This is a genomic window from Curtobacterium sp. RIT-PI-V (genome assembly GCF_025642935.1).
In the GTDB taxonomy this organism is placed as follows: Bacteria; Actinomycetota; Actinomycetes; order Actinomycetales; family Microbacteriaceae; genus Curtobacterium.
Genome location: NZ_JANZKM010000017.1, coordinates 1 through 56911, shown reverse-complemented (window position 1 = coordinate 56911; position 56911 = coordinate 1). Strand labels below are relative to the sequence as shown.

At 71.5% G+C, this 56911-nt stretch carries 53 protein-coding genes and 1 tRNA gene (1 of these 54 cut by a window edge); 26 read left to right on the top strand and 28 right to left on the bottom strand.

Features of this window, described 5'->3' with window-relative positions; translation table 11 throughout:
* Positions 1 to 63, bottom strand: partial view of a baeRF2 domain-containing protein gene (locus OGL88_RS11795; RefSeq protein WP_263054975.1) — the start only. 1101 nt of this gene lie to the left of the window's left edge; 63 of the gene's 1164 nt are visible here — the first part of the coding sequence; the start codon lies at positions 61 to 63; its stop codon lies beyond the left edge, outside the window.
* Positions 64 to 275: 212 nt separating this feature from the next.
* Here OGL88_RS11795 and OGL88_RS11790 point away from each other — a divergent pair, with 212 nt between their 5' ends.
* Genes OGL88_RS11790 through OGL88_RS11775 form a run of 4 tightly spaced genes read left to right on the top strand, consistent with a single transcriptional unit; the run spans position 276 to position 6704 of the window.
* On the top strand, positions 276 to 1634 hold the full coding sequence (locus OGL88_RS11790; RefSeq protein WP_263054974.1) for an ABC transporter substrate-binding protein: 1359 nt from the start codon (positions 276 to 278) through the stop codon (positions 1632 to 1634).
* Complete coding sequence (locus OGL88_RS11785; protein WP_263054973.1) at positions 1631 to 2716, top strand: carbohydrate ABC transporter permease; 1086 nt, start codon at positions 1631 to 1633, stop codon at positions 2714 to 2716. Before OGL88_RS11790 ends, OGL88_RS11785 begins: the two co-directional genes overlap by 4 nt.
* Positions 2713 to 3648, top strand: coding sequence for a carbohydrate ABC transporter permease (locus OGL88_RS11780; protein ID WP_240347563.1), 936 nt, complete (start codon positions 2713 to 2715; stop codon positions 3646 to 3648). Before OGL88_RS11785 ends, OGL88_RS11780 begins: the two co-directional genes overlap by 4 nt.
* A complete protein-coding gene (locus OGL88_RS11775) occupies positions 3645 to 6704 on the top strand; it encodes a glycoside hydrolase family 2 TIM barrel-domain containing protein (protein WP_263054972.1) in 3060 nt (1019 codons plus the stop codon). Before OGL88_RS11780 ends, OGL88_RS11775 begins: the two co-directional genes overlap by 4 nt.
* Positions 6705 to 6832: 128 nt before the next feature.
* On the opposite strand, the gene OGL88_RS11770 is transcribed toward OGL88_RS11775, so the two are convergent.
* Positions 6833 to 7258: a DUF3151 domain-containing protein gene (locus OGL88_RS11770; protein ID WP_263054971.1), complete on the bottom strand. Its 426-nt coding sequence runs from the start codon at positions 7256 to 7258 to the stop codon at positions 6833 to 6835.
* A gap of 274 nt (positions 7259 to 7532) precedes the next feature.
* Here OGL88_RS11770 and OGL88_RS11765 point away from each other — a divergent pair, with 274 nt between their 5' ends.
* Complete coding sequence (locus OGL88_RS11765) at positions 7533 to 9104, top strand: ABC-F family ATP-binding cassette domain-containing protein (RefSeq protein WP_263054970.1); 1572 nt, start codon at positions 7533 to 7535, stop codon at positions 9102 to 9104.
* Between the two features lie 28 nt (positions 9105 to 9132).
* Here the strand turns inward: OGL88_RS11765 and OGL88_RS11760 are convergent, their stop codons facing one another.
* Both OGL88_RS11760 and OGL88_RS11755 read right to left on the bottom strand, forming a co-directional pair.
* Positions 9133 to 9828: an SDR family oxidoreductase gene (locus tag OGL88_RS11760; protein WP_263054969.1), complete on the bottom strand. Its 696-nt coding sequence runs from the start codon at positions 9826 to 9828 to the stop codon at positions 9133 to 9135.
* 10 nt (positions 9829 to 9838) lie between these two features.
* Positions 9839 to 10330 carry a DedA family protein gene (locus tag OGL88_RS11755; protein ID WP_263091494.1) on the bottom strand — a complete coding sequence of 164 codons (492 nt, stop codon included), beginning with the start codon at positions 10328 to 10330 and terminating at the stop codon, positions 9839 to 9841.
* A gap of 150 nt (positions 10331 to 10480) precedes the next feature.
* On the opposite strand from OGL88_RS11755, the gene OGL88_RS11750 reads away from it, so the two are divergent.
* Complete coding sequence (locus OGL88_RS11750) at positions 10481 to 10879, top strand: DUF3800 domain-containing protein (RefSeq protein ID WP_263054967.1); 399 nt, start codon at positions 10481 to 10483, stop codon at positions 10877 to 10879.
* A gap of 46 nt (positions 10880 to 10925) precedes the next feature.
* Here OGL88_RS11750 and OGL88_RS11745 read toward each other — a convergent pair whose 3' ends face one another.
* From OGL88_RS11745 to OGL88_RS11705, 9 genes are all read right to left on the bottom strand, one after another.
* The gene (locus OGL88_RS11745; protein ID WP_263054966.1) at positions 10926 to 11957 is read right to left on the bottom strand and encodes a YihY/virulence factor BrkB family protein; all 1032 of its coding nucleotides are present in this window, start codon (positions 11955 to 11957) and stop codon (positions 10926 to 10928) included.
* Between the two features lie 4 nt (positions 11958 to 11961).
* Positions 11962 to 12477 carry a hypothetical protein gene (locus OGL88_RS11740; RefSeq protein WP_263054965.1) on the bottom strand — a complete coding sequence of 172 codons (516 nt, stop codon included), beginning with the start codon at positions 12475 to 12477 and terminating at the stop codon, positions 11962 to 11964.
* Positions 12478 to 12633: 156 nt separating this feature from the next.
* Positions 12634 to 13677, bottom strand: coding sequence for a Gfo/Idh/MocA family protein (locus OGL88_RS11735; protein ID WP_205463754.1), 1044 nt, complete (start codon positions 13675 to 13677; stop codon positions 12634 to 12636).
* A gap of 228 nt (positions 13678 to 13905) precedes the next feature.
* Positions 13906 to 14832 (bottom strand): prenyltransferase, encoded by a 927-nt coding sequence (locus OGL88_RS11730; protein WP_214547888.1) that lies wholly within the window; start codon positions 14830 to 14832, stop codon positions 13906 to 13908.
* Positions 14829 to 15245, bottom strand: a complete 417-nt coding sequence (locus OGL88_RS11725; protein ID WP_263054964.1) for a lycopene cyclase domain-containing protein — start codon at positions 15243 to 15245, stop codon at positions 14829 to 14831. Before OGL88_RS11725 ends, OGL88_RS11730 begins: the two co-directional genes overlap by 4 nt.
* Positions 15242 to 15574 (bottom strand): lycopene cyclase domain-containing protein, encoded by a 333-nt coding sequence (locus OGL88_RS11720; RefSeq protein ID WP_263054963.1) that lies wholly within the window; start codon positions 15572 to 15574, stop codon positions 15242 to 15244. The genes OGL88_RS11725 and OGL88_RS11720 overlap by 4 nt, the downstream gene beginning before the upstream one ends.
* Positions 15574 to 17214 carry a phytoene desaturase family protein gene (crtI, locus tag OGL88_RS11715; protein WP_263054962.1) on the bottom strand — a complete coding sequence of 547 codons (1641 nt, stop codon included), beginning with the start codon at positions 17212 to 17214 and terminating at the stop codon, positions 15574 to 15576. The genes OGL88_RS11720 and crtI overlap by 1 nt, the downstream gene beginning before the upstream one ends.
* A complete protein-coding gene (locus tag OGL88_RS11710; RefSeq protein ID WP_263054961.1) occupies positions 17211 to 18149 on the bottom strand; it encodes a phytoene/squalene synthase family protein in 939 nt (312 codons plus the stop codon). The genes crtI and OGL88_RS11710 overlap by 4 nt, the downstream gene beginning before the upstream one ends.
* A complete protein-coding gene (locus tag OGL88_RS11705; RefSeq protein WP_131844739.1) occupies positions 18146 to 19204 on the bottom strand; it encodes a polyprenyl synthetase family protein in 1059 nt (352 codons plus the stop codon). The genes OGL88_RS11710 and OGL88_RS11705 overlap by 4 nt, the downstream gene beginning before the upstream one ends.
* 21 nt (positions 19205 to 19225) lie before the next feature.
* Here OGL88_RS11705 and idi point away from each other — a divergent pair, with 21 nt between their 5' ends.
* From idi to OGL88_RS11675, 6 genes are all read left to right on the top strand, one after another.
* Complete coding sequence (gene idi / locus OGL88_RS11700) at positions 19226 to 19768, top strand: isopentenyl-diphosphate Delta-isomerase (protein ID WP_111085474.1); 543 nt, start codon at positions 19226 to 19228, stop codon at positions 19766 to 19768.
* 348 nt (positions 19769 to 20116) lie between these two features.
* Positions 20117 to 21181 (top strand): magnesium and cobalt transport protein CorA, encoded by a 1065-nt coding sequence (locus tag OGL88_RS11695; RefSeq protein ID WP_263054960.1) that lies wholly within the window; start codon positions 20117 to 20119, stop codon positions 21179 to 21181.
* A 150-nt stretch (positions 21182 to 21331) separates the two neighbouring features.
* Positions 21332 to 22351 carry a LacI family DNA-binding transcriptional regulator gene (locus OGL88_RS11690; RefSeq protein ID WP_123293492.1) on the top strand — a complete coding sequence of 340 codons (1020 nt, stop codon included), beginning with the start codon at positions 21332 to 21334 and terminating at the stop codon, positions 22349 to 22351.
* 367 nt (positions 22352 to 22718) lie between these two features.
* Positions 22719 to 24242, top strand: coding sequence for a multiple monosaccharide ABC transporter ATP-binding protein (gene mmsA, locus OGL88_RS11685; RefSeq protein WP_222661166.1), 1524 nt, complete (start codon positions 22719 to 22721; stop codon positions 24240 to 24242).
* Positions 24239 to 25531 (top strand): multiple monosaccharide ABC transporter permease, encoded by a 1293-nt coding sequence (gene mmsB / locus OGL88_RS11680; protein ID WP_205463748.1) that lies wholly within the window; start codon positions 24239 to 24241, stop codon positions 25529 to 25531. The genes mmsA and mmsB overlap by 4 nt, the downstream gene beginning before the upstream one ends.
* A 62-nt stretch (positions 25532 to 25593) precedes the next feature.
* Positions 25594 to 26697 (top strand): substrate-binding domain-containing protein, encoded by a 1104-nt coding sequence (locus OGL88_RS11675; RefSeq protein WP_205463747.1) that lies wholly within the window; start codon positions 25594 to 25596, stop codon positions 26695 to 26697.
* Between the two features lie 161 nt (positions 26698 to 26858).
* On the opposite strand, the gene OGL88_RS11670 is transcribed toward OGL88_RS11675, so the two are convergent.
* The 3 genes from OGL88_RS11670 to dcd form a co-directional block, all read right to left on the bottom strand.
* A complete protein-coding gene (locus tag OGL88_RS11670) occupies positions 26859 to 27206 on the bottom strand; it encodes a HepT-like ribonuclease domain-containing protein (protein ID WP_205463746.1) in 348 nt (115 codons plus the stop codon).
* Entirely contained in the window at positions 27203 to 27718 is a 516-nt protein-coding gene (locus tag OGL88_RS11665; RefSeq protein WP_263091493.1) for a helix-turn-helix domain-containing protein, read from the bottom strand. Before OGL88_RS11665 ends, OGL88_RS11670 begins: the two co-directional genes overlap by 4 nt.
* Before the next feature lie 153 nt (positions 27719 to 27871).
* Positions 27872 to 28459 (bottom strand): dCTP deaminase, encoded by a 588-nt coding sequence (gene dcd / locus OGL88_RS11660; protein WP_263091492.1) that lies wholly within the window; start codon positions 28457 to 28459, stop codon positions 27872 to 27874.
* Positions 28460 to 28548: 89 nt separating this feature from the next.
* Here dcd and OGL88_RS11655 point away from each other — a divergent pair, with 89 nt between their 5' ends.
* The 3 genes from OGL88_RS11655 to OGL88_RS11645 all read left to right on the top strand — a co-directional run bounded on the left by OGL88_RS11655 (position 28549) and on the right by OGL88_RS11645 (position 32518).
* A complete protein-coding gene (locus OGL88_RS11655) occupies positions 28549 to 29643 on the top strand; it encodes a GNAT family N-acetyltransferase (protein WP_263091491.1) in 1095 nt (364 codons plus the stop codon).
* 9 nt (positions 29644 to 29652) lie between these two features.
* Entirely contained in the window at positions 29653 to 30351 is a 699-nt protein-coding gene (locus OGL88_RS11650; protein ID WP_205463742.1) for a DUF6882 domain-containing protein, read from the top strand.
* A gap of 106 nt (positions 30352 to 30457) precedes the next feature.
* A complete protein-coding gene (locus OGL88_RS11645) occupies positions 30458 to 32518 on the top strand; it encodes a cytochrome c oxidase assembly protein (protein WP_263091490.1) in 2061 nt (686 codons plus the stop codon).
* Positions 32519 to 32546: 28 nt separating this feature from the next.
* On the opposite strand, the gene OGL88_RS11640 is transcribed toward OGL88_RS11645, so the two are convergent.
* Both OGL88_RS11640 and OGL88_RS11635 read right to left on the bottom strand, forming a co-directional pair.
* Positions 32547 to 32897, bottom strand: coding sequence for a hypothetical protein (locus OGL88_RS11640; protein WP_263091489.1), 351 nt, complete (start codon positions 32895 to 32897; stop codon positions 32547 to 32549).
* Positions 32884 to 33999 carry a DUF6177 family protein gene (locus OGL88_RS11635; protein ID WP_263091488.1) on the bottom strand — a complete coding sequence of 372 codons (1116 nt, stop codon included), beginning with the start codon at positions 33997 to 33999 and terminating at the stop codon, positions 32884 to 32886. Before OGL88_RS11635 ends, OGL88_RS11640 begins: the two co-directional genes overlap by 14 nt.
* Positions 34000 to 34198: 199 nt before the next feature.
* Between OGL88_RS11635 and OGL88_RS11630 the strand changes: the two genes are divergently transcribed.
* The 7 genes from OGL88_RS11630 (at position 34199) to OGL88_RS11600 (ending at position 41409) form a co-directional block, all read left to right on the top strand.
* Positions 34199 to 34272: transfer RNA gene (locus OGL88_RS11630), tRNA-Gly, on the top strand.
* 14 nt (positions 34273 to 34286) lie between these two features.
* Positions 34287 to 34964: a GntR family transcriptional regulator gene (locus OGL88_RS11625; RefSeq protein WP_263091487.1), complete on the top strand. Its 678-nt coding sequence runs from the start codon at positions 34287 to 34289 to the stop codon at positions 34962 to 34964.
* Between the two features lie 26 nt (positions 34965 to 34990).
* Positions 34991 to 35959: a class A beta-lactamase gene (gene bla / locus OGL88_RS11620; protein ID WP_263091486.1), complete on the top strand. Its 969-nt coding sequence runs from the start codon at positions 34991 to 34993 to the stop codon at positions 35957 to 35959.
* A gap of 101 nt (positions 35960 to 36060) precedes the next feature.
* Positions 36061 to 37329: an NAD(P)/FAD-dependent oxidoreductase gene (locus OGL88_RS11615; RefSeq protein ID WP_263091485.1), complete on the top strand. Its 1269-nt coding sequence runs from the start codon at positions 36061 to 36063 to the stop codon at positions 37327 to 37329.
* Positions 37326 to 38462 carry an FAD-dependent oxidoreductase gene (locus tag OGL88_RS11610; RefSeq protein WP_263091484.1) on the top strand — a complete coding sequence of 379 codons (1137 nt, stop codon included), beginning with the start codon at positions 37326 to 37328 and terminating at the stop codon, positions 38460 to 38462. Before OGL88_RS11615 ends, OGL88_RS11610 begins: the two co-directional genes overlap by 4 nt.
* Complete coding sequence (locus tag OGL88_RS11605; RefSeq protein WP_263091483.1) at positions 38459 to 40018, top strand: ABC transporter substrate-binding protein; 1560 nt, start codon at positions 38459 to 38461, stop codon at positions 40016 to 40018. Before OGL88_RS11610 ends, OGL88_RS11605 begins: the two co-directional genes overlap by 4 nt.
* A complete protein-coding gene (locus OGL88_RS11600) occupies positions 40015 to 41409 on the top strand; it encodes a M20/M25/M40 family metallo-hydrolase (RefSeq protein ID WP_263091481.1) in 1395 nt (464 codons plus the stop codon). The genes OGL88_RS11605 and OGL88_RS11600 overlap by 4 nt, the downstream gene beginning before the upstream one ends.
* Positions 41410 to 41568: 159 nt before the next feature.
* Here the strand turns inward: OGL88_RS11600 and OGL88_RS11595 are convergent, their stop codons facing one another.
* From OGL88_RS11595 to OGL88_RS11570, 6 genes are all read right to left on the bottom strand, one after another.
* Complete coding sequence (locus OGL88_RS11595) at positions 41569 to 45138, bottom strand: HtaA domain-containing protein (protein ID WP_263091480.1); 3570 nt, start codon at positions 45136 to 45138, stop codon at positions 41569 to 41571.
* A 70-nt stretch (positions 45139 to 45208) separates the two neighbouring features.
* Positions 45209 to 45784 carry a hypothetical protein gene (locus tag OGL88_RS11590; RefSeq protein WP_222659337.1) on the bottom strand — a complete coding sequence of 192 codons (576 nt, stop codon included), beginning with the start codon at positions 45782 to 45784 and terminating at the stop codon, positions 45209 to 45211.
* Entirely contained in the window at positions 45781 to 46833 is a 1053-nt protein-coding gene (locus tag OGL88_RS11585; RefSeq protein ID WP_263091479.1) for a hypothetical protein, read from the bottom strand. Before OGL88_RS11585 ends, OGL88_RS11590 begins: the two co-directional genes overlap by 4 nt.
* Positions 46830 to 47633: a heme ABC transporter ATP-binding protein gene (locus OGL88_RS11580; RefSeq protein WP_263091478.1), complete on the bottom strand. Its 804-nt coding sequence runs from the start codon at positions 47631 to 47633 to the stop codon at positions 46830 to 46832. Before OGL88_RS11580 ends, OGL88_RS11585 begins: the two co-directional genes overlap by 4 nt.
* Entirely contained in the window at positions 47630 to 48733 is a 1104-nt protein-coding gene (locus tag OGL88_RS11575; RefSeq protein ID WP_374114439.1) for a FecCD family ABC transporter permease, read from the bottom strand. Before OGL88_RS11575 ends, OGL88_RS11580 begins: the two co-directional genes overlap by 4 nt.
* Positions 48730 to 49857, bottom strand: a complete 1128-nt coding sequence (locus OGL88_RS11570; RefSeq protein WP_263091477.1) for a heme/hemin ABC transporter substrate-binding protein — start codon at positions 49855 to 49857, stop codon at positions 48730 to 48732. Before OGL88_RS11570 ends, OGL88_RS11575 begins: the two co-directional genes overlap by 4 nt.
* A gap of 118 nt (positions 49858 to 49975) precedes the next feature.
* On the opposite strand from OGL88_RS11570, the gene OGL88_RS11565 reads away from it, so the two are divergent.
* Positions 49976 to 51007: a glycerate kinase family protein gene (locus tag OGL88_RS11565; RefSeq protein WP_263091476.1), complete on the top strand. Its 1032-nt coding sequence runs from the start codon at positions 49976 to 49978 to the stop codon at positions 51005 to 51007.
* Positions 51008 to 51121: 114 nt separating this feature from the next.
* On the top strand, positions 51122 to 52168 hold the full coding sequence (locus tag OGL88_RS11560; protein WP_205463722.1) for an NAD(P)-dependent alcohol dehydrogenase: 1047 nt from the start codon (positions 51122 to 51124) through the stop codon (positions 52166 to 52168).
* A gap of 77 nt (positions 52169 to 52245) precedes the next feature.
* Here OGL88_RS11560 and OGL88_RS11555 read toward each other — a convergent pair whose 3' ends face one another.
* The 4 genes from OGL88_RS11555 to OGL88_RS11540 form a co-directional block, all read right to left on the bottom strand.
* Entirely contained in the window at positions 52246 to 53661 is a 1416-nt protein-coding gene (locus OGL88_RS11555) for a hypothetical protein (RefSeq protein ID WP_263091475.1), read from the bottom strand.
* Positions 53651 to 54490, bottom strand: coding sequence for a TIGR03943 family putative permease subunit (locus OGL88_RS11550; RefSeq protein ID WP_263091474.1), 840 nt, complete (start codon positions 54488 to 54490; stop codon positions 53651 to 53653). The genes OGL88_RS11555 and OGL88_RS11550 overlap by 11 nt, the downstream gene beginning before the upstream one ends.
* Complete coding sequence (locus OGL88_RS11545; protein ID WP_205463719.1) at positions 54477 to 55496, bottom strand: permease; 1020 nt, start codon at positions 55494 to 55496, stop codon at positions 54477 to 54479. The genes OGL88_RS11550 and OGL88_RS11545 overlap by 14 nt, the downstream gene beginning before the upstream one ends.
* A gap of 166 nt (positions 55497 to 55662) precedes the next feature.
* Complete coding sequence (locus tag OGL88_RS11540; RefSeq protein WP_240347556.1) at positions 55663 to 56241, bottom strand: TetR/AcrR family transcriptional regulator; 579 nt, start codon at positions 56239 to 56241, stop codon at positions 55663 to 55665.
* A gap of 96 nt (positions 56242 to 56337) precedes the next feature.
* On the opposite strand from OGL88_RS11540, the gene OGL88_RS11535 reads away from it, so the two are divergent.
* Together OGL88_RS11535 and OGL88_RS11530 are read left to right on the top strand one after the other, a co-directional pair.
* Complete coding sequence (locus OGL88_RS11535) at positions 56338 to 56652, top strand: DMT family transporter (RefSeq protein WP_263091473.1); 315 nt, start codon at positions 56338 to 56340, stop codon at positions 56650 to 56652.
* A 1-nt stretch (position 56653) separates the two neighbouring features.
* The coding region (locus tag OGL88_RS11530; RefSeq protein ID WP_263091472.1) for a DMT family transporter at positions 56654 to 56911 on the top strand (258 nt) is incomplete at its 3' end.

Here is a 56911-nt window from a genome sequence, read left to right as displayed (position 1 = left end):
GCCGCCCTCCAGTCGCTCTCCCAGGATCCGGTGCAGTTCGCTCGTCGCGTTGGTCGACGTCATGGCAGCTCCTCTCGGACGGTTGCCGGAGCCGATGAGCCCCGGCGCTCTCACGTGCGACCACACTCCACCTCGCCACCACCGGGCGTCCACAGTCGGGAGCGAACACCCAGGCGCGGGTCGGGAGGGAACACCCAGGCGCGAAACTGCAACGACGCTCGGTTTTGTGGTTGGCTGAGACGGACCCCGAATCGACGACGAACCGGAGTGCGGCAATGACGCCACGACCACGACCCATCTCCAGACGACAACTCCTGGGCTTCGGCATCGGCACGGCGGCGGCAGGGCTGCTCGCCGGCTGCGCGGTCCCCGGTTCCACCAACGTGAACAAGGCCGCCCTCGTGCCGGCCGCCGCGTCGGGCGAGACCGTCCAGCTCACCTACTGGGCCTGGTTGAAGGACCTGCAGAAGGTCTGCGACGTCTGGAACAAGACGCACCCGGACATCCAGGTGTCGGCGAACTGGATCCCCGGCGGCAACAGCGGCGGGTACCAGAAGATGTACTCCGCGCTGGCGGCCGGCGGCGGTCCGGACATCGGTCAGGTCGAGCTCCGGCAGATCCCCGAGTTCATGCTCGCAAACGGTCTGGTCGACCTCGCCCGCTACGGCGCGAAGGACTTCGAGTCGAAGTACGACGAAGCCGCGTGGGCGCAGGTGTCGTTCGTGGACGGCGTCTACGGCATCCCGCAGGACACCGGCCCCATGGGGTTCTACTACCAGACCGCCCTGCTCGAGCAGGCCGGCGGCGAACCCCCGACGACGTGGGACGAGTGGCGGGACCTGGCCGAGAAGGTCCGGAAGACGGGCAAGCAGAACTACCTCGAGGTGTTCCCGGTCTCGGACGCGTCGCCGTTCGCCGCGTACGCGCAGCAGGCCGGCGCCCGTTGGTTCAAGGTCGACGGTGACGAGTGGGTCGTCGACATGACCGACGACAAGACCCTGATGGTCGCGGACTTCTTCGACGGGGTCATCGACGACGAGCTCGTCGACACCAGCGCCGGTGCGTACTCCCCCGGCTGGTACGCCTCGGCCGCGAGCGGCAAGATCGCCGCGGTCACGAGCGCGAGCTGGGGCGACGCCCTGATCGAGTCGGTGCAGGGTGGCGAGGGCAAGTGGAAGGTCGCCCCCATGCAGAAGTGGGGCGCCGACGGCTTCGGCTCGAGCGCCATCGGCGGTTCGACCGCGGCGGTCCTGGCGAACGCGAAGCACCCGAAGGAGGCGCTCGAGTTCATCACGTGGATGACCACCTCGAAGGAGGGCATCGACGCGATGATCAAGTACTGCGGCATCGGCTGGTCGCCCGCGGTCGACTACATCGGCAAGCAGCGTGAGCAGCCGTCGAAGTGGTTCTCCGGCCAGAACTACAACGAGGACGTCTTCGTGCCGGCCTCGAAGGAGCAGAACATCGACTGGTCGTGGTCCCCCGTGACCCAGTCGGCGTTCACGAGCCTGCAGAACCAGTTCCGCCGGAAGCTCACCTCCGGCCTCAAGCTCTCCGACGCGGTGGAACTCGCCCAGCGGGAGATCGTCCAGTCCTTCAAGGACAAGGGCCTCAGCGTCAGGACGGCACGATGAGCCAGCAGACCAGCACGCGACCCGCCTTCCGCACGAGCACGAAGGCCACGAGTGCGCAGAAGCGCGCCCCGTGGATCCTGCTCGCGCCGTTCCTGGCCCTGTTCCTGCTGACGTTCATCATCCCGATCATCAGCGCACTGTTCCAGTCGTTCACGACCGTCGACCGCGAGGGCCTGTTCGGCGAGGACGGCGTCGTCGGCAAGTTCGCCGGCTTCGACAACTACGCGATCGCCCTGCAGGACTCCGGCTTCGTCGCCTCGATCGGCCGCATGCTGCTCTTCGGCATCGTGCAGGTCCCGGTGATGATCATCGCCTGCACGATCCTGGCGCTGCTGCTCGAGTCGGCGAGCGCCCGTTGGCCGGGCTTCTTCCGCGCGATCTACTTCATGCCGTACGGCGTCCCCGGCGTCATCGCGACGATCCTGTGGTCGTTCCTGTACGTGCCCGGCCTGTCGCCGATCGTGTCCCTGCTGCAGTCGATGGGGCTGCAGCCGGACTTCCTCGGCGCCAACAGCGTGCTCTGGTCGATCGCGAACATCGTCACGTGGACCTACACCGGCTACAACATGCTCATCATCGTGGCGCAGCTGAAGTCCATCCCCGGCGAGGTCTACGAGGCCGCCAAGATGGACGGCGCCGGCCCGTTCCAGGTCGCGTGGCGGATCCAGATCCCGCTCGTCGCGCCGGCCCTGGTGCTCACCACGGTCTTCTCGATCATCGGCACGCTGCAGCTCTTCGCGGAGCCGCAGATCCTGTCGACGGTCGCACCGGCGATCGACACCGAGTACACGCCGAACTACGCCGCGTACACGAACGCGTTCGCGTTCAACGAGTACGGCGTCGCGAGTGCGCAGGCGGTCATCATCGCGCTGGCCGCGTTCATCCTGTCGTTCGCGTTCCTCGCGTTGACGAACCGCGCGCCGAAGGACGAACGCGACCGGCGCAAGCGCGCCAAGCGTGACGGCCTGGAGGCCCGCACCGCGCTCCAGACGCGCGCTGCGGCGGGGAGCACGGTCACCACCACAGCCGACCCGGGCCTCCAGTCCGGTCGCGTCGCGACCACCGAAGGGACTGACCGATGACCAGCGAAGCCATCGAAGCGCCGGCCACGGCGAAGACCGCCGTCCCCGTGGACACCACGTCGATCTCGGCGCACCAGCGCCGCAAGCTCGACCGGTCCCCGCGCTCGCAGATCGTCGTGACGGGCATCCTCGTCATCGTCGCGCTGTACTTCCTCGTCCCGCTGTACTGGGTCGTCATCGCCGCGACGAAGACCACCGGAGCGCTGTTCTCGACGAACGGGTTCTGGTTCGGCGGCGAGTTCGCACTGTGGAGCAACCTGCAGCAGGTGTTCACGTACGACGGCGGCATCTTCGTCCGGTGGATCGCGAACAGCATCCTGTACTCCGGCGTCGGCGCGGTCCTGGCGACCTACTTCGCCGCGGCCGGCGGGTACGCCCTGGCGAAGTACGACTTCAAGGGTCGGCAGTTCGTGTTCGGCACGATCCTCGGCGGCGTGCTCGTGCCGGGGACCGCGACGGCGCTGCCGCTGTTCCTGCTGTTCTCGACGCTCGGCCTGACCGACACCTACTGGAGCGTGCTCATCCCGAGCCTCGTCTCCCCGTTCGGCCTGTTCCTGTGCCGGGTGTACGCCGCGGCGTCGGTGGACACCACGCTGCTCGAACAGGCACGCATCGACGGTGCCGGCGAGCTCCGGATCTTCCACACCGTCGTGCTCCGCCAGATGACCCCGGCTCTGGTGACCGTGTTCCTGTTCCAGGTCGTCGGCATCTGGAACAACTTCTTCCTGCCGCTCATCATGCTGGCAGACCAGAAGCTGTACCCGATCACACTGGGGTTGAACAACTGGCGCTCGCAGGTCGACCGCCTGCCGGAGTTCTACCAGCTCACCACCGGCGGGGTGCTCGTCTCGGTCATCCCGCTCGTCATCGCCATCATCGTCCTGCAGCGCTTCTGGCGCGGGGGCCTCACGGAAGGATCGGTCAAGGGTTGACCAACTCCGCACTCGACGACCTCCACTCCACCTCGCCGGGTTCGGCATCACGGCTCCCTCCGCGGGCCGCGCTCCACACCGACGCACCGTCGCTCTCGCTGAACGGCGACTGGCGCTTCCGGTGGTCGCCGGTCGCATCGGTGTCCGACGCGTTCGCCACCGACGCCGCCGTGGAGGACGACCCCGCGTGGGGCGAGCTCCCGGTGCCGTCGCACTGGGTGCTGCACGGGCACGGGTCGCCGAGCTACACGAACCTGCAGTACCCGTTCCCGATCGACCCGCCGCACCCGCCGGACGAGAACCCCACCGGTGACCACCGGCGCACGTTCGAGCTGCCGGCGTCCTTCGCGGCGGCCGGTCGGGTGCTGCTGCGGTTCGACGGGGTCGAGTCGCACTTCCGGGTGTGGCTGAACGGCACGCTCGTGGGATGGTCGACCGGGTCCCGCCTGGTGACCGAGTTCGACGTGACCGAGATGCTCCGTCCGGGGTCGAACGACCTGGCCGTGCGGGTGCACCAGTGGTCGGCGGCCTCGTACCTCGAGGACCAGGACCAGTGGTGGCTGCCCGGGATCTTCCGCGACGTCACGCTGCTCGCCCGTCCCACGGCGCCGATCGACGACGTGTTCGTTCGGGCTTCGTGGGCTCCGACGCTCGGCACCGCTGCGACGGCCGGGACGGCGGCGGGCGGACGACCGGCGACCGGTAGCGGGACCATCACGTTCCCGACGCTGGACGCCGGCTTCCCGGTGCGGTTCGCGGTGCCCGACCTGGGCGTCGACGTGACCTGGGCGACGGCCGACGACGTCGCGCCGATCGAGGTCGAGGGCGTCGAGCCGTGGAGCGCGGAGCTGCCGAAGCTGTACGACGCCACGCTGTCGACCGGCTCTGCCGCGACCGGGACGGCGGCGGGCGGCGCCGACGGTGGCGAGACCGTCTCGCTCCGGCTCGGCTTCCGCACCGTGTCGATCGAGGGCGACCGGTTCCTGGTGAACGGCGAGCGCGTGGTGTTCCACGGCGTGAACCGCCACGAGACCCACCCCGTGCGCGGCCGCGTCTTCGACGAGGAGCACGCCCGCGCGGACATGGCGCTCATGAAGCGCAACAACGTCAACGCGATCCGCACCTCGCACTACCCGCCGCACCCCCGCGTGCTGGACCTCGCCGACGAGCTCGGCTTCTGGGTGATCCTGGAGACCGACCTCGAGACCCACGGGTTCATCTTCACCGGCTGGGTCGGCAACCCCTCCGACGACCCGGCCTGGGCGGACGCCTACCTCGACCGCGTCGCACGGACCGTCGAGCGGGACAAGAACCACCCGTCCATCGTGATGTGGTCGCTCGGCAACGAGTCCGGCACCGGCCGGAACCTGGCGGCGATGTCGCAGTGGGTGCACGACCGCGACGACGAGCGCCCCGTGCACTACGAGGGCGACTACACGGGCGAGTACACCGACGTGTACTCGCGGATGTACCCGTCACTGCAGGAGACCGAGTCCATCGGTGGCGGCACCCCGACGCCCCTGCTCGGCTGCGGCCCGGCCGAGGCGGCACGGCAGCGCTCGAAGCCGTTCATCCACTGCGAGTACGTGCACGCCATGGGCAACGGGCCCGGCCAGATCGCCGAGTACGAGGCGCTGGTCGACCGGTACCCGCGCCTGCACGGCGGGTTCGTGTGGGAGTGGCGCGACCACGGGCTCCTGGCGCAGACGGCGTCCGGACAGGACTACTACGCCTACGGCGGCGACTTCCACGAGGTCGTGCACGACAGCAACTTCGTGATGGACGGCCTGGTGCTGCCCGACGACTCCCCGACCCCGGGGCTCGCCGAGTTCGCGGCCGTCGTCGCCCCGATCCGCCTGGCGGTGTCGGACACCACGATCCTGGTCGAGAACCGGTACCACTCGGCCTCGACCGCCGGGCTGCGGTTCTGCTGGACCCTGTCGCGGAACGGCGTCGTCGAGGCCTCCGGCCGGTTCGCCGCCGGCGTGGTGGCAGCCCGCGAGTCGGCGACCGTCCCGGTGCCGTCCGAGGTACTCGACGCGGCCACCGCCGAACTCGCACCCGGCGACGAACTCTGGCTCGACCTGACCGCCGAGCTGGCGGGCCCGACCGCGTGGGCCGACACCGGCCACGTCGTCGCACGCACCCAGCGGCTCGTCGCGAGCCGTGTGGCGGACGCACCACGGGCCTCCCGGCAGGGGTGGGACGGCGACCGTCTCGGCGACGGGACGTTCTCGGACCGCGGCGACCTGGTGTCCTGGAAGGGACACGAGGTGGCAGGACCCCGCCTGGAACTCTGGCGCGCCCCGACCGACAACGACCGGTTGGCGTCGCAGGGCGGCTACGAGACGGCGGACCCGGTGCTGACGCACGGTGTCGGAGACCCGGACGCTCCCCCGTCGGCCTCGCGTTGGCGGGACCGTGGACTGGACCGGTTGACCCACCGCCTGGTGTCGGTGACACGGACCGACTCCGGGCTGGAACAGCGGGTGCGGGTGGCGGCGGCGAACAGCGGGTGGGGCCTCGAGGTCACGCACCGCTGGACCCTGACGACCGACGGGCTCGTGCTGCAGACCGACGCGGTGCCGTTCGGAGCGTGGGACGTCACCTGGCCGCGGATCGGGGTGCGGTTCGACCTGCCCGCCGGCTTGGCCGACGAGACGGCCACGTGGTTCGGCACCGGGCCGCTCGAGTCGTACGCCGACTCGTCGCACGCCGCCCGGGTCGGTCGGTTCACCGCTCCGGTGCGGTCGCTCGGGGTCGAGTACTCGCGGCCGCAGGAGACCGGGCACCGGCCGTTGTTGCGGGAGCTGTCGGTCGGGCCGTTCACGGTGTCGACCGTGGGGGCGCACCGTGCGGGCTTCACCCTGTCGCCGTGGACCGCGCAGCAGATCGACCGCGCCGAGCACCCGTACGAGCTGCCGACGTCGGACCACCTGTACCTGTACCTCGACGCGGCGCAGCACGGGCTCGGCAGCCGGGCGTGCGGCCTCGACGTGCTGCCGGAGCACCAGCTCTGGCCGCAGGCGTTCTCGTGGAGCGTGGTGCTGGCGTAGGGGTCGGGTGGGGTCCGGCCCGTCCGCGCCCCGCTGGCGTCGTCGCGCCCCGGCTCTTCGGGGCGCGACGACGGGGGCAGGGCGCAAATCGTCGGCCGCGCGCCGTGCCGCGCCGCGCCGCGACCGCGCTACGCGTCGGCGCTCAGGGCGCGCAGGGCCTCGGGGTCGCTCGCGGTGAGGAAGTCGGTCAGGCGCTCGGGCTCGCCGGGCTCGTCGATCGCCTCGGCCGCACGGCGCAGCGCGAACAGGGCACGGAGCACCCCGCGGTTCGGCTCGTGCGACCACGGCACCGGACCGGCACCGCGCCACCCGGCCTTGCGCAGGGCGTCGAGCCCGCGGTGGTACCCGACACGGGCGTAGGCGTAGGACTCGAGCGCCGCGCCGCGCTCCCAGGCCTCATCGGCGAGCAGGGCCCACGCCAGGCTCGACGACGGGTGCGACACCACCACGCTGGCGATCGGGGTGTCGGCGGCGAGCGCCGCGGTCACCTCGGGTTCGGCGGGCAGCAGGGTCTCGGGGTTCGTCGACGGGTTCGGCAACAGGTTCTCCGGCATGCCCCCAGCCTGTCATCCCTTGCGCGTCCCCGTGGCCGGGATTACCGTGGGAGGCACCTCGTCGTCATCACGAGGCCCCCGGGGCGGGAGACCGACCGGCGGCACGGATGGCGGACATGGGGGTCCCCGACGGAAGAAGACGGATTGCTGTCGATCACCGGTTCTGCTCAGCCCACGCGCTGACACCGTGATCGCGCGCCCCCGTCGGGCGCTCCACCGCTGAAGCGGTGGGTTCGGTGTCGTGCGCCCAGCATCGACACCGGGAGGCATCCCCATGCCCAGCAGTCCATCCGTCGTCCTGCGCGACGTCACCTTCGCCTGGCCCGACGGCACCGTCGCGCTCGACCACCTCACCGCCGCCTTCGGGCGCGGCCGGACCGGCCTGGTCGGGAGGAACGGGGCCGGCAAGTCCACGTTGGTCCGGCTCGCCACCGGCCGGCTCCACCCCACGTCGGGCACCATCTCGACGTCCGGCCCCGTCGACCACCTGCCGCAACGCCTGGCAACCGGGACCGACGACGCCGTCGCCGACCTGCTCGGCATCCGGTCGACGCTCACCGCGCTCCGGGCCGTGCTGTCCGGTGACGCGTCGCCCGAGCACTTCGAGGCGGTCGGCGACGACTGGGACCTCGAGGAGCGGGCCGCCGCGGCGATCGCGAGTGTCGGACTCGACGGCGCCGACCTGGAACGCCCGGTGTCGACGCTGTCCGGCGGGCAGTCCGTACTCGTCGCCGTCGCCGGGGTGCGGTTGCGCGGCCGGCCGATCGCGTTCCTCGACGAACCGACGAACAACCTCGACCGTCGGGCTCGCGGACTCCTGCTCGACCTGGTCGACGACTGGCGCGGCACCCTCGTGGTGGTCAGCCACGACCGGGAGCTCCTCGAGCACGTCGACGAGACGTGCGAGCTCCGCGCCGGTGCGATGACCGTGTTCGGCGGGACGTTCAGCGCGTTCGAGGAGCACCTGGCCGTGCAGCAAGCGGCCGTCGAACGCGAGGTCCGGGTCGCCGAACAGCGACACCGCACCGAGAAGCGGCAGCGCATCGAGGCCGAGACGAAGATCGCCCGGCGCGCCAAGGCCGGCGAGAAGGCGGGCCGCTCGATGCCGAAGATCCTGGCGAACGAGCAGCGGAAGAAGGCACAGGAGACCGCCGGTCGGCTGCGCGTCGGGTACGCGGACGACGAGGCCGCCGCACTCGCCACCAAGCGCGAGGCCGAACTCCGGCTGCGCGACGACGAGTCCATCCACGTGACCCTGCCCGACCCGGACGTGCCGGCGTCACGGCAGATCGCGACCGTCACGGTGCGCGGGCGGGACGTGATCGTGCAGGGGCCGGAGCGGATCGCGGTCACCGGGGACAACGGCGTCGGCAAGTCGACCCTGCTCGAACAGCTCGTCGGGGCGCCGGATGCCCGGGAGCACCCGCTGCCCGACACCGGTGCCGTCGCCCACGTCGAGCGGATCGCGTACCTGCCGCAGCGGAAGGACACCCTCGTCGACACCGCCACGGTGCTCGACAACGTGCGCCGGGACGCTCCGCACGTCCCCGTCGCCGAGGTCCGGAACCGCCTCGCGAAGTTCCTCGTGCGCGGCGATTCCGTCGACCGGCTCGCCGGGGCGCTGTCCGGCGGGGAGCGCTTCCGGGTGGCGTTGGCGAGCCTGGTGCTGGCCGACCCGCCGCCGCAGCTGCTGGTGCTCGACGAGCCGACGAACGACCTCGACCTGACGAGTGTCGACCAGCTCGTCGACGCGCTCAGGGCCTACCGCGGCGCGCTCGTCGTGGTCAGTCACGACGAGACGTTCCTCGACCGGCTCGAACTCGACGCGCGCATCGAGCTGCGGTGAGGAAGCGCCCCCAGCGCCGTCAGTACTGTCAGCGCCGTCGGGTCGGTCGGATCGCGAGCGACTCGACGGTGCCGCGCTCCGGCAGGTCGACGACCGTCCGGACCGCCGCGGCCACGTCCTCCGGCGCCAGGTAGTACGCGGTGTCGTAGTCCTCGCCGAGCTTCTCGGTCAGTGCCCGCTGCATGTCCGAGTCCGTCCGGCCCGGGTGCACGCTCGAGACCCGGACGCCGTTGACCCGTTCTTCTTCTCGCAGGGCATCGGCGAAGGCCCGCAGTGCGAACTTCGACGCCGCGTACACGCCACCGCCGGGGCCGGAGTGGAACCCCGACCCGCTGTTGATCGGCACGACGATGCCCCGTGCCGCCCGGAGCGCCGGGAGCGCCACCCGGGTGAGCTCGGTGACCGCGAACACGTTCGTGGCGAAGACCTGCTCCCACACGGCACGCGGGGTGTCGGCGATGGTCGTGCCCTGCTCGACGCCGGCGGAGTGCACGAGCACGTCGAGCCTGTTCGGCAGCGCCGGCAGGTCCCCCGCGCCGAGGTCGCCGACGAACGGCGCAGCACTCGGCAGCTCGGCGACGAGGGCGTGCACCGCGTCGGCGTTCCGTCCGCCGACGAACACGTGGTGGGTGCGCCCGAGGTCGGTCGCGATCGCGCGGCCGATGCCGCGGGTGGCACCGGTCACCAGGGCGACCGGACGGTTCTGGAGCTGTTCTGTCGTCACGTGGGCCAGCCTACGGAAGCCGGGCCGGGCCTCCCGTCCGGTTCCGGGATCTGTGGAGAACCGTCACTCCGACGGCTGCGGCGACCACCAGGACGGCCACCGCTGCGATGCCCCACGGCGAGCCCGCCAGCGCGGCGACGACCGCCCAGAACACCGCGAGCCCGACGGTCGCGTAGAGGAAGGCCCACGCGACGCACCCCGGCACCATCGCGATCGTGTACCGCCACCACGCCACGCGGGCGAGCCCCGCGGCCGCGTTCATCACCGTCTGCAGCCCGACCACCACGAAGCTCACCGTCACCACCGGCAGGCCCCAGCGTTCGAGGAGGGCGGAACCGCGGCGGATCGCAGGCGAGTGCAGCCAGCCGCCCCAGCGGGAGCGGGACGCACCCGTCACCGCGAGTCGCGCGACCCAGTACGTGGCCTGCGCGCGGCAGAACACGATCACGAAGAGCGCGAGGACGAGCCACCGAAACGGCAGTTCCTCGAGGAAGTCGGGCACGATCGCACCGTAGCGCGCCGAGCCCCACGGACGCCTGGAGTACGTCAGTATCTGGTACATGGAACGTCACTCAGCCTCCGCCGAGCGCATGCGCCTCTTCTACGTCGATGACTCGGGGAGCGCCGAGCACGGCGGGCTGATCGTGTACGCGTGGGGTCGGTCTTCCGGTGGGTGCCGGAGGGCGGGAAGGCGTGGGGTGCCGCGAAGTACGAGACGTACGCCGATCTCGTGGCGATGATCGATCGCGAGCTGGCCGCCGAGGACGCCTTCGGGATCATCACGATGGACGGTGACGACGAGAACTACCGATCGGCGCATCGTGCCCTTCCGCTGGCGACGCGCCGAGTGCTCGAGGACCCGGTGGCACATGACAGCCGTCGGTCGCAGTGGGCGCAGATCGCCGACCTCGTGGCGTACACGGTGAACATCCACCTCAATCGGCACCCACGCAACGCGTTCGGATGGGATTGGTACGACCAGCGCCTGCGGCCCCTGGACCGAAACGGTGCACCGTCGCAAGTACCCGAAGAAACAGCTAGACCCGCCTGATCCACGAGAGTGGGGCGGGTCCGCTGTAGCAGTTTACCGGATTCGGTCAGTCGCCGTCGGCGCCCTGCCGGATCCTGATCCCCTCGAGGACGTCCTGCGCGCGCTTCTCGTCCTGCTTCTCGATCTGGCGGGTGTCGCGCTCGGGGAGCTGGATGTCCTCCTCCGCCCGGATGCCCGCCTGCAGCTGCCGGCCGCGCTCGAGCTCGGCGTCGAACTCGGCGCCGAAGAGCAGCGCGTTGTTCGTGATCCAGATCCACAGCAGGAAGACGATGACCCCACCGAGCGAGCCGTACGTGGCGTTGTAGTTCGAGAAGTTCCCGACGTAGAAGCCGAAGCCGACGCTCGCGATGATCCAGATGAGGAGCGCCAGGATCGACCCGCCGCTGACCCAGGTGAACTTCGGCTGCTTGACGTTCGGCGACCAGTAGTAGAGCACCGCGACCACGACGATCGCGATGATCAGCAGGATCGGCCACTGCACGATGAGGAGCACCGTCGCAGCGACGTCCCCGAGGCCGATGACGTCACCGAAGCTGCGGGCGAGCGGACCGGAGACGAGCGTCAGCAGTCCGAGGACGAGCAGGATGACGGTCGCGAGCGTCACGCCGAGCATCGTCGGGCGGAGCTTCCAGATCGGACGCCCCTCGCGGACGTTGTAGATCCGGTTCATCGCCCGGCCGAAGGCGCCGACGTAGCCGGAGGCCGACCAGAGGGCACCGACAAGACCGACGATGAACGTGACCGGGGCGGCGGGCGAGCGGACGAGTCCCTCGATCGGGTCCTGGAGCAGGTCCGCGACCTGGCCGCCGCCGACGTTGCGGACGACGTCCAGCAGCGACGTGATGGTGTCCGACGGGTTCGACACGAGACCGAGGATCGAGACGATCGCGAGCAGTCCGGGGAAGAGCGCGAGGACCGTGTAGTACGTCAGGCCCGCTGCGAGGTCGGTGCACTGGTCGCTCGAGAACTCGCGCAACGTCTTCTTCAGCGTGTAGACGAGCGTCGGCTTCGTGAGGTCAGTGGGGTTGTCCGGCTTCCGGGAGTCGTCCGGATCCGGCTTCTGCTGTTCCTGCGCCATCGGACTACCCCCGCGCCTTCAGGGCCTGCTTCGACCGCTTCACGGCGGCCTTGCGGTTCTTGTTCGCCCGTCGCTGGACCGCGGCGATGCCGGTCTGCTGCTTCACGCGGGCCTTGTGCGCCGGGTCACGGTCCAGCGCCTGCTCGGCGGCCTTCGCCCGCGCCTTGCGCCCCTTGCGGCCGGACTGTGCCTGCTCCTTCGCCGAGGGGCCGGCGCCGCGCGCGCCCAAGGGCAGCAGCGCGGTGAACGCCGAACTCGCCGGTGGCGTCGCCAGGTGTCCGGCGGGGCGGTTGCGGATCGCGATGCCGGTGATGATCGCCGCGATCCCGGTGAGACCGGTGATGCCCATGGCCACGAGGGGCGTCGGGTCACGGTGCCAGCGCTGGCGGGTCTTCGCGGCTGCGAGCCGTGCCCGCGCCGGGAGGTTCGCACGGCGCTTGAGCTCGGTGACGGTGTCGGTCATGCGCTCACGCGTGCGGACGTTCGCGAGTTCGAGCTCGGGGAGACTGTCCTTGGCCATTCCCCAGTTTCTACACGGTCGGGCCGGGGGCGCGCCCAGATGGCCGCGGTGCGGCCACCCGGTCGGTCTTGCTCCCGCGGCAGTGGACACGACCCCAGGGCGGACGGGAGGCCCGTGGCGGGCCCGCCACGGGCCTCCCGTCCGTCGGTCACGCGTTCAGGACGGGACGACGACGTCCTCGGGTTGGCCGCTGGCAGCCGAACGACCAGCTGCCTCCATGAGTGCGAGGCTGCGCAGGTTGTCGCGGCCGCTCGTCGCCGGTGCCGGGCCGCCCTCGATCGACCGGGCGAATGCCTGCAGCCCGCCCTGGCGGTCGGTGTGCTCGAGCACGGGCAGCTCGACGGGCTCGGCCTCGTCGTCCTGGGTGCGGCGGAGGGTGACCACGTCGCCGTCGACCGCGTTCGGGGCACCGTCGCGGCTGGTGAACCAGAGTTCGCCGTCCTCGCCCTGGATGCTCCACTCGCCGGCCCACGCCGTGCGGGGGCCGCGGCTCAGCCAGCTGCCGCGGTAGCTGACGACCAGCCCACCGTCGAGCTCGATGAGCATCGAGGCGATGGCTTCGTCCTGGTACTTGCTGTACGACGGGTAGGTCGCCTTGGCGAAGACCCGGACGGCCTCCTGTCCGGTGACCATCCGCAGCAGGTCGAAGTGGTGGATCGCCATGTCGTTGATCATGGCGTGCGGGAACTTGTAGTGCGGGTGCTCCTCGAACGCCAGGTCGTTGTCCCACTGGCGGAAGTCGATGTTGATCGCGGAGATCTCGCCGACCACGTCCGCCTCGAGCATCTCCTGGACTGCGCGGGGAGCCGGGTACCAGCGGTAGTTCTGGCTGACCTGCAGCACGAGGCCGAGCTCCTCGGCACGGCGCACGGCGGTGACGGCTTCGTCGGTGGTGTTGGCGAACGGCTTCTCGACCAGGACGTGCTTGCCGGCATCGAGGGCCTCGAGCGCGAGCGGCACGTGGGTGACGGCGGGGGCGGTGATGACGACGGCGTCGGCCTCGACCCCGGCGAGCGCCTCGGTGAGGGACGCGAACGCGGCGGACGCCGGCAGCCCGAGGTCCTGCTGCACGGCGGTCAGCGTCGCCGGCACCGGGTCGACGATCCCGACCACCTCCACTTCGGAGACCTCTGGGATGGCGGTGCGGGCCCAGTTGCCGCCCCACCCTCCGAGACCGACGTGGATGATCCGGACCGTCATGCGTGCACTCCTTCGTGGCTGCCGCGTCACGACTCCCGTGACGCGTCCGTCCAGTCTGTCAGTGCTGCGCGCGGCGGGCGCCGTCGGTGCTGCATTCGGCGGCCGTCGAGGTTCCACGACATGCCGTGTGCGCGGCGCCGAGGTTCCACGGAGCGCGCCCAGCGACGTCGAGATGCCGGGATTTCGGAACCTCGACGGGACGGGACGGTACCTCGACGGGACGGGCGCTCAGTGTGTGAAGGCGTAGGCGATGAGCGCCATCGTCACGATGAACCCCGCCAGGTAGTTGATCCAGAGGAACCGCTTCCACCCGGCGTTCGCGGCCTCGGCCCCCTGGTCCGTGATGTTCCACCACGGCAGCACGTTGAGCGCGTACGGGATCACGACGACGGCGGCGATCGGCCCCGGGAAGGCCGAGAACAGCAGCGCGACACCGGCGACCAGGTACGCGACGAACGCGAGTCGCACGGTCGCCCGCGCACCGATGACGGTGGCGACGGACCCGATGCCGCCGGCCCGGTCGGCCAGGACGTCCTGCACCGCACCGAACGCGTGCGAGGCCACGCCCCACAGGAAGAACGCGACGCAGACGGCGACGAGCTGGCCCGTCCAGTGCGGTCCGGCGAGCGCCAGGCCGTAGATCGCGGGCGAGACGAAGTGCGTCGACGAGGTCAGCGAGTCGAGGAACGGCTTCTCCTTGAACCGCAGGCCCGGCGCCGAGTACGCGATGACGGCGAACACGCTGATCGCGAGGACGAGCCACGACCACGGCCCGTTCCCGCTCACCGCCCCGAGCACGACGAGCGCGACCAGGAACGGCACGTTCGTGACGACGACGGCCCAGAGCGTCGTGCGGTGGACGCTCTTGTCGAGCAGCGCCCCCTCGACGCCGCCCTTGCGCGGGTTGCGCAGGTCGGACTCGTAGTCGAAGACGTCGTTGATGCCGTACATCGCCAGGTTGTAGGGCACCAGGAAGTACACGACGCCGACCAGGAACGCGACGAGCGAGAACCCCCCGCCCCCCTCGACGCCGACCCCGCTGCCGAGCAGGTACGCGGCACCGAACGGGTAGGCGGTGTTCACCCAGCTGATCGGTCGCGACGAGACGAACAGTGCTCGCAGGGTCGACGGCCTGGAGGCGGTGCTGGCGTTCACGGGTTGTCCTCCGGTGGTGCGGTGGTCGGGTCGGGCGCGGGGCGCGGGGTGGCCGGATCGCGCGGGCCCGCCCGGTCGAACAGGACCCACAGGCTCGGCAGCAGCACGATCGCCGCCATCGCGTACGCGAGGTCCTCGACCGGGATCGCCCCGATCTTCGCCCCGCTGATGAGCGAGGGGTCGTAGGCGACGATGCGCAGGGTCACGATGACGTTGTCGAACACGATCGTCATCACGAGCAGCGCGATCCCGGCGACGAGCGACGTGACGAGCGCGACCCGGCGGCCGGGCCCGGGTGCGCGTCCCGCCGCTCGTGCACGGCGCGCGGCCACGATGCCGGCGACGACCGCCACCACCACCACGACGGCGAAGAACGGCAGGGCCAGGAGGGCGTAGGCGCCGGAGCCGGTCACGGACGCCTCCGTCCGAGCGATCGCTGCACGACGGGCCGGACGAAGCCGACCAGGTCCATCGTCGAGTAGCAGAGCAGCAGCAGGAAGAAGAGCTCCTCGAGCGGGACCTCGGGGGCGAGCAGCACGCCGGTCAGCAGGTGCTGCGGGCCGATGAAGAAGATGCCGTACGCGACCCCGGCGACGTCCCACACCATGAAGAAGACGACACCGACGACCATCACCGCAGCCGCACGCCACGGTGCTCGCCAGAAGAACAGCCGGAAGCGGGCGTCGAGCACGGTCATGCCGATCAGCGACACGACCAGGCCGGCGAGGTACAGCCCCGGCATCAGGCGGTGCCGGCCTGGTTCCGCGGGGTGCCGAGCGGCGTCGGCAGCGGCTCGGTGCTCGTGTCGCCGTGGATCCGCTTGAGCAGGACCTCGGCGCTGATCAGGCACATCGGCAGACCGATGCCCGGGATCGTGGACGCCCCGGCGTAGTACAGGCCCTCGACCTTGGCCGACGCGTTCTTCTCGCGGAAGAACGCACTCTGCTTGAGCGTGTGCGCGGGGCCGAGCATCGACCCGTTCCACGCGTTGAGGTCGTCGGCGAAGTCGCGCGGGCCGATCGTCCGGCGCACCCGGATGCGGTCCCGCAGGTCGGGGACGCCCGAACGCTCGGCGACGACGTCGATGGCGCGGTCGGCGATCTGCTCGACCTCGTAGTCACCGGCACCGTCGATCCCGCCCTTGCCGATGGACAGGTCGGCGGGCAGGGGCACCAGGATGAAGAGGTTGCTCGAGCCGCGTGGCGCGACGGACGGGTCGGTCTCCGATGGCGCGCAGACGTAGATCGACGCGGGGTCGGGGACGTGCCGGTCCTTGCCGAAGATCGCGCCGAAGTTCGCCTTCCAGTCCTCGGTGAAGACGAGGGTGTGGTGGAGCAGCCCGGGGGTCGGTCCGTCGATGCCGAGGTAGACGAGCACGGCGCTCGGTCCGGGGTCGCGGGTCTTCCAGTGCTCGGCGCCGTGGGTGCGGTGCTCGCGGTCGAGCAGCTGCATCTCGGTGTGCTGCAGGTCGGCGGCGCTCACGACCAGGTCGGCCGGGGCGGTGTGCTGCACGCCGTCGCGGTCGCGGTGCACGACCCCGGTGGCGACGCCGTCCTCGACGACGATCCGTTCGACCTTCGCGCCGGCGATGATCTTCGCACCCTCGGCACGGGCCACGCGTTCGACCGCGGCGATCACCTCGGTGATGCCGCCCTTCGGGTAGAGCACCCCGTCGGCGAGGTCGAGGTGGCTCATCAGGTGGTACATGCTCGGGGCGGCGTACGGGCTCGTGCCCAGGAAGACGGCCGGGTAGCCCAGGATCTGCCAGAGCCGCCGGTCCTTGACCGCCGAGGCAGCGCGGGACGACAGCGGCTGCAGCAGGAGCCGGGCGAGCTTCGGCAGGCGACGGAGCACGTCGGGGGCGGCGAGCTTCGTGAGGTCCTGGAACGTCGTGTACAGGAACCGGCGGATCGCCATCGCGTAGGTGTCCTCGGCCGAGGCGAGGTACTTCCGGATCCGCTTGCCGGCTCCGGGCTCGACGGACTCGAACAGCGCGATGTTCGCCTCGGCGTCGGCGCGCAGGTCGATCGGCTCGTCGTTGCCCTCGCTGTAGACGCGGTACCCGGGGTCGAGCTTGACCAGGTCGAGTTCGGCGTCGGCCGAGGTACCGAGCAGCTGGAAGAAGTGGTCGAACACCTCGGGCATGAGGTACCACGACGGCCCGGTGTCGAACCGGAAGCCGTCGCGCTCCCACGAACCGGCACGGCCGCCGAGCTGCGACCGCTGCTCGAGCACGGTCACGGCGAAGCCGTCCCGCGCGAGCAGCGCCGCGGACGCCAGTCCGCTGATGCCGCCGCCGATCACGACGGCGCGTCGAGCGGGCACCTTGCGCCGGGTGGTGGCGGCGACGTTCTGCGGACGGGAGGCGCGGGGCGGGGTCATGACGTGCCTCCTGGCTGACGGGTGGCCACCTTCGACCGCACGGGGGTGCGTCCGGCGAGCACCTGTGCGGCCAGGCGTGCCTTCACCGGGTTCGGGACGCGCACGCGCGTCGTCACCAGGCGCGTCGCCGGCGTGCGGGCGATGCGGTCGTTGAGTTCCTGGAACAGGGCGTGCGCGAGCCCGACGGCGTTCCGGGCGTCGGCCGGCAGCAGCCGGATGGTCCGGGCTGCGTGGTCGAGGTCGGCTTGCACGTCGGCGACCAGGCGTTCCTTCGTGGCCTCGTCGAACGAGCGGATGTCGACCCCCGGGAAGTACGAGCGGCCGAGCACCTCGAAGTCGGCGTGCAGGTCGCGCAGGAAGTTGACCTTCTGGAACGCTGCGCCGAGCGCACGGGCTCCCGCGATGAGCTCCGCCTGGTCGAAGGTCGGACGGCCGGCACGGTACACGAACGCTCGCAGGCACATCAGCCCCACGACCTCGGCCGAGCCGTACACGTACGCGTCGAACGAGGCGTCGTCGTGCTCGGTGCGCTCGAGGTCCATCCGCATCGACGCGAAGAACGGCTTGGTGAGCTCCGCGCCGAAGCCCGTGACCCGTGCACTCCGGGCGAACGCGTGCACGACCGGGTTCACCGAGAAGCCGAGGGCGATCGCGCGCTCGGTGTCGGCCTCGAGCTCGTCGAGGACCGTCCGTGCCAGGTCGGGGTCGAGCCCCGCCTCGGTCGCGGGGCCGTCGACGACCTCGTCGGCGACGCGCACCAGCGCGTAGACGTTGCGGATGTGCTCGCGAGTGTCCTTGGCGAGCAACCGGCTCGCCAGGCCGAACGACGTCGAGTAGCGGTCGATGACGACACTCGACGCTGCCTCGGCCGTGGCGTCGTACAGGGGGAGCCGACCGGACGGCGCGCTGCCGGTCCGGGTGGTGTCGGTCGTCACCGGGCGCGCTCCACGAGTTCGGTCACGAGGCCCTCCAGGCGGTCGGCGAGGTCGTACGGCAGTCCGGAGAGCTCGGCACGGGCGAGTGCGACGTGGTCGGCGATCCGGGACTCGGCTGCGGCACGGGCACCGCAGGTGACCAGGGTCGCACGGAGTTCGGCCGCGCGTTCCTCGGTCAGGTCCGGGTCGCCGAGGTAGGGAGCGATGTCCGGCCAGCAGTCGGTCGTGGCCGCGTACGCGATGAGCATGGTCCGCTTGCCCTCGCGCAGGTCCCCCAGCACGCTCTTGCCGGTGGTCGTCTCGTCACCGAACACCCCGAGCAGGTCGTCGACGATCTGGTAGGCGATGCCGATCTCGCGGCCGAAGGCGCCGAGCGCGGTGACGACGGTCTCGGGCGCGCCGGCGAGCACGGCTCCGGACTGCAGCGGCGCCTCGAACGAGTACACGCTCGTCTTCGCCCGCTCCATCGCCAGGACCTCGTCCACCGTCGGCATCACGCCCAGGGCCAGGTCGACGTCGGTCATCTCACCGGCGGCGCTGGCGAACACGGCTTCGTCGAGCAGTTCGAGCAGACGCCCACGACGCTCGCCCGTCACACCAGAGGACTCGATGAACCGCGGTGCGCCGGAGAGCGCGAGGTCGCCCGCGATCACGGCGGCGCTCATCCCGCGGTGCTCGGCGGTCGGCAGCGGCAGCCCACCGGTGGTGCCGGCGTCGCGGTAGGAGCCCGCGACGTTCGGCTGGCCGCGGCGCGCCCAGTCGCGGTCGATCACGTCGTCGTGCACCACCAGCGCGGTGTGCAGGAGTTCGTAGGCAGCTGCGACGTGCGCAGCAGCGTGCACGTCGTCACCGCCGAGGCCGAGGTACGCGGTGAGCACCATGCGCGGCCGGAAGCGCTTGCCGCCCATGCTCGCCTTGCGGAGCACCCGCCAGAGCTCCTCGGACGGACGGCCGTAGCGCGCGGCACGAGCCGAGGACACGACGAAGAAGCGCTCGAGACAGTCGTCGACGAGCGCGAGGTCGATGTGCGCCACGGTGGCCGCTTCCTCGCTCATTGGCCTAACCTATCGGTGCAGATGAGCGCTTTCCCGGAAACCGTGGTCCTGCTGGCCGACGACCGTACCCCGATCGGCACAGCGGACAAGTTCACGGTGCACACAGACCACACGCCCCTCCACCTGGCCTTCTCGTGCCACGTCCGCAACACCGACGGGGACGTCCTGGTGACCCGTCGCGCCCTGTCGAAGAAGACGTGGCCCGGTGTCTGGACGAACACGTTCTGCGGGCACCCCGGCCCCGACGAGTCGTTCGAGGACGCCATCGCCCGCCGGGCATCACGCGAGCTCGGCATCACCGTGCGCGACGTCGAGCTCGTGCTGCCGGACTTCCGGTACCGCGCGGTCGACGCCTCGGGCATCGTCGAGAACGAGGTCTGCCCGGTGTTCCGGGCTGTCACCGACGACCTGCCCGCCCCCGCGGACGACGAGGTCGCCGAGTACGCCTGGGTCTCCGAGGACTCGCTCCGGGCCGCCGTCGCCGGTGCGCCGTTCGGCTGGAGCCCCTGGCTGGGCTGGCAGCTGACCGAGCTCGAGGCCGCGGGGCTGCACATCACGCGCTGATCCGGCGCGGCCGCCTGGGCCGAGACTCGGGCTCAGCGACACTCCTCGTGCCCGCGAGCACGAGAACCGTCGCCCAGGCCGAGTCTCGGTCGAGCGCGGCCGAGCGCTTGGCTCCCTCGTGCGTCCGGAGTATGGTCGGACGTCGGCCACGGTTGTGGCCACGAGGCTGCGCACCGCGGCCGCACGACCAGGAGAAGGGCAGGTGAGGCGCGATGTCGGGTGACCATCCTCGCGCGGGCCGGCAGCCCCTCCCCCTCGCCGCCGCGCCCGTGTCCTAGATCTCCTCCGCCCGCCGCGGTCCGCCCGCGGCATCGCGCCTGCCTGCTCCCGACCACGAGGAGCACGCGCATGGCAATGATCGACAACGCGATCTACGTCGAAGGACGTCGCATCGACTCTCCGTCGACCCTGTCGCTCGGCGCACGCCACGAGGTCGCACGGTGCGACCTGGCGTGGATCGGGCTGCTCCGTCCGGACCCGCACGAGCTCGACGCCGTCGCGACCGAGTTCGACCTGCACGAGAACGCGGTGGAGGACGCCCGCAAGGGGCACCAGCGCGCGAAGCTCGAACGGTACGGCGACACGCTCTTCCTGGTGCTCCGTCCGGCGTGGTTCGACCGCGGCGCGGGCACGGTCGAGTTCGGCGAGGTGCACCTGTTCGTCGGCGACCGGTTCGTGGTGAGCGTCCGGCACGCCGAACGCCCCGACCTCGCGGCGCTCCGCGCCCAGGTCGAGGCCGACCCCGAGTTCCTGGCGCTGGGCTCCGAGGCCGTGACCGCCGCAGTGCTCGACGAGGTCGTGGACGGCTACGCCCCGGTGGTCGAGGTGCTGCAGGACGGCATCGACGCCATCGAGGACCAGCTCTTCGCCGGGCAGGTCGACCCCGGCGTCTCGAAGCGCATCTACCAGCTGCTCAGCGAGGTGCTGTCCTTCCAGCGCGCCACGAAGCCGGTGCCCGCGATGGTGAAGGGCCTGCTCCGCGGGGCCGACAAGTACGGCGTCGACGACGAGGTGCAGCACCGGCTGCGCAACGTGCTCGACCACGCCCTGCGCGTGACGGAGCGGGTCGACTCGTTCCGGTCCCTGCTCGAGAACGCCCTGACGCTGCACGCGACCCTGGTGTCGCAGGAGCAGAACGAGGCGATGCGGCGGATGACCAGCGCGAGCCTGGCGCAGGGCGAGGAGAGCCGGCAGCTCGCCCGCGCTGCACACCGACAGGGCGAAGAGGTCAAGAAGATCTCGTCGTGGGCGGCGATCCTGTTCGCTCCCGGTCTGATCGCCGGCGTCTACGGCATGAACTTCGACCACATGCCCGAGCTGCACTGGCGGTACGGCTACCCGGTCGCGATCCTCGGCATGCTCGCGCTGATGGGTGTGCTGTGGGCGGTCTTCCGCAAGCGCAACTGGCTCTGAGCCGCTGCGATGCTGCGGCCCGGCAAGCCCCCGGGCCGCAGCCTCGAGGACGTTCAGGTGGCGTCGATCCGCCGGACGTGCATAATGATCTGGCCCGGAATGTGAACGTGCACATCGACGTGCCACGGCCCCGGGCGGAAACGAGCAGCAATGGCGTCATCGCGGGCACAGCAACCGCGTTCGCCCAGCATCCGTGACGTCGCACGGATCGCGGGCGTCTCCCACCAGACCGTCTCGCGGGTGCTGAACAACTCCGACGCCATCCGCGACGCCACGCGCGACAAGGTGCTGGCGGCGATGGAGCAGCTGCAGTACCGGCCGAACCGTGCGGCGCGGGCCCTCGTCACGAGCCGGACCCACACCATCGGCGTCCTGACTGCCCGGCGCGCCCACTACGGCCCGGCGGTCGCCCTGCAGGCGATCGAGGACGCAGCGATGCTGCGCGGGTACTCGGTGACGACGGCGAACATCGCCGAGGCGACCGACACCGCCGTGCGCGAGGGGCTCGGGCACCTGCTCGACCTGGACGTCGAGGGCATCGTCGTCATCGCACCACAGCAACGGGTGTTCGACCTGATCGAGGAACTCGGCATCCGCACGCCGTACGTCACGATGCGAGCGAGTGTCGGCGAGGACCCGACGGCCCTGTGGGTCGACCAGATGGAGGGCGCGAGGCTCGCGACCGAGCACCTGCTCGACCTGGGCCACGAGTACATCCGGCACATCGCCGGCCCGCAGGACTGGATCGAGGCGGACGCGCGCATGCAGGGCTTCCTCCGTGCCATGTCGGACCGCGACATGTCCGTCGTCCCCCCGATCCTGGGCGACTGGACGGCGGACTTCGGCTACCACGCCGGCCGCGAACTCCTGCGGTGGCGGGACTGCACCGCGGTGTTCTGCTCCAACGACCAGATGGCCCTGGGCGTCATGCACGCGGCCCGCTCGTACGGGCTCGACGTGCCGGGCGACCTGTCGGTGGTCGGCTACGACGACATCCCCGAGGCGAAGCACTTCTGGCCACCGCTCACCACGGTGCAGGTCGACTTCGCCGAACTCGGGCGACGCTGCGTCGACCTGCTCCTGCCCGGCGACGACGAGCTGCTCCGCCCGATCGACATCGTCCCGCAGCTCGTCGTGCGCGCGTCCACGGGAGCCCCGCGCGGTCGTTGACGCGCCCACGGTCGATCCGCAGGACGCAGGGCGGACCGGCACCGTGCCTCCCGTCCGGGGGACGTTCGTGCGGGATCACGCAGGCCGTTACGAAAACGCGACCAATCCGAATTGACAGCCACACCGGGGCTGTGCGTAAATTACCTCCGTCCAGCCGATGTGACCGTTCACATGAGCGTCACACCAGCGGGGCACCGGACGCGACAACGAAGTCCACGCAGGCCACCTGCGCCCATTCGCTGCCGCAGCAGAACCACCCGAACAACTGCCGCATCGCAGCGGCAGAAGGAGATGCACTGTGGCGTCAACCCCGATCGACACCGGCCTCGAGACCCGGTCGATCACCGCACCCGAGACCATCCTCGAGATGCGCTCGATCACCAAGGAGTTCCCTGGTGTGAAGGCGCTCTCCGACGTCTCCCTCAGCGTCCGCGCCGGCGAGATCCACGCGATCTGCGGCGAGAACGGCGCCGGCAAGTCGACCCTGATGAAGGTCCTCTCGGGCGTCTACCCCTACGGCACCTACAGCGGCGAGATCGTCTACGAGGGCGAAGAGGTCCGCTTCTCGAACATCAAGCAGTCCGAGCAGGCCGGCATCGTCATCATCCACCAGGAGCTGGCGCTCATCCCGGAGCTCTCGATCACCGAGAACCTGTTCCTCGGCAACGAGCCCGGCCGCTTCGGGCGCATCGACTGGACCGCCGCGCAGCTCCGTGCGCAGGACCTGCTCGCCCGCGTCGGCCTCGCCGACGACCCGGACACGCAGATCAAGAACCTCGGTGTCGGCAAGCAGCAGCTCGTCGAGATCGCGAAGGCCCTGCACAAGGACGTCAAGCTCCTCATCCTCGACGAGCCGACCGCCGCGCTCAACGAGAACGACTCGCAGCACCTGCTCGACCTGATCGTCGGGCTGAAGGCCAAGGGCATCGCGAGCATCATCATCAGCCACAAGCTCAACGAGATCGAGCAGATCGCCGACGAGATCACGATCATCCGCGACGGCAAGGCCATCGAGACGCTCAACGTCAAGGCGGACGGAGTCAACGAAGACCGCATCATCCGCGGCATGGTCGGCCGCTCGCTCGAGAGCCGGTTCCCGGACCGCACTCCGAAGATCGGCGAGACCTTCTTCGAGGTCCGCAACTGGACCGTGCAGCACCCGCTCGACTCGTCACGTCTGGTCTGCAAGGGCTCGAACTTCCACGTCCGCCGCGGTGAGATCGTCGGCTTCGCCGGCCTGATGGGCGCCGGACGCACCGAACTCGCGATGAGCCTGTTCGGTCGCTCGTACGGCACCTGGCTCGACGGCCAGATCATCAAGGACGGCCGCGAGATCAAGGTCACGAACGTCCAGCAGGCGATCGAGAACGGCCTCGGCTACGTCTCCGAGGACCGCAAGGCGCTCGGCCTGAACCTGCTCGACACGGTGAAGCGTTCGACGGTCGCCGCCGACCTGCAGAAGATCTCGAAGGTCGGCGTCGTCGACTCGCTCGAGGAGTACTCCGTCGCCGAGAAGTACCGCAAGATGCTCCGCACCAAGGTGCCGAGCGTCGAGGACAACGTCGGCAAGCTGTCCGGTGGCAACCAGCAGAAGGTCGTCCTGTCCAAGTGGATGTTCACCGACCCGGACATCCTGATCCTCGACGAACCCACCCGCGGCATCGACGTGGGCGCGAAGTTCGAGATCTACGGCATCATCCAGCAGCTCGCGGCCGAGGGGAAGGGCATCATCCTCATCTCGTCCGAGCTCCCCGAACTCCTCGGTCTCTCCGACCGGATCTACACCATCTTCGAGGGTCAGATCACCGCTGACCTCCCGGCCGACCAGGCCGATCCCGAATCGCTCATGCGCAGCATGACCTCCGCGCGGAAGGGCGCCACCGCCTCATGAACAACCTGAAACTGCTCTTCGGCAAGGGCAACAGCATCGGCCAGTACGGCATGATCATCGCCCTCATCGTGCTGTTGGTCTTCTTCTCGGTCACGACGAACGGGCTCATCCTCGAGCCGACCAACGTCATCAACCTGTTCCTGCAGTACTCGTACATCCTGATCCTGGCGCTCGGCATGGTCATGGTCATCATCGCGGGGCACATCGACCTGTCGGTGGGTTCGGTCGCAGCGGTCGTCGGCATCGTCGTGGCGCAGTCCATGGCCGTGTGGGACTTCCCGGTGTGGGCCGCCATCATCCTGGGCCTCGTGTGCGGTGCCCTGATCGGTGCGTGGCAGGGCTTCTGGGTCGCGTTCGTGAAGGTCCCGGCCTTCATCGTGACGCTGGCCGGTCAGCTCATCTTCCGTGGTGTGAACCAGATCATCGGCAACTCGACGTCGGTCCCCGTCCCGGACGCCTTCACCCCGATCGGTGCCGGCTTCCTCGGTGACTTCGGCCCCGACTTCGGCTTCAGCAACGGCACGCTCCTCATCGGCCTCGTCACGATCCTGGCGCTCATCATCATCGAGGCCCGAGGCCGTGCCCGCCGCCGGAAGATGCAGGCCGAGGTCCCGCCGCTGTGGGTCTCGATCGTCCGCACCGGCATCCTGGTCGCCGTCACGCTCGTCGCCACGTACCTGTTCGGCGCCGGTCCGGTCGGCACCTCGGTCCCGATCGTCGCGATCATCCTCGGTGTCCTGACCATCGTCTACGGCTTCGTCACGAAGAACACGATCTTCGGTCGCCAGGTCTACGCCGTCGGCGGCAACGCCAACGCGGCCGTCCTGTCCGGCGTCTCGGCACGACGGGTCAACTTCTTCGTCATGATGAACATGTCGATCCTCGCGGCGATCGCGGGCATGGTGTTCGTCGCCTACTCCGGCGCCTCGGGCCCCGCGGACGGCACCGGCTGGGAGCTCGACGCGATCGCCGCCGTGTTCGTCGGTGGTGCTGCGGTCGCCGGTGGCGTCGGCACGATCTCGGGCTCGATCATCGGTGGTCTCGTCATGGCGCTGCTGTCGAACGGTCTGCAGCTCATGGGCCTCGAGTCCAACCAGGTGCAGATCATCCGCGGTCTGGTCCTCCTCGTCGCCGTCGCCTTCGACGTCTACTCGAAGTCGCAGGGTCGTCCGTCCCTGATCGGCGGCATGCTGCGGCAGTTCCAGCGGAAGGACACCGAGCAGAACACGGTGGCCGCCCAGCAGCCGCGGTCCATCGAGGACCAGCCGGACAAGATCACCCTCCCCTGACCCACCCCTCCCGACGACGGGGCTCCGGCCCCGCACCTCCTCAACGAAGAGAAAGCAATCACATGCGCAAGAAGATCGTCGCCGGCCTCAGCCTGGCGCTCATCGCGGGCCTGGCCCTCAGCGGCTGCTCGGCACGCGGCTCGTCCGACGACGCCGGCAGCACCAGCAACATCAAGAAGGGCGACCTCATCGGCGTCGCCCTGCCGGCCAAGACCTCGCAGAACTGGGTCCTGGCGGGTGCAGCCTTCAAGAAGTCCATCGAGGACGCGGGCTTCAAGGCCGACATCCAGTACGCCAACGCCGGCAACCCCGTTCCGGACCAGCAGTCGCAGATCTCGGGCATGATCACCAAGGGCGCCAAGGCCGTCATCATCGGTGCCGCCGATGGTTCGCAGCTGACCGCGCAGGTCAAGTCCGCCAAGGACCGTGGCGCCGTCGTCATCGCCTGGGACCGCAACATCCTGAACACGAAGAACGTCGACTACTACGTGGCGTTCAACAACTTCAAGGTCGGCCAGCTGCAGGCCGAGGCGCTGCTCAAGGGCCTCGAGGAGAAGAAGGGCGACAAGCCGTACAACGTCGAGCTCTTCGCCGGTTCGCCGGACGACGCCAACGCGACCGTGTTCTTCAACGGTGCGATGGACGTCCTGCAGCCGAAGATCGACGACGGCACGATCAAGGTCGTCTCCGGCCAGACCACGTTCCAGAAGGTCGTCACGCAGGGCTGGCTCGCGCAGAAGGCCCAGTCGCGCATGACCGACCTGCTCTCGCAGTACTACACGGGTGACACCGAGCTCGACGGTGTCCTGTCGCCGAACGACACCCTCGCCCGTGCGATCCTCACCGCGACCAAGGCCGCCGGCAAGGACAACCCCGTCGTGACGGGCCAGGACTCGGAGACCGCGTCCATCCCGCTCATCATGAAGGGCACGCAGTACTCGACGATCTTCAAGGACACGTCGAAGGAGGCCCAGGCGGCCGTCGACCTCGTCTCCACCCTGTCGAAGGGCGACAAGCCGGACACGAAGATCGACAAGACGAACAACTACAACGGCAAGAAGACGGTCCCCGCGATCGAGCTCACGCCGGTCCTGGTCACCAAGGACAACGCCGTCGAGGCCTACAAGGGCAACGACACCCTCGAGGAGCTCGCCAAGAAGGGCTGATCTCCCCGGCACCACGGACGGCCCCGTCTCGCTTCGGCGAGTCGGGGCCGTCCTGCGTCGTCGTGGGGCCGCCACGGTCCGGACGGGAGGCACGGGGCACGTCGTGATCCGTGCCTCCCGTCCGCCCGCACGCACGTCCAGTGCCCGCGCGACGCGGCGGGTCAGCGTCCGGTCGCGCGCAACCGCCGCGCCGCCTCCGCCAGGGACGGCACGTCCGTGCGGGCGGTGCCGAAGACCACCGCCCGGGTGGTGTCGAAGTAGCGCCGGGTCAGGCGGTCGCCGAGGTCGGACACGCGGGACCACGGGATGTCCGGTTCGCTCGCGGTGACGGTGCTCGGCAGGACACGGACCGCCTCGCCGATCTCGACCAACCGCATCCGGACGGCGTCGTGCACCAGGTCCTCGGGCAGCCGCTCGTCACTGACGTACCGGCCGATGGCCTCGCACGCGCCGATGACGTCGTCGAGTCGATCGCCGACCAGCCGGCGCGTCACCGGTTCCTCGCTCACAGCGGCACCGCGCGCCGGACGACTTCGGGGCTCATGCCGGCGGCGTCCACGACGTCGACGCGCACGCCGAGCAGTCGTTCCGCCGCGTCCTGTATCCGCATGAGCGCGAAGATGCCGACCCCGGCGTCGACGTCGATCATCAGGTCGACGTCGCTGCCCGGGCCGTCGTCACCGCGGGCGACGCTGCCGAACAGCCGTGGGTTGCGACCACCGAACCGCTCCACGATGGCGACGAGGTCGTGCCGTGCAGCGGCGACGCGTTCGCGCAGCGGCCGTGGTTCCTCGACCGGCAGCAGGTCGATGGACGTGGTGAAGCCCGCGGCCCGGAGCATGCGCTGGAGTGCGGCGAGCGAGGGCTCGCGGCGACCGTTCTCGTACGTGCTGATGACGCTCTGCGTGACGCCCGCGCGCCGGGCGAGCTGCACCTGCGTCAGTTCGGCTCGATCGCGGGCGTCACGGATGAGCGCGGCCGCCGACACCGGGGACGTCGGACGTGGTGCAGCTTCGGACATGCTGCAACGATACACAGAATGCGACATTTCGTCCGCAGGATGACGCGGCGGTGACATCGCGGTGGGGTCGTCGCGGCACGGCAGGCGACCCGGAACGACATCATCGACGTCGCACGACGTCGATGATGTCGTTCCGAGTCGGGTGGACCGCGGTCAGGGGCGGGCAGACACGTCCGCGCGGTGGAAGTTCTGCGCCGAGCGGGACGGAGTCGGCCCACGCTGACCCTGGTACCGCGACTGGTACTCGGCCGAGCCGTACGGCTTGTCGGCGGGACTGGACAGCTGGAAGAAGCACAGCTGCCCGATCTTCATGCCGGGCCAGAGCTTGATCGGCAGCGTCGCGACGTTCGACAGCTCGAGCGTCACGTGGCCGGAGAACCCGGGGTCGATGAACCCCGCGGTCGAGTGGGTCAGCAGGCCGAGGCGCCCGAGGGAGCTCTTGCCCTCGAGCCGCGCGGCGATGTCGTCGGGCAACGTGACGACCTCGAACGTCGAGCCGAGCACGAACTCGCCGGGGTGCAGCACGAACGCCTCGTCCGGGTCGGTCTCGACCAACCGGGTCAGGTCGGGCTGGTCGACCGCCGGGTCGATGTGCGGGTACTTGTGGTTGTCGAACAGCCGGAAGAACTTGTCGAGCCGGACGTCGATGCTCGACGGCTGGACGAGCGAGGCGTCGTGGGGGTCGAGACCGATCCGGCCCTCGGCGAGCTGGGCGGTGATGTCGCGATCGGAGAGCAGCACGCCGTGCAGCCTAGCGGCAGCGGACCCCCGCCGATATGCTGCGAGGCTGTCCGGGGCCGGGCGGCGTCGCACCGCCGGGAGGAACCGACATGACCGCGTACACCGTCCACGAACTCGTGGTCCCCGCCACGATGGACGACGACCCGGGGACCGTGCGGGCGTTCCGCGAGTGGGTCGACGTGCAGAACCGCGCCGAGGTGTCGATCACCGGACTGCCGGAGCTGCTCTGGACGCCCGAGGAACAACTGCCGTACCTGATCGACCCCGACGCGCCCAGCAGACTGTTCCTGGTCCGTGACGACGAGGGGGCCGCGGTGGGGGCCGGCTCGTACGGATCGAAGGCGGTCGCGGACGCCCCGAACTGCTGGATGGCGGTCAGCGTGGCGCCCGAGCACCGGCGCCGTGGCATCGGCACGCTCCTGGCCGAGCACGTCGAAGCGGTCGCGAGGCAGCAGGGCCGCACGCAGTGGAAGACGTACGCCGTGTCACGGCAGGTCGGTCCGGCCGCGGGCCCCGGGTACCTCCGTGCACCGACCGGGTTCGGTGTCGTGCCCGAGGACGACCCCGGAGTACGGTTCCTGACGGGCCGGGGTTGGCGGTTCGGCCAGGTGAACCGGATCAGCCGACTGGAGCTCCCAGCCGGGCCCGATGCCCTCTCCGGCATCCGCGCGGCGGCGACGCGGGCGGCGGCCGACCGGTACCGCGTGCACACCTGGGCCGGACCGACTCCGCGCCTGTGGCAGACGGACGTCGCACTCCTCCTGACCCGGATGAGCACCGATGCCCCGTCCGGCGACATGGCCGAGCCCGAGGACGCCTGGACGGTCGATCGACTCCGGACGCACGAGCAGCACCTCGACGACGGCCCGCGCACGATGCGCACCGTGGCTGTGGAGGACGTTCCGTCCGGCTCACTGGTCGGCTTCACCCAGCTCGCCGTCCCCGGGCCCGTGGTCCAGCCGGTGATGCAGGGCGACACCCTGGTGCTCCGCGAGCACCGCGGACACCGGCTCGGGTGGCTGCTCAAGGTCGTCGGGATCGAGACGATCGAGCGTGACCACCCGGGGCACCCGTCGATCATCACCTTCAACGCCGAGGAGAACCGCCCGATGCTCGACGTGAACGAGGCCGTCGGGTTCGTCGGCGTCGGAAGCGAGGGGATCTGGGAACACCGCCCGGCGTAGGGTTCCCCCATGGCGCGCTCACGGGGGATGGACGGTCTGGTCAGCGACGGGGTCTTCCTGGCCTGGGAAGCGCAGCTGCAGCTCGCCGACCTGTACGACGACCACGAACGCTGGAACGTCGACCTCGCCGCCGGCACCCTGCAGTTCGTCGGGCCGCACCCAGGCGAGTTCCGGATCCAGCTGCTGGGATCGGCCGCACCGGGGCCGCGCAGCTGGCTCTGGGGCTGGGCGAACCCGTCGCAGTACCCCGCGTCGGTCCTCGCTGCCGCGAACGCCACCCGCGCGCTGGGCGAACGGCTCGGCATCCCGGAACTCGTGCAGGGCGAAGTCCCGTTCGGCGAGCACCGGCAGGCCGACGCCGCAGACGCCGGCTACGAGTTCGCGTGGGACATGTCGATCGCGGCACGGCTGGCGACCGGTTCGTGGTTCGGCTTCGGCGGGCACGTGGGCGGGGGCTCCCGCCTCTGGGTGCTGTTCGAGGGCCTGCTGTTCACACCACCGACGGTCCCTCGGATGGTCCGGGTCTTCGGTGAGGGCCTGCAGACGACCGAGGTGCACGACCACCGCCGCGCCGTGGGGAGCTGGGCATCGCTGCGCGGTGTCCCCTGGGACGGGCGCACGCTGACGTTGGCGGACGGGACCATCACGGTCGACTTCGACGACCTGGGCCGGATCCGCGACCTGCAGGGGTCGTCGGCGCGAGCCTGAGGCGGCCGCAGCGCGCGCTGCGGACTGACACCGCTCGCCCAGACCGACCCGCCTACCATGGAGGGTCCGCGGTCTCGCGGACGCACGCGTCCCTGGAACAAGGTTGATGACCGTCACGTCCCCCGCAACCCAGCCTGGAGGCCCGGCGCCGGAATCCGCGCCCGTCACCGCGCGCACGTCCACCGTTGCGACCGTACTGGTCGTCGCCATCCCGCTCGCGGTCGCGTGTTCGCTCCTCGGCCTGACGATCACCGGGGCGTTCACCGCGAACCAGCAGCTGGTGTCCGCCGGCGACGTGGTCGAGTACGGCCTGCCGATCGCCCGCGTGGTGCACGACACCATGGCGGCGCTGACCGTCGGCCTGCTCATCGTCGCCGCGTTCGCGCTGCCGGCGCAGAAGAAGGACCACCGGGCACTCTCGAGCGTGCAGCACCGCGCCACGCGCTGGGCGGCGGCGACCGGATCGATCTGGTTCCTCGCCGCGGCCGTGACCGTCGTGCTGACCGGCGCCAACACCCTCGGCGTCCCGCTCACCAGTCCGGTGTTCGCCCGCAACTTCATGCTGTTCGCGTTCCAGGTCGAGATCGGCCAGGCGCTCGTGGTCTCCGCGGCGGCGATCCTCGTCGCGACCGTGCTCGCCGCGTTCGCCACCCGGGTCACGACGCTCGCCGTCGCCACCGTGTTCGGCCTCTTCGCGCTGCTCCCCCTGGCCCTGTCCGGCCACGCCGCCGGCTCGCTCGAGCACGCCAACGCCGTGAACTCCCTCGCGATCCACCTGATCGGGGTGTGCGTCTGGGCCGGCGGGCTCGTCGCCGTGGTGCTGCTGCGCACCCGCACGAAGGGTGCGACCGGACGGGTGGTCTCCCGGTACTCGACGCTGGCCGGTTGGTCGTTCGGCGCCGTCGCGTTCTCCGGCATCGTCAACGCCTCGCTGCGACTGACCGGCCCGCTCGACCTCGTCACGACCCCGTACGGCGCACTCATCACCGTCAAGGCCGTCATCCTGGTCCTGCTCGGGATCGCCGGCGTCGTGCAGCGCCGCAAGCTGGTGCCCGGGCTGCTCCGCGCGCCGCTCGACCGCCGTCGGTTCACCCGGTTCGCGCTCGCCGAGATCGTGTTCATGGCCGTGGCGATCGGCGTCTCGGTGGCCGTGTCCCGCTCACAGCCGCCGATCCCGCAGACGCCCGAGACCGGTGAGGACACCCGCTCCGGCCTGATCGGGTTCCCGTTCCCGCCGGCCCAGACGATGCACACGTACCTGACGCAGTGGCACATCGACTGGGTGTGGCTCGGGCTCGCCGTCGTCGGTGCCGTCTGGTACCTGCTCGCGGTGCGGAAGCTCCGGAAGCGCGGCGACAAGTGGCCCGTCGGGCGCACCATCGCCTGGGTGATCGGCTGCGCCCTGTTCATCTGGACCACGTCGGCCGGACCGGCCGTGTACGGCATGATCCACTTCTCGTCGCACATGGTCCAGCACATGCTGCTCATGATGTTCGTGCCGCTGCCGCTCGTGCTCGGCGGCCCGGTGCTGCTCGCCATGCGCACCCTGCCGGTCCGCAACGACGGTTCCCGCGGTGCCCGCGAGTGGCTCATGCTCTTCGTGCACTCGCGGTACATGCAGTTCATGGGGAAGCCCGCCGTGGCGGGTGTGATCTTCGCCGGGTCGCTCGTGGTGTTCTACTTCACGCCGGCGTACCAGGCGGCGATGCAGTCGCACGAGTGGCACGTCGCGATGGTCGTCCACTTCATGCTGAGCGGCTACCTGTTCTTCTGGGTGTTCGTCGGCGTCGACCCGGGGCCGAAGCGGCCGGCGTACCCGATCCTGATCATCGCGCTGCTCGCGACGTTGGCCTTCCACGCGTTCTTCGGCGTCGCCGTGATGACCTCGCAGTCGGTGTTCGCGATCGACTGGTTCCACGCACTCGGCCAGACGAACGACGCCGCACTGCTCGACGACCAGCACACCGGCGGCGGCATCGCCTGGGGTGCCTCCGAGCTGCCGATGGTCTTCGTGGCCCTGCTCGTGGTGCGGAACTGGATCCGTACGGACAAGCGCGACGCGAAGCGGCTCGACCGCAAGGCCGAGCGCGACGGCGACGCCGACCTGAAGGCGTACAACGAACGTCTGGCGGCGATCAACGCGACCGACACCGCGCGCCGCGACTGACGCGCGCGTCCGTCAGCGGCTGTTCTGGTCAGTCGCCGTGGACGATGCAGACCGCGTCGAGGTCCAGGGCGGCCTCGAGCGCCGCCGAGATCCCGGACTCCCCGTCGGCCCCCGCGGGGGTGACGGTGTCGACCCACCACAGCGGCGTCGCGATCGTCGGGGCATCCGGCAGGATCCGTTCGACCTCGTCGAACGAGTCGACCCGCCGCACCCCGAGCACGGTGATCACCGGGTGCGTGGCGTCGCGGCAGACCTGCAGCATGGGGCCGTCGTCGAGGGCTCGGACGCCCCAGGACTCGTCGTGCAGGAGCAGCGCCTCGGCGACCTCCCGCGGCTCGACCGGCTGGCGGCAGAGGATGGTGACGTCACGCGGCACCATGACCGCCTGCCACCCGGGCGTCCCGCACGTGTCCGTCGAGCGTGCCCTCGTCGTGGGCGGGGTCGAGGGGCGCTCCGCCGACGAGCTGCAGGAAGCGGTCCTCGTCGATGCGGTCGAGGAAGGACTCGAGGGCTTCCCAGCCGTCCTCGAAGCGGACGATCATCCCGCCGTCGACGACGTCGCTGTCGCTCGCCCCGGACCGGTCCCTTGCCCCGGACCGGGTGCCGAACGTCGCCGTCGTGGTGCGCGGTGGCGGCCAGACCCCGTCGCGGTCCAGGAACTCGGAGGCTTCCGGTCCGACGACGACGGCAAGCGGCGACGGCTCGCCGTGCGACACCGAGCGGATCAGGTGGTCGGCGTCTCCCCGGCGCTGCATCACCACACCGAAGACGGGCACGACCTGGTCCGCGACCTGCTGCACGGCGTCGAACAGGCGGTTCGCGAGCTCCGGGTCGGTGTTCTCCTCGGGCACGGTCAACACGGCGGACATCGTCTCGACGACGACGCCACCGACCAGGTGGGCGGTCATCGTCGCGGAGAAGCCCTCGCCGACGGCGTACGAGGTCGACACCCCGGGTGCCTCGTGCTTGGCGTACTGCGTGACGACCCATCGGTCCCACGGCACGGTGAGCGGTTCGGCGGTGCCCCAGCGGGTGGGACAGGTGCCGACGGTGTGGCACAGGGCCTCGATCGCGGACCCCATGTCCACGGCACGCTCGGCGTGGTGGCGGAGCGTCAGGTCGATGCTGATCTGGCGGACGGAGTCCGCTGCGACGGGGTGCTCGGGCGAGGGCGTGCCGACGAGTTCGGGGCCGCGGTGCACGAAGTCCTCGATGCCCGAGGCTGCTGCACCCGTCCGGCCGTCGCGCAGTGTCCCGTCGAAGTCTGCGACGGCCCACGCGGCACCGTACGCACCGAGCGCGTGCCGCAGGGCGGGGGTGATCGCGGATTCGCGCCCCGTCCGCAGCACGACCATGCGGCCGGCGTCCGCCGAACGGCGGAGCAGCGAGGCGAGCGCGTCCGTCAGCCACACGACCGGCGAGGCGGACTCGACCACGATGGCGGGACCGACCACGTCGTCGATGAGGGGATGCCTGACCATCCGGGTCCTCCTCGGGTTCGTCGGCGCTGGAACTCCCTGGACGGTACACACGACGACGACACCTGTCCGTCAGGCTGGCGTGCTCACAGCGGAGACTCGGGAGGCACGACACACGCCCGACAGGAGGCGTACGGTGCGCGGTCGGCTGGCTTCCAGGCGAGAATCCGCTAGGCTTGCCGAGTCCCGTTCTGCGGGGCGCGCGAGTGTAGTTCAATGGTAGAACTCCAGCTTCCCAAGCTGGTAGCGCGGGTTCGATTCCCGTCACTCGCTCCAACCAGCATCGTGCTGTGGAGTCCAAGCCGGCATCTGTCCTCAAGGCGATCAGGGCCGAGATCATCGCCGGCACGCTCGCCCGTGGCTCCCGGCTGAAGGAAGACGCCCTCGCCGAACGCTTCGGCGTCTCGCGGGTCCCCGTGCGCGAAGCACTCCGGCAGCTCGAGACCGAGGGGTTCGTCGAGTCCGAGAAGTTCAAGGGCGTCCGGGTCGCCGACTCCTCGACCGAGGTGGTCATCGAGCTCATGCAGATCCGCCGGGGGCTCGAGGTGCTCGCCGCCGAGCTCGCCGCGCGTCGCCAGGGTGGCGAGTGCGCCGACCTGCTCCGCGCCGTCGGTCACGAGGAACGGTCCGACCAAGAGGTCGAGGCTGCGCACTCACCGCGGTTCGCGTTCCACGGGCTGGTGGCACACGCCTCGGGGAACAGCCGGCTCGAGAAGTCGGGTGACCTGCTCGAGGCCGTGGTCGAGGGGGCGCTCCCGCAGGACCTCCACCCGGCGGAACTCGGCGAGGTCGTCGCCGGACGCGCACCCGGCCGGACCGGGGACGACGAGGTCACCGTGTTCGACTCGGTCGGGCTCGGCGCCCAGGACCTCGCCGTCGCCGCCGAGGTGATCGACCTCGCACGCGAACGCGGTGTCGGGACGCAGGTCTCCGTCGCCCGGGTCGGGGTGCCGGTTCCCGGCGTGTGACCAGGGTCGAGCGGCAGGGTGCTCCCATGCGCCGTGCTCTCCCCCTGGTCGTCGGCGGCACCGTCGCCGTGCTCGTCCTCGCCGGGTGCTCCGGTGGCGGCCCCGGTGCACCGACCGCGTCGGCCACGTCGTCCGCACGGTCCACGAGCACACCGACGAGCACCCCTGCGACGACGCCGCCGCCGCGGACGGACGCCGCGACCACCGCCGCGGTCCGCCGAGCACTCGCGGGCCTCGAACGCGAGTACGACGCCACGGTCGGCGTCGTCGCAACCGACACCGTCACGGGTGAGACGGTCGCGTACAACGGCGACCGACGCTTCGGCTACGCCTCGACCATCAAGGCGTTCGCCGCGGCACAGTTCCTGCGCTCGGTGCCCGCGGACGCCCGGAACGAGGTCGTGCACTGGACGGCCGCGGACGTCGCCGCTGCCGGGTACTCCCCCGTGACGGAACAGCACGTGGCCGACGGGCTGTCGTACGGGCAGCTGGCCGAGGCCGCCGTCCGGATGAGCGACAACACGGCCCTGAACCTCGTGCTCACGCGCATCGGCGGTCCGAGCGGCCTGGACGCCGCGCTGACCGGGCTCGGCGACACCACCACCGAGGTGGTCCACGGCGAGCCGGACCTCAACACCATCGAGCCGGGCAGCACCGAGGACACCACGACCCCGGCGGCGTTCACCGCAGCCCTGGCGACCGTGCTCGACGGCAGCACCCTGGACCGCGCCGACACCGCGCTGCTGGTCGACTGGATGGGCGGCAACGCGACCGGCGACGCACTCATCCGCGCTGGCGCACCCGACGGCTGGGTCGTGGTCGACAAGTCCGGGGGCGCCGGACCGATCCGGAACGACGTGGCGCGGGTGACCCCGCCCGGCGGCGACCCGATCGTGCTCTCGGTCCTGACCACCCGGAACGACCCCGACGCCGCCTACGACGACACCCTGGTGGCCCGGTCGGCATCAGCGGTGCTCGGCGCGTTCGACCGCTGATCGGCCGCTGATCGACCGGGGCGGCGATCGCCGTTCTGCACCGCGTCACACGGCGTCATGAACGACACCTGTCGGGGACCTCGGGACACTACGCTCGCTCCATGTCCTCCTCCGGATCCCCCGTGGTCGTCGTCGGCGCCGGCATCATCGGGCTGAGCGCCGCGTGGCACCTCGCCGTGCTCGGGCAGCGGGTCCTGCTCCTCGACAGCGGCACGGTCGCCGGGGGCACCACCACCGCGGGCGCCGGGTTCGTCGGCCAGTGGGCAGCCGGGTACGCCTGGTACTGGAACGAGTCCGAGCGCGACGTCGAGCAGTACGGCATCGACTTCTACCGCGACCTCGCCGGCGCCGGCCACGGCCCGACCGGGTACCGGCAGAACGGCAACGTCTGGCTCACCGTCACCGAGCAGGGCCGGGCCGACCACCTGCCGCCGTTCGAGCAGCACCCGCTCCGGCCGGCCGGGGCGCGGACGCTGACACCGGCCGAGGCGGCCGACCTCGTGCCCGGACTCGACCCGGCAGCGGTCACCGCGGGCTTCCTCCATCCGGACGGCATCCAGATCAGTGCGCCGGACACGGCCGCAGCGCTGGTGCACGCCGTGCGTGCGCGGGGCGTCGAGATCCGCGAGCACACGCCGGTCGCCGGTCTGGAGGCCCGTGGGGGCTTCGTCACGGGCGTCCGGACCGCGAACGGCGAGGTCATCGACGCCGCGCGGGTCGTCCTCGCCGCCGGCAGCTGGACGAACGCCCTCCTCGCCCCCTTCGGGCGCGAGCTGCCGACGGTCCGGGTCGTCGCCAGCCGGCTCGTGACGACACCGTTCGGTCTGCCGGGCACCCTGCCGACCCTCATGCTGCCGGAGCTGCACGGCCTGTGGATCCGTGAGCACCGCGGCGGCCTGACGTACGGTGCCGGCCCCGGGTACGAGCCGCTGCACCTCGGCGGTGCGGACCGGAGTGACGAACCCGACCGCCGCCCGGTGCGCACGGACCTGCTCGACGCCATGCGGACGTACCTGCACCCGATCGTCGCCCGGCTGCTCCCCGCCGCCGCGAGCGTGCTCGGGGTCGACGAGACCCCCACGCAGGGCGTCGTCTCGATGACCGCCGACCGGAACTTCATCGTCGGGGCGGTCCCCGAGCTGCACGGGCTCGTGGTGGCCGGTGGCGACAACGAGTCCGGCGTCACGCACGGCCCCGGCCTCGGGCGGATCGCGGCGGAACTGAGCGTCACGGGCACGACCACCCTCGGCGACGCGAGCCGCTACGCCCCGGCACGGTTCCCGGCGGCGGCCCCGACCGAGGCCGAGGTGCTCGCGATGATGCCGGCGCGACGCGAGGCCGACGCCCGACGAGCCGGAGCCGTGGCATGAGCGACGTGCTGAGCAACCGGGCCCCGACGCACGTCGTGATCGGCGGCGGGGTCGTCGGCGCCGCCACGGCGTACGCCCTCACCCGCCGCGGCGAGCGCGTCCTGCTCGTCGAACAGCACGAGCGCGGGCACCACAACGGCTCGTCCCACGGCGCGACCCGGATCTTCCGACAGGGGTACGCCGACCCCGAGTACGTCGCCCTGACCTCCCGCGCCCTGGTGCTGTGGGAAGCGCTCGAGGGCGCTGCGGGCGAGGAGCTCATCGTCCGCACCGGTGCCGTCGACCACGGTCGCGCCGAGGTCGTCGACGCCATCGCCGCCGCACTGACGGACGCCGACATCCCGCACGAGACCCTCAGCCCGGACGCTGCGGCCGCACGCTGGCCGGGGATCGCGTTCGAGGGGCACGTGCTCGCACACGCCACGGCCGGTCGCATCCGGTCCGACCGCGCGATCGAGGCCTTCCTGACCCTGGCCGAGCGGACCGGGCTCGCCGACCTGCGCTTCGACACGCGGGTCAGCGGGCTCGACGACCACGGCGACGACGTGACCGTGACGCTGTCCGACGGGTCCACCCACCGCAGCTCGTCCGTGGTGGCGGCCGTGGGGTCGTGGGCGCCCGCGCTGGTCGGCGACCTGCTCGCCGGACGCGGGGCGGGCCTCCCGGCCATCCGCGTCACCCAGGAGCAGCCCGCGCACTTCCCCAGCCGTCTGCCGGACCAGGCGTGGCCGAGCTTCGTGCACTGGGCTGCCGACGACGACGTCTACGGCCTGCTCACCCCGGGCGAGGGCGTCAAGGTCGGGTTCCACGGCACCGGCCCCGTCGTCGATCCGGACCACCGCGACTTCACGCCCGTGCCGGCCGAGGCCGAGCGGCTGCAGGCCTACGTCGCGCGGTACGTGCCCGGTGTCGACGCATCGGAGCCGACCTTCATCAGCTGCCTGTACGACAACTCCCCCGACGAGGACTTCGTCATCGACCGACGTGGTCCCGTCACCGTCGCGACCGGGTTCTCCGGCCACGGCTTCAAGTTCGCACCGCTGCTCGGCGACATGATCGCCGACCTCGCGACCGGCGGGGCCGCACATCCCCGTTTCTCCCTCTCGAAACCATCCCCCTCAGGAACCCCGTGACGACCCGACTCCTCTCCGCGCTCGCGCTCTCCGCCGCCGTCGCCGCCGTGCTCACCGGCTGCGCCTCGACCGGGGCGTCCACCGACGTCACGGACGGCCTGGTGATCGGGACGACCGATCCCGTCACGTCCCTCGACCCGGCCGGCGCCTGGGACCGCGGCAGCTACACGGTGCAGACACAGCTGTACCAGCACCTGCTCACCTACCCTGCGGGCGGGACCACGACGAGTCCCGAGGTCGCCGAGTCGTGCGACTTCACCGACGGCACCCACTACGTGTGCCGGATCCGCGACGGGCTCACGTTCTCGAACGGTGACGCCCTGACGGCGAAGGACGTCGTGTTCTCGTTCGAGCGCCAGGTCGGCATCGGCTCCGAGAACGGTCCGGGGTCGCTGCTCGCCAACATGGCGTCCGTGGCGGCCGACGGCGACGAGGTCACGTTCACCCTGAAGCAGGCGAACGACCAGACGTTCCCGTACGTCCTGGCGAGCATGGCCGGGGCGATCGTCGACAGCAGTGTGTTCTCGAAGACGAAGGTCCACGCGGACGACGGGGTCGTCGGCTCCGGTCCGTACGCGCTGCAGCAGTCCGCCGACGGCGGGGCGACCATCGCGTTGACGGCGAACAAGGAGTACGACGGCACCGCACCGGAGTCGTCGAGCGTGACGATCAAGCAGTACACGAAGTCCGCCGACCTCAAGCTCGCGGTGCAGGAGGGCGACGCCGACGTGGCGTACCGCCAGCTCACGCCGACCGAGGTCACCTCGTTGTCCGAGGACGACGGCCTGCAGCGGGTCCAGGGCTCGTCGGGCGAGATCCGGTTCCTCGGCTTCAACCTCGACACGATGCCCGGTGACGACACCGCGCAGAAGACCGCGATCCGCCAGGCCGTCGCCGCGACGGTCGACCGCGCGGCGATCGCGAAGGACGTCTACCAGGGCACCTACGCTCCGGCGTACTCGATCGTGCCGTCCGACTTCACCGGCGCGACCGATGCCTTCCAGACGGAGTACGACGGCGCCGACCCCGCGGCCATCCTCGAGGAGGCCGGCGTGCGCACGCCCGTCGCACTGCCGATCGAGTACACGACCGACCACTACGGCTCCGGGTCGGACGACGAGTACGCGCTGATCAAGCAGCAGCTCGAGGACACCGGTCTGTTCACGGTCGACCTGCAGTCGGCGAGCTGGGACACCTACGTCGGGAACGTCGGCAAGGGCGAGTACCCGGTCTTCCAGCTCGGGTTCTTCCAGGACTACCCCGACGCCTCGTCGTACCTGACGCCGGCCTACGGTTCCGAGGACGTCAACCTGCTCGCGAACCACTTCGACGACCGGGCCGTGCAGCAGCTGGTCGCCGCGCAGGCGGTCGAGGCCGACGCGACCGAGCGGACGAAGCAGATCGAGGAGATCCAGCAGGACACCGCCGAGTCCGTGCCGCTCATCCCGTTGCTCGCCGGGCAGGAGAACGTCATCGGGCAGAAGTCGCTCACCGGCCTGACGAAGTCGGTCGACGCCTCTGGCGAGTTCCGCATCTGGGAGATCGGGCGCTCGTGAGCACCGGCGACGCAGCGCAGCAGGCGACCGTGTCCGCTGACCCGCTCCGCGACGCCGTCCGCACCGGGATGCCCGCGGGGCTCGACGAGCTCGCGGCGCTCGTCGCCATCCCGTCCGTCCACGACCCGGCCGTGCAGTCGCTCGACGACTGCCGCCGCGTCGCCGAGCGCGTGCGGGGTGCGTTCGACGGCCTCGGCCTGACCTCGCGCATCGTCACGACGCCGGACGGCTCGCAGGCGGTCCTCGCGACCCACCCCGCGCCGCCCGGCGCCCCGACGGTCCTGCTCTACGCCCACCACGACGTCCAGCCCGCCGGCGACCTCGCAGCGTGGACGAGCGACCCGTGGACCCTGACCGAGCGCCAGGGGCGCCTGTACGGTCGCGGTGCTGCTGACTGCAAGGGCGGGGTCGTCACCCACCTCGTGGCACTGCGGGCCCTACTCGACGTGCACGGCTCGTTCCCGGTCGGGCTCGTCGTGGTCGTCGAGGGGTCCGAGGAACAGGGCACCGACGGGCTCGAGCAGTACGTGTCCACCCACGCAGTGGACTTCGCCGACGTCGACGCAGCCGTCGTGATGGACGCCGGCAACGCCGCCGTCGGGGTCCCCGCGCTCGTGACCACCCTGCGCGGAACGGCGTTCGTCGAGCTGCGCGTCCGAGCGCTGCACGGCAACGTGCACTCGGGGATGTTCGGCGGTGCGGCGCCAGATGCCGTCGCGACCCTGGTGGCCCTGCTCGCCACGCTGCGCGACGACGCCGGGGACACCACCGTCGACGGACTCGAGGCCTCGCAGACCTGGGACGGCCTGCCCTACGACGCCGACCGGTTCGCCGCCGACGCCGGGCTGCTCGACGGCGCGGTGCCGATCGGGTCCGGGGACCCGGCATCCCAGGTCTGGGCACGGCCGGCGCTGACCGTCGTCGGCATCGATGCGCCGGCCGTCGCCGGGTCGTCGCCGTCCGTGCAGGCGACCGCCGGTGCCGCGCTGAACCTCCGGGTCCCGCCGGGTGTCGACCCCGCCGCCGCTGGCGAGCTGCTCGTGGCGCACCTGCTGCGGCGAGCGCCCGCCGGGGTCGAGGTCACCGCGCGGGTCACGGGCACCGGCGACGGCTTCCGGGCGACGGCGGGGCAGTACTCGTCGGCGTTCCGGAGCGCACTGGCATCGGCGTACCGGGTGTCCTCCGTGGGCTCCCTCGGCGGCGGCGGATCGATCCCGCTCTGCGCGACGCTCGAACGGGCGATCCCGGGGGTCGAGGTCATCCTGGCGGGGGTGTCCGAGCCGGCTGCGAACGTGCACGCGCCGGACGAGAGCGTCGATCCGTCCGAGATCGAGCACATGGCCCTGGCCGAGGCGACCTTCCTCGCCGGGCTCGGGTGCGCCCGCGCTTGACGTCACACGACGCCGTCGTCATCGCCGGCCGCACGACGCCGTCGTCATCGCCGGCCGCACGACGCCGTCGTCATCGCACGACGCCCTGAAGTCGGCGAGACGCCCCCGGATGCGGGGGGCGTCTCGCGCACTCGGGGGCGTCTGGCGCAGACGCCGGCGTCAGACGACCGCCGGCGAAGGTCCGGCCCGCGGCTTCCGCCGCGTCCGAACCTGCAGCACCCCCGTCAGCAGCAGCACGACCAGGCCGACCGCGAGCACCACGAGCCCGCCGAGGAACCCGATCACCACGAGCAGCAGGGTCTCGGTGGTCATCCCACCGCCTGCACCGCCGTCTGCCGCCGCCGTGACGGTCCCGGCTCCGGAGTCGGCCGACTGGGCGACCGCTCCGACGCCGTCGACCACGGTGAACGGCACCGCCACGACCGTGCCTGCGTCACCGACGAGCACGACGTGGTGGTCGCCGAGCTCCAGGCCGGTGGTGTCGACCGCGGCGGTGGCCGTGCCGTCCTCGACGGTGAAGTCGTCGCCCTGCACCGGTTCGGAGTAGGTCCACACGCTCCCGCCCTCGTCGTCGCCCGTCCACGGCAGGCGGAGCTCGAGCTGGTCACCGGCGGTGACCTCGTCGGGGATCCCGGCGTCGGCGGCCGCGACGGTGGTGATGTCGCCGGCGTCGATCTTGCGCGCCAGCTCGTCGGAGTCCGCGGCAGGGGCCGTGGGTGGCTCGGCGGCGGCGGGGGCCTTCGCACTGTTCCGGGGCTGGGCGGCGGTGTTCCGCGGCGCAGCGGTCGGCACGGCCGTCGGCGCCGTGTCCGAGGCGTTCGTGATGGTCGGTGCGGTGGCGGCCGGCGGCAGCTGCACGACGGGCGGCTGGATGACCGTGCCGCCGTTGCCACCACCCGTGCTCGGACCGGTCGGCAGGGTGCCGGGGACCGTCTGTCCGGCGAAGTACACCGGCGTGAAGGTCTCGAGCGCGGCGTCGGCGGCGCCGTGTGCGCCGATGGTCAGGACACCGCACTGCACGGCCCCGGACAGGCAGTCGACGCGCTTGGTCGACTGGCCGGTGAACGTGGAGCGCGCGATGACACCACCCTGCGTGAAGCCGGCGTCCTTCGTGCCGCGGAGCTTCGCGGTCGCTGCGGCGCCGGTGCCGGTGTTGTCGGGCCAGGCGACGAAGCCCTGGCCGTCCTGCCCGGTGCCGCCGGAGCCGGGGACGTAGTCGTAGCCCGCGCCGGCCGCTCCCCCGGCGCTCGGGTGCTTCGTGACGTACCCGAACAGCACGTACAGCCCGGAGCCGTTGGTGTTCTTCGTGAAGCCTGAGCCCGTCACGGTGAGCTTCGAGCCCGCCGCGGCGGTCGAGAGTCCGGTGGCCGGCCGCACGTTCGTCGAGGCGCCCCGAGCGTTCTCCGCCCCGGTGATCGACCCGTCCGCACCGACGACGGTCGACCCGCCGCCGCCGTTCCCGCCGCCCGGGTTCGTCGGCGCCTGCACGGTGACGCGCAGGGTCGCGGTGTCCGAGGCGACCCGACCGACGACGGTCGCACCGAGGACGTTCGTGGCGACCGCGCGGTACCGGTCGCCGTCCAGCCCCTCGGTGGCGGTGATGCGGAGTGTGCTGGTCGTCGCGCCGGCAACCGAGGGACCGTCCTGCAGGTCGGCCCAGCCGGACGGGGTGTGCTGCTGCCACTGCACGGTGGGCGTCGGGGTCCCGGTCGTGGTGACCGCGAAGGACACCTGCTGCGGCGTGGCGGGGGTCGTGCTGCCGTCGGTTCCGGTGGTCGCGCCGGTCAGCGTCACGGCGACGTCGGCCGGCTGCTCCGTGATGGTCGGGGTGGTCACGGCCGTGAACGTGCGCAGCCCTTGGTCGGCGGCGTCGGTCGCGGCGTTCACGACGCCGAGCACCGCGCGGCCGTCGGCGGCGACGACGATCGGGTCGCCGGTGTAGGTGGTGCCGGGCGTGTACTCGGCACCCAGCGTGGGCGCGGTGCTGCCGTCGATCGCGTACGCGCGGACGACGTTGCCGGTGTCGGTGCTGCCGGCGGCCGACACCCAGAGGCGCTTCGCGGCCTCGTCGACGGCCAGGTACGCGGCACCGCCCGCCCGGTCGATCGAGGTCGTCACGGCCGGGGTCCCGCGCAGCGACACGGCTCGGAGGGTGGCGTCGCCGTCGTTGCTCCACCACGCCCGGCCCCGGGAGTCGACGACGGTCCCGCCGGCGGCCCCGGACGTCGCGGTGGCGCCGATCGACACGTCGGCGACCGAGGCTCCGGTGTCGAGGGCGACGACGCGGGCGAGAGCGGCGGCCTGGTCGAAGACGACGGCGCGCTTGCCGGTCCAGTCGACGCCGACCGAGGAGATCGTCCCGGTGACCGAGCCGATCAGGGTGGCCGTGCGGGTGACGGCGCGGACGGTTCCGCCAGCGGGGCTGGTGCCGACCTCGGACACCGCACCCGAACCAGAACCGGAACCAGCGCCGGAGTCAGCACCGGAACCAGAACCGGATCCGGCACCCGCCCCGACGGCGGCCACCCGCAGCAGCCCCGCGGACCCGCCGTTCGCGGCCGGGGCGACCTGCGCGACGACCGAGCCGTCGGCGGGGTCGATCGCGAACGCCTTCGCGGCGGGCACCGCGACGGACGGCTTCACGTGCACGACGTCCCGGTACGCGGCGTCCGTGCCGCGCGCGACGACGACCCAGCCCTGGACGTTCGCGCCGGTGCCGCCGAACTCCGCGGCGGGCAACGACGCGGTCGCGACGATGTTCCCGGTCGACGGGTCAACGCTCGGCTTCGAGGTGGCGACACCGGGGTCGATCGGCCCGGCGACGCGCTTGCCGTCGTCGCCCACGACGAAGTAACTTGCCTTGGCGGTTCCGGCAGCCGGTACCTGCACGACGTTCAGGGCGCGCGCGGCGTCCCGCACCACCGTGGTGACCCGGCCGATCGTGCTGTCACCGACCGTGGTCTGCACGCCGGTGCTCACGAGTCCCTGGACGCCGGGGTCGCTGAACCCCTGGTCACCGTCGGCGCCGCCGTCACCGTCCGTCCCCTCGGCAGCCCAGTCGCCCGTCACGGCGACCGAGAGCGGGTCCAGCGCGGTGCCCGCGGCGTAGAACTGGGTCGGGTTGCTGCCGCCGGTGACGTCGGCTGCGAAGGCCGCTGCACCCGCCGCGGTGATCGTGGTGGGCAGACCGGTCCACGAGTACGCCCCGTCGGTGACCGATCGGGTGCCCTTGGTGACGTCGATCGTCGCGAACGCGATGCGCTTCGTCCCCGGGTCGGACGTCGTGGCACCGGTCGTCGGGTCCACCAGCCGCACGTCGACCCCGGCGGTCAGGGTGCCGGTGGTCGGCGTGAGCTCGATCGCCGGGTCGCGCAGCGAGATGACGAACGTGTGTGCCCGGTAGTCGAACACCGCGGCACCGGAACCCGTGACGGTGAGCTTCCGCGTGGCGGTGTCGTAGCTGCCGCCCGATGCGGTGAACCGGAACGTGCCGTCGGCGTTCCTCGACGCACCGCCGGACACCGACTGCCCTGCGGCCGGCACGTAGTTCCGGAACGACTGCTTGAACCCCCAGTCGAGCGTGCCGCCCGTGACGGACGCGCTCGGCCCCGAGGCGGCGGTCGCCGCAGTGGGCACGGTGCCGGCGACGGCCGCGGTCAGGCCGATGATCGCGGCGACGGTGGCGCTGAGCGCGCGGAGGCGACGGGCCGGTCTGGTCTGGGTGTGCATCGGTTCCTCGGATCGGGGTGGTGCGCGTGTGGGAGACGGTGCCCCGGGCGGACCCGGGGCACCGCGTGGGTCACCAGGTGACGGGGACCTGGACCTCGTCGAGGTCGACCGGGTCGTTCGCGACGCCGTGCGCCGAGAACGTCTGGACGAAGCACTCGTACTGCCCGAGGGCCGCGTTGGCGGTCGCGGTCTTCGTGGCGTCGTAGTCGCAGCTGACGGTGGCGGCCGCGTCGCCGGTGTGGTGCGGGTCCGCGGTGTAGGACTTCGCGACGTCGATCGTCGTGGTGAAGCCGCCGCCGGCCGTGAAGGCGCTCTTCGACACCCACTGGGCGGAGCCGAACCAGCCCGAGTTGGTGGCGTAGTCCGCCTGCTTGGGCCCGTAGACGACGTAGACGCCGAAACCGCGCCCCTGCGCGTCCCCGTCGAAGCCGCTGCCGGTGACCGTGACGGTGCCGTCCGAGACGCCGTGGAGCGCCCCCGGGCCGTCGGTCACGACCGAGGCCGGACCGCTGACGGAGAGGCTGGCGCCGTAGTCGTTCGTGACCGCGGTGGCCGCGGACGCGCTGACCGCGGGCAGGACGGCGATGCCGACCGCGGCGACCCCTGCCGCCAGCGTGATCCCGAACGAGCGTGCGATTCGTGTCATGTTCGTGTTTCCCTCTCGATGTGGGCGCCCACTGTGAGCACCCGGGTCCGGTGGTCCTCCGGCGCGACGTCGGTCGCGGCGCGTCGTGCGGCACGGCGGGAGTGCACGATCGCGAAGACGACGAGCGCAGCGACGGCCACGACGAGCGCGGACAGGCCGCCGAGCACGATCCGCAGAACGCCCGGGTCGATCCCGCCTGACGAGCCGTCGGCAGCTGCCGCCACCGCCGAGGGCGTCGACCCGGCCGGCGCGGTGGCGGACGCCGATGCGGTCGGCTCCGCGGTGGCACTCGGCTTCGCGGAGCGCGCGGACGGCTTCGTGGTCGCGCGGATGTCGGCGCTCGCCTCGGATCTCGGCTCGGCGGCCGGACGGGAGGCACTGCCCGCGTCCGTCGTGTCGGCCTGCGCCTGCCCGGTGGTCGCCCTGGTGCCGCCACCGGCCAGCGTGCCGCCGCTGCCGTACAGGTTCTGCACCGAGACGGGTGTGAACGACTCGTTGTTCGCGTTCGCGACGCCGTGCGCGCCGATCGTGATGATCCCGCACTGCACGACCCTGCAGTCGACGGTCTTCGCGGCGCCGTTCCGGTCGAGCGCCTGGAACGTCGAACCGGGGACCTTGAGGGTCGCGGACCAGGTGCCCGTGGCGGAGTCGACCGTGCCGCCGTTCGCCGCCGATGCGGTGGTGCTGCCCTCGAAGGCCACGAAGTCGAGGTACCCGGTGGGGTTCGACTCGTCGTCGGGCACGTAGCTGTAGTCCGCGCCCGTCGCCCCGCCCTTGCTCGGCTGCCAGGTGCCGTTCACGGTGCCGAACGCCACGTAGATGCCGCCGTACCCGTTCTTGATGCCCTGGAACCCGGAGCCGCGCAGGCGCAGCGTCGTCAGGTACGTCGAGTCGACCTGGTTCGTGACCTCGGGGTGCCCCTCGATCGCGACGCTGACACGGCCGGCTGCCGATGCTGGGACGACGCCCACCAGGGCGGCGCCACCGGCACCGAGCGCGACGAGCAGTCCGGCGAGCGCGAGCCGCAGCGGGCGGGTGCGGGTGGTCACGAGGAGGCCTCCTGGAGGGTTCGGGACGGCACGACGACGGGCGTGCCGGTGTTCGGGTCGGGCACGACGGTGACCGGGTGCCGGTAGACGGTGCCGATGCGGTCGGCGGTCAGCACGTCTGTGGGGGTGCCGTCGGCGACGATCCGGCCGCCGGCGAGCATGGCGACGCGGTCGGCGTACGCCCCCGCGAGGCTGAGGTCGTGGAGCACCACGACGACCGCGCCACCGGCCCGGGCGTGCGCACGGGCGACGGCCAGCACGGCCTCCTGGTGTCGCAGGTCGAGGGCGGCGGTCGGTTCGTCGAGCAGCAGCACCGGGGTCGACTGCGCCAGGACCCGGGCGAACGAGGCCCGGGCGCGCTCCCCGCCCGACAGCGAGGGGAACGCCTGGTCGATCCGGTCGGCGAGTTCGACCTGGTCGAGCACCCGCGCGACCACGGTGTCGTCGTCGACCGCGCGCGGGGTCCCCCGCCACGGCGCCCGGCCCATCCGGACGACCTCGCCGACGCGGAACCCGAAGGCCACGGCGGTGTCCTGCTCGAGCACGGCACGCCGACGAGCGGTGGCGAGCGGTGCTTCGCCGCCGGTGCGCACGCCGTCGATCGCGATCGTGCCGCTGTGGGCGAGGTCACCGGCGATCGCCCGGAGCAGGGTCGACTTGCCGGCACCGTTCGGACCGACGAGCGCCAGGACCTCGCCCGCGCGCACCGTCAGGTCGACGTCGGCGAGCAGCGGTCGACCGTCGATGACGACGCCGATCCCGGACACGACCACAGCGCCGACAGCGCTCGTCTCCGTCATGCCCAGCCCCCCGACCGTCGGCGCGCGCGGCGCAGGAGCCAGAAGAAGAAGGGTCCGCCGACGAGCGAGGTCAGCATGCCGATCGGCAGGTCCGCGTACGGCACCAGGGTGCGCGCGAGCAGGTCGGCGATCGTCAGGAGCAGGGCGCCGCCGAGCGTCGAGACCAGCAGCAGCGGACCGTGCGCCGGGCCGATGACCATCCGCATCAGGTGCGGGACGACCAGCCCGACGAACGCGATGATGCCGGCGAACGCGACCGCTGCGCCGACGAGCAGGGCGACCACGACGATCGCGACGACCCGGACGGCCTCGACCCGCACCCCGACGTGCCGCGCGGCCCGGTCGCCGAGGGCGAGCAGGTCGAGCGAGCGCGTCAGCACGACGGCGCCGACGAGCCCCGCACCGATGACGGGGGCGATCGCTGCGGCCTGGTCCCACATGGAGCCGTTCAGCGACCCGAGCTGCCAGAACACGATCTGCTCGCGCGCCTGCTGGTCGCCGAGGAAGGTCAGGAAGGCGAGCCCCGCCCCGGTGAACGCGTTCACGGCGATGCCGGTGAGCAGGAGCGTGACGACCTCGGTGCGGCCACCGGCACGGGACAGCCCGTAGACGAGCAGCGTCGCGACCAGGCCCGCGGCGAAGGCCATCAGCGGCGTCGTCCAGTACCCGGCGAACTGCAGCCCGAACACGATCGAGGCGCAGGCCCCGAACGCCGCGCCACCGGACACCCCGACGACGCCGGGGTCGGCCAGGGGGTTCGCGAACACGGCCTGCATGAGCACACCGGCTGCGGCGAGCGCGGCTCCGATCAGCAGCGCCATCACCACCCGCGGGAACCGGATCGTCCACAGCGCCTGGGTGACGAGGTCGTCGGCGGGACCGTCCACGGGCAGGCCGAGCGACCGGCCCACGGTCCGGAGCACCTCGGCGGGCGAGATCCCGAGCTGCCCGACGCTCGCCGACACCAGCGTCGCGACGACGAGTGCCACCACGAGCCCGGTGGTGAGGAGCGCGATGCGGCCGACCCGCGACCTGGACGTGACCGCCGGTGCGGCGGGGACGCGCGTGGCGGGCGCGATCCGTTCCTCCCGGACGGTCACGAGGGGTCCGCCGGACCGTAGATCGCCGCTGCCAACGCGGCCACGATCCCGGGCGTGCGCGGCCCGAAGCTCATCACCGTCGTGTCCGCCATGTCGACGATGCGGCGGTGCTCGCCCGCTGGCGTCTTCGCGATCGCGGGGACCCGCTGGAGCAGTCCGTCGACGCCGTCGACGGACTCCAGCCCCTTGGTCATCATGATGACCAGGTCCGGCTGCATGGCGACCAGCGCCTCGGCGTTGACGGGGCGCATGCCCGTCCAGTCCTGTTCCGTCGCGACGTCCCGCCCGCCGACGGCGTCGATGAGCGAGTCGGCGCCGGACTCGCTGCCGAACAGGTAGTAGATCCCGGCGTTCCCCCGCACGTACAGGAACACCATCTTCAGCTGGTCGGCCCGAGCCGACGGCGCGATCCGGGCCACCTGCGCGGCGACGGCCTGCTCCTGCGCGTGCACCTCGGCGGCCAGGCGGTCGCCGGTCGCCGGGACGCCGAGCGCCGTCGCGACCTGCTCGATGATCGCGTCGGTGTTGGTGGTGTCCCGGTGCGGGTCCAGGACGACGACGGGGACGCCGGCCTCGCGGATCTGCAGGACGACGTCCCACGGGCCGAGCGAGGTGTCGGTCAGCAGCACCGTCGGGCGGAGCGCGAGGATCGCCTCGGCGGAGAGCTCGTGGCCGTTCCGGGTGACGAGCGGCAGGTCCTCGGTGCCCGAGAAGCCGGTCGAGACGTCCCGTCCGACCAGGTGGTCCCCCAGGCCGAGGCCGTACACGGTGGACGACAGCGTGCCGGAGATGTCGAGCGCGAGGATCCGGTCGGCACTCGTGACGGTCACCTCGGTGTCCTGGTTGTCGGTGACGGTGACGGGCAGGTCGGGCTCGTCGACCGTGCTCGCCGTCGGCGGCAGGTCCGTCGCCAGGGTCGCGGTGCGCTCGCCGGTCACGTCCTTCGCGTCGGTCACCGGGGCGATGGCCTGGAGGCTCGCGGCCGGGTCCGTCGCACTCGTCCCGCGACCCGCCGCGTGCGTCGCGCCCGCGGTGGCGGCGCCGCCGCCGGTGCAGCCGGTCGCCACGGCGAGGACGACGAGGGCGGACGCTGCGGCCGTGAGGGCGCGACGGAGTGGCGACATGGAGATGATCCCGAGTGCTGGTTCGTGAAGTTAGGTGAGCCTCACCTAACCGTTAACTTAGGTGAGCCTTGCCTACCTTGTCCAGCACGTGTCGCCGTCTCCCCGCTACGGTGGTCCCGTGCGCATCGTGGTGGCTCCGGACTCGTTCAAGGGCACCGCGACCGCGGCGTCCGTCACCCAGGCGATCGCGGACGGCTGGCTGACCGAGCGCCCCGACGACGACGTCGTGCTCGCGCCGATGGCCGACGGCGGCGAGGGCACCCTCGAGGCGTTCGCGACTGCGGTCCCCGGTGCGGTCCGGGTCCCCGTCACGGTCACGGGCCCGGCTGGCACCCCGGTCGACGCCCACTGGCTGCGGCTGCCCGATGGGCGTGCGGTGGTGGAGCTCGCAGCGACGAGCGGTCTCCCGCTGCTCGACGAACTCCTGCCGGACACCGCGACGAGCCGGGGGTTCGGCGAGGCGATCGCCGCCGCGCTCGACGCCGGCGCCACGGGGCTCGTACTCGGCATCGGCGGCAGCGCCTCGACCGACGGCGGCCGGCCCGTGCTCGAGGCGCTCGGTCTGGACGGAGCGGGGCTGCGCGCCCTCCCACCACTCGGCGTCACCGTGCTGACCGACGTGACCGCTCCGCTGCTCGGCCCGACCGGCGCGGCTGCGGTCTTCGGCCCGCAGAAGGGGATCGAGCCCGCACGGGTCGCATCCTTCGACGAGCAGCTGGCCAGCTGGGCTGCCCGCTTCCCATCGGTGGACCCCACGACCCCGGGCGCCGGCGCCGCGGGTGGCGTCGGCTTCGGCCTGCTCGTCTGGGGTGCGACCCTGGCCCGCGGCGCGGACTGCGTCGCCGAGGTGCTCGGGCTCGCCGACCGGCTCACCGGTGCTGACGTCGTGATCAGCGGCGAGGGCCGGTACGACGGGCAGTCCGCCGCCGGCAAGGTCCCGTCGGTGGTGTGGTCGCTCACGGCGACGCACGCCCCCGGGGCCCGGTCGATGCTCGTCGCCGGCGCGATCGAGGCCTCCCTCGACGACTACGCCGCGGCCGCCTCGCTCACCGTGCTCGCCACGCAGACCACCGGCGAGCCGGACGACGCCCTGGCCGACCCACTGCGCTTCGCCACGATCGCGGGCCAGCGGCTCGCGCGACTGGCCTGAGCACCCCGATTCCCGTACTGGGGAGCCCCAACGGGACCTCCCACGCTGTGGCGCGCTCCATCAGACTGGTGTCGGGCCGGAACCGGCCCGCAACGCACCCCCACGAGGAGATCATTGCGCACCGTCAACGCGTACGCGGCACCGTCAGCGACCGAGCCGCTCGTCAAGACCACCATCACCCGTCGTGACGTCGGAGCGAACGACGTCGAGATCGACATCGCCTACGCCGGCATCTGCCACTCGGACATCCACACCGTCCGCGGCGAGTGGGGCCAGATCCAGTACCCGCAGGTCGTCGGCCACGAGATCGTCGGCCACGTCACCGCCGTCGGCGAGAACGTCACGAAGCACCAGGTCGGCGACCGTGTCGGCGTCGGCTGCATGGTGAACTCCTGCGGCGAGTGCGAGCAGTGCGTCGCCGGCCAGGAGCAGTACTGCCTGAAGGGCAACATCGGCACCTACACGAGCGTCGACCCGGCCGACGGCTCGATCACCCAGGGCGGCTACTCGCAGGCGATCGTCGTGAACGAGGACTTCGTCCTCCGCGTCCCCGAGTCGCTCGACATCGAGAAGGTCGCGCCGCTGCTCTGCGCCGGCATCACCACGTACTCGCCGCTGCACCACTGGAAGGCCGGCCCCGGCACGAAGGTCGCGGTCATCGGCATGGGCGGCCTCGGCCACATGGCCGTCAAGATCGCCGTCGCCCTGGGCGCCGAGGTCACCGTCCTGTCGCAGACCACCTCGAAGGAAGCCGACTCGCTCCGCTACGGCGCGAAGGCCCACTACGCGACGAAGGACCCGGAGACGTTCGAGAAGCTCGCGAACTCCTTCGAGCTCATCATCAACACCGTGTCCGCGAAGATCCCGATGGGCTCGTACCTCGGCCTGCTCAAGGTCGACGGCACGCTCGTCAACGTCGGTGCTCCGTCCGAGCCGCTCGAGGTCCCGGCGTTCGCCCTGATCCCGCGCCGGCTCAGCTGGGCCGGGTCCGCCATCGGCGGTATCCGCGAGACCCAGGAGATGCTGGACTTCTGCGCCGAGCACGACATCCTGCCGGAGACCGAGCTCATCAGCGCCGACCAGATCAACGAGGCCTACGAGCGCGTCCTGTCCTCGGACGTCCGCTACCGCTTCGTGATCGACGCGGCCACGCTGGCGTAGTCGGCACCAGGCTCAGACGGGAGGCCCGTTGCCAGCCGGCAACGGGCCTCCCGTCTGTCTGCCTGTCCGTCGGGCCGTCAGCCGACCTCGTCGCCGGACGGCAGCGCGCCGCACCACTCGACGGAGCCGGCGTCGATGCTCGCCTCGAGCGCACCGGAGGTCGCGTCGACGATGCTCACCAGCTCGTCGGTCGCCGACTTCGTCGCGACCGCGACGAACTGGCCGTTCGGAGACGGGCAGACCGCCGTGACGCTCGCGTCGTCCGGGATGGTCACCGGTAGCCGGGAGGCCCGCTCCCCGTCCACGCGTACGATCCGTGCCGAGACGGTGCCGTCCGACCGCACGTCCCCCAGCAGGCGCAGGTACGTGTCGTCCGTCAGCGGAGCGATGCGGCCGAGCACGGCCGCATCGGTGCTCGCAGCCGGGGCACGCAGCGCGGTCTTCGCGCCGTCGGTCAGGTCGAGGCGCTCGATGCCCGTACCGGTCTCGACCACGGCCGTGGTGCCCGAGCCGACGAACCCGTGCAGGTACGTGGCGCTGCCGAGCCGGACGGCGTCGGCGCGGCCGCTCATGTCGACGAGCACCAGGTCGTCGCTGCCCGTCCGCACCAGGGCGCTCTCGGTCCGGGGCACGTAGGCCCACTGCCCGACCGTCATCGGCACGGCGCCCGTCTGCGGCTTCCCGTCCGCGGCGATCGCGGTGGGCAGGTGCGTGCCCGTCATGTCGACCACGTACAGGCCGGTGTTCCGCGACTGCCCGGTGGACGTGTCGGCGTACTCGAACCCGAACGACGCCCCGTCGTCGGCGACGTGCAGCGCCGTGACCCGCCCCTGTGACGACGGCAGCGTGAGGTGCTCCACGGGGGCGTCCGGGTCCCGCACCCCGCCGGACAGTGCGATCACGTCGACCGAGGAGCTCGCGTCGCTGCCGCTGACCACCACCAGGGACCGTCCGAGCCGGGCGTACTCCGAGATGTCGGCACCCTGGTACACGGTCGTCGCACCGCCGGCATCGAGGGAGCGGCGCACGATGCGGTCCTTCGCACCGCCGGCTCCCGGCACGAGCGCGAGGACGTCGGTGCTGCCGGTCCGGATCGCGGCGGTGAGGTCCGCCGTGGCGCGCTGCCCGGGAGCCCGGACGTTCGCGACGGTCACCGTGTAGTCGCGGTCGTAGGCCAGGGGTCCGGCGAACTCGACCGCGATCGTGTTGCCGCTCGAGGTCACGGTGTGCGCGGCCGCCGGGGTGACCCGGACGTCGGCGGCGGACACCTGCTGCAGTGCCTGGTTCGCCGTGAGGATCACCCGCTGCGCCGGGCGGGACACCAGACCGGTGGCGTCGTACGACACGTCGCGCAGGCGCGGCCCCTGCTGCGACCCGACGACGGCGGCGAGCGCGGCGACGACCGCCAGGACGAGCACGACGGCGAGGTACCGGCGGTGGAACCGGCGCGTGACCGGGCGGCGGTCGGTGCGGTTGGTGCGCTCAGTACTCATACGGGTCCTCGGGCTGCGCGATGTCCTGCACCTTCGCGGCCTTGATGACGATGCGGGCGTCGGCGGACTGGTCCGGGTTCGCCGCGAGTGCGCCGGTCACCGTGACCCACTGCCCCTCGTCCGGAACGGAGCCGTCGGCGTCGTCCGTCACCACGCCGAGGCCGACGGGCTGGGCGTCGACGGCGCAGCAGCTGATCACGAAGCGGGTCAGGGTGAAGGAACCGCCGTCGCCGGGCACCACGAACCCGGACAGCCGCACCTGCTTGCCGACCAGGGCCGTGGTGTCGGTGGTCTGCCGGATCAGCGCCGCCCAGTCCTTGACGCCGTACTCCGAGGTGTCGACGCCCTCGCTGCCGAGCAGGGACACCGCCGCGTCGGAGCCCGTCGCGTTCGACAGGGTCGCCGAGTCCACGCTCCGCTGCTGCGCGGTACGGGCGGACAGCGTCGTCGGGGGCAGCACCAGCATCGACACGGTGACGCCGATCGTGACGACCGCGGCTGCCCCGCCGAGGGCGAGGCGGACGGCGCGACCACGGCCGGGGCGCGGCTGTTCGGCGTCGGCGTCGTGTCCGTGGGCATCGGCGTCGTGCTCGTCCGCTTCGTCGCCGTGCGTGTGGCCGTGGCCGCGTGCGATCACCACCAGGCCAGCGATCGAGGCGGGTACCGCGACGGCGGCGAGCACGATCGTGAACACCGAGTACCGCGGGTTGATGTACAGGTCGAGGTGGCCGACCAGTGCGAGCCAGAGCGTGCACAGGGCGACCGCCAGCACGGACCCGAGCCCGAGGTAGGCCGGAGCGTTGCTGCTGCGTGCGTCAGACGAGGACATTCATCACCAATCCCACGGCGCCGGCGAACAGGACGCACACGACGGCGAGCAGCACCAGGAACCGGACCCGGAACGTCGTACGGAGCAGGGCGATCATCTTCACGTCGATGATCGGCCCGATGATCAGGAAGGCCGTGATCGACCCGGGCAGGAACGTCGAGGCGAACGACAGCGCGAAGAACGCGTCGACGTTCGAGCAGAGCGACACCGTCATCGCGAGCAGCATCATCGCCGCGACGGAGAGCACCGGGTTCGAGCCGATCGCGACGAGCGTGGAACGGGGCACGGCGACCTGGATCGCCGCAGCCAGGCCGGCGCCGACGAACAGGGCCGGCATCATCGTCGCGGTCTCGCCGCCGAACTGCGCGGCGCTCTCCCGCCAGCGGTTGCGGCTCCGAGGTGCGCCGATCGCAGCGCGGCACCGGGCCTCGAACGCGGGCAGCAGCAGGTCGGCCGGACGGCGGTGCGCGGCGACGATCCAGCCGACCAGGTTCGCGATCACGAAGCCGCCGACGATCCGGACCGGCAGGATCCAGCCGGACCAGCCGAACGCCTGCGCGGTGCTGATGATCACGAGCGGGTTGAGGATGGGGGCGGCGACCAGGAACGTGACGGCCTCGGCGGGGGTGAACCCGCGCATCATCAGGCCACGGGCGAGTGGCACGTTCCCGCACTCGCACACCGGGAACAGCATGCCGATCAGCGAGATCACGGCGCGGCGGCCGAAGGCGTTCTGCGGCAGGACCCTCTCGAGCGCACCGACGGGCACCCACACCTCGACGACGATCGACAGCACGATCCCGAGCACCACGAACGGCAGCGACTCGACCACCACGCTGATCGCCAGTGTCAGGAAGTCCTGCACGACGTCCGGCAGGCCGGCGGTCCCGATGCTCGGGGACAGCATCCGGATCCCCAGGAGCACGACGACGGCGAGCAGCACGAGGCCGGGGCCCGTCAGGGAACGGGAGCGGGAGCGCTGCTGCGGCGGCGTGGTCGTCGTCACCCGGAAAGGATAGGCGACGCGTGCTGCGTGGCGGTCCGCGCGCGGCCGTCTGCGCACCGTGCGAGTTCGTTCACCCCGTGCAGGGTTGCTCGCTCGGTGCAGGCCTGGAGCGCCGCACGGAGCCACCAACAACGCACGGGTTCGCGAACCCGGCAGCGGGCCGCAGTCAGACCTGGGCGATGCCCGCCACGTGCCGGTCGAGCGTGTCGATCGCCCACGAGGCGTCGCCCCCGGGATCGACCCGCACGATGTGCATCGCGAGCCCGTCCACCAGGGCGTGCAGCCGCCGGGTCTCGTAGGGCACGTCGGCGTCCGGCACCCCGAGCGCCCGCAGGATCCGCCCGCACCACTCCCGCATCTCGTCGACGACCCGGTCGTGGAACGGCCGGAGCTCGGCGTCGGTCAGCGCCGCCGTGCCGAGGCCCAGGTAGACGTCGAGCTCGATGCGTCGCTCCTCGTCGAGGGGCAGGAGCTCGAGCAGGACCGCGTGCGCGTACGCCGTGCCCCGCAGGTCCGCGGGCACGGCGTCGATCCGGGCCGCGGTCGCGTCGAACACGAGCTCGAGCGCGTGCGACCGGACGCTCGCCTGGGTCGGGAAGGTGTAGCGGACGGTGCTCGGCGGCAGTCCGGCCTCTGCCGCGACGTTCCGGACACTGAGCGCCCCGAGTCCGTCGCGGGCGAGCACCCGGCACGCGGCTTCGGACACGGTGCGGCGCCGCTGCTCGACGTCCATGCTCCTGGCCACGACGCCATACTCGCACAGTCGTACGAACTCGTGCTACCGTCGATGCCGTTGTCGCACAGTCGTGCGACTATGCGATCGAAGGAAGGGAACATCGTCATGGCATGGGTCGTCCTCGTGCTGAGCGGCGTGCTCGAGGCCGTCTGGGCCACCGCACTGAGCGCATCGAACGGCTTCAAGAAGGTCGTGCCCACGATCGTGTTCGTCGCCGGCATGGCGCTGAGCATGGTCGGACTCGCGTTCGCGATGAAGTCGATCCCGGTGGGCACCGCCTACGCCGTCTGGGTGGGCATCGGCGCCTCGCTGACGGTCGTCGTGTCGATCCTGCGCCGGCAGGAAGCCGCGTCGCTCGCACGCCTCGGCCTCGTGTTCGGCCTGGTCGCCTGCGTCGTCGGCCTCAAGGTGGTGAGCTGAGGTGGCTTGGATCGTCCTGTTCCTCAGCGCCGCGCTCGAGACCGTGTGGGCGACCGCCCTCGGCGAGAGCGACGGCTTCACCCGGCCCGGCCCGACGATCGTGTTCGCGATCACGATCGTGGTCAGCCTCGTCGCGTTCGGCTACGTCCTGGGGCACATCCCGATCAGCACCGCGTACGCCGTGTGGACCGGCACCGGTGCAGCCCTCACGGTGCTCTGGGGCATGGCCACCGGCGCCGAGCCCGTCACCGTGCTGCGC

What these genes read in the sequence shown, in the direction of transcription:
- OGL88_RS11790 (WP_263054974.1), top strand. Translation starts at nt 276, where the DNA reads ATGACGCCACGACCACGACCCATCTCCAGACGACAACTCCTGGGCTTC.
- OGL88_RS11785 (WP_263054973.1), top strand. Translation starts at nt 1,631, where the DNA reads ATGAGCCAGCAGACCAGCACGCGACCCGCCTTCCGCACGAGCACGAAG.
- OGL88_RS11780 (WP_240347563.1), top strand. Translation starts at nt 2,713, where the DNA reads ATGACCAGCGAAGCCATCGAAGCGCCGGCCACGGCGAAGACCGCCGTC.
- OGL88_RS11770 (WP_263054971.1), bottom strand. Translation starts at nt 7,258, where the DNA reads ATGCCGGAGAACCTGTTGCCGAACCCGTCGACGAACCCCGAGACCCTG.
- OGL88_RS11765 (WP_263054970.1), top strand. Translation starts at nt 7,533, where the DNA reads ATGCCCAGCAGTCCATCCGTCGTCCTGCGCGACGTCACCTTCGCCTGG.
- OGL88_RS11745 (WP_263054966.1), bottom strand. Translation starts at nt 11,957, where the DNA reads ATGGCGCAGGAACAGCAGAAGCCGGATCCGGACGACTCCCGGAAGCCG.
- OGL88_RS11740 (WP_263054965.1), bottom strand. Translation starts at nt 12,477, where the DNA reads ATGGCCAAGGACAGTCTCCCCGAGCTCGAACTCGCGAACGTCCGCACG.
- OGL88_RS11735 (WP_205463754.1), bottom strand. Translation starts at nt 13,677, where the DNA reads ATGACGGTCCGGATCATCCACGTCGGTCTCGGAGGGTGGGGCGGCAAC.
- OGL88_RS11720 (WP_263054963.1), bottom strand. Translation starts at nt 15,574, where the DNA reads ATGCCGGGGCTGTACCTCGCCGGCCTGGTCGTGTCGCTGATCGGCATG.
- crtI (WP_263054962.1), bottom strand. Translation starts at nt 17,214, where the DNA reads ATGACCCCGCCCCGCGCCTCCCGTCCGCAGAACGTCGCCGCCACCACC.
- OGL88_RS11705 (WP_131844739.1), bottom strand. Translation starts at nt 19,204, where the DNA reads ATGAGCGAGGAAGCGGCCACCGTGGCGCACATCGACCTCGCGCTCGTC.
- idi (WP_111085474.1), top strand. Translation starts at nt 19,226, where the DNA reads ATGAGCGCTTTCCCGGAAACCGTGGTCCTGCTGGCCGACGACCGTACC.
- OGL88_RS11695 (WP_263054960.1), top strand. Translation starts at nt 20,117, where the DNA reads ATGGCAATGATCGACAACGCGATCTACGTCGAAGGACGTCGCATCGAC.
- OGL88_RS11690 (WP_123293492.1), top strand. Translation starts at nt 21,332, where the DNA reads ATGGCGTCATCGCGGGCACAGCAACCGCGTTCGCCCAGCATCCGTGAC.
- mmsA (WP_222661166.1), top strand. Translation starts at nt 22,719, where the DNA reads ATGCGCTCGATCACCAAGGAGTTCCCTGGTGTGAAGGCGCTCTCCGAC.
- mmsB (WP_205463748.1), top strand. Translation starts at nt 24,239, where the DNA reads ATGAACAACCTGAAACTGCTCTTCGGCAAGGGCAACAGCATCGGCCAG.
- OGL88_RS11675 (WP_205463747.1), top strand. Translation starts at nt 25,594, where the DNA reads ATGCGCAAGAAGATCGTCGCCGGCCTCAGCCTGGCGCTCATCGCGGGC.
- OGL88_RS11665 (WP_263091493.1), bottom strand. Translation starts at nt 27,718, where the DNA reads ATGTCCGAAGCTGCACCACGTCCGACGTCCCCGGTGTCGGCGGCCGCG.
- OGL88_RS11655 (WP_263091491.1), top strand. Translation starts at nt 28,549, where the DNA reads ATGACCGCGTACACCGTCCACGAACTCGTGGTCCCCGCCACGATGGAC.
- OGL88_RS11650 (WP_205463742.1), top strand. Translation starts at nt 29,653, where the DNA reads ATGGCGCGCTCACGGGGGATGGACGGTCTGGTCAGCGACGGGGTCTTC.
- OGL88_RS11645 (WP_263091490.1), top strand. Translation starts at nt 30,458, where the DNA reads ATGACCGTCACGTCCCCCGCAACCCAGCCTGGAGGCCCGGCGCCGGAA.
- OGL88_RS11640 (WP_263091489.1), bottom strand. Translation starts at nt 32,897, where the DNA reads ATGGTGCCGCGTGACGTCACCATCCTCTGCCGCCAGCCGGTCGAGCCG.
- OGL88_RS11635 (WP_263091488.1), bottom strand. Translation starts at nt 33,999, where the DNA reads ATGGTCAGGCATCCCCTCATCGACGACGTGGTCGGTCCCGCCATCGTG.
- bla (WP_263091486.1), top strand. Translation starts at nt 34,991, where the DNA reads ATGCGCCGTGCTCTCCCCCTGGTCGTCGGCGGCACCGTCGCCGTGCTC.
- OGL88_RS11615 (WP_263091485.1), top strand. Translation starts at nt 36,061, where the DNA reads ATGTCCTCCTCCGGATCCCCCGTGGTCGTCGTCGGCGCCGGCATCATC.
- OGL88_RS11610 (WP_263091484.1), top strand. Translation starts at nt 37,326, where the DNA reads ATGAGCGACGTGCTGAGCAACCGGGCCCCGACGCACGTCGTGATCGGC.
- OGL88_RS11595 (WP_263091480.1), bottom strand. Translation starts at nt 45,138, where the DNA reads ATGCACACCCAGACCAGACCGGCCCGTCGCCTCCGCGCGCTCAGCGCC.
- OGL88_RS11590 (WP_222659337.1), bottom strand. Translation starts at nt 45,784, where the DNA reads ATGACACGAATCGCACGCTCGTTCGGGATCACGCTGGCGGCAGGGGTC.
- OGL88_RS11580 (WP_263091478.1), bottom strand. Translation starts at nt 47,633, where the DNA reads ATGACGGAGACGAGCGCTGTCGGCGCTGTGGTCGTGTCCGGGATCGGC.
- OGL88_RS11570 (WP_263091477.1), bottom strand. Translation starts at nt 49,857, where the DNA reads ATGTCGCCACTCCGTCGCGCCCTCACGGCCGCAGCGTCCGCCCTCGTC.
- OGL88_RS11555 (WP_263091475.1), bottom strand. Translation starts at nt 53,661, where the DNA reads ATGAGTACTGAGCGCACCAACCGCACCGACCGCCGCCCGGTCACGCGC.
- OGL88_RS11550 (WP_263091474.1), bottom strand. Translation starts at nt 54,490, where the DNA reads ATGTCCTCGTCTGACGCACGCAGCAGCAACGCTCCGGCCTACCTCGGG.
- OGL88_RS11535 (WP_263091473.1), top strand. Translation starts at nt 56,338, where the DNA reads ATGGCATGGGTCGTCCTCGTGCTGAGCGGCGTGCTCGAGGCCGTCTGG.